43 protein-coding genes, 3 tRNA genes and 3 pseudogenes are annotated in these 47415 nt (G+C 32.2%); 33 read left to right on the forward strand and 16 right to left on the reverse strand.

All coding sequences use genetic code 11. The features are described from left to right. Nucleotides 1-43: 43 nt before the first annotated feature. Complete coding sequence (locus BIY23_RS05685; protein ID WP_390903702.1) at nucleotides 44-169, forward strand: PDZ domain-containing protein; 126 nt, start codon at nucleotides 44-46, stop codon at nucleotides 167-169. Between the two features lie 161 nt (nucleotides 170-330). Here the strand turns inward: BIY23_RS05685 and BIY23_RS05690 are convergent, their stop codons facing one another. From BIY23_RS05690 to dcd, 3 genes are all read right to left on the reverse strand, one after another. Continuing rightward, nucleotides 331-744, reverse strand: a complete 414-nt coding sequence (locus tag BIY23_RS05690; RefSeq protein WP_390903703.1) for a PD-(D/E)XK nuclease family transposase — start codon at nucleotides 742-744, stop codon at nucleotides 331-333. Between the two features lie 326 nt (nucleotides 745-1070). After that, on the reverse strand, nucleotides 1071-2858 hold the full coding sequence (lepA, locus tag BIY23_RS03455; RefSeq protein ID WP_070065152.1) for a translation elongation factor 4: 1788 nt from the start codon (nucleotides 2856-2858) through the stop codon (nucleotides 1071-1073). 46 nt (nucleotides 2859-2904) lie between these two features. After that, nucleotides 2905-3465, reverse strand: coding sequence for a dCTP deaminase (gene dcd / locus BIY23_RS03460; protein WP_070065153.1), 561 nt, complete (start codon nucleotides 3463-3465; stop codon nucleotides 2905-2907). Between the two features lie 73 nt (nucleotides 3466-3538). Between dcd and BIY23_RS03465 the strand changes: the two genes are divergently transcribed. From BIY23_RS03465 to BIY23_RS03475, 3 genes are all read left to right on the forward strand, one after another. Further along, nucleotides 3539-3823: an HU family DNA-binding protein gene (locus tag BIY23_RS03465; protein ID WP_070065154.1), complete on the forward strand. Its 285-nt coding sequence runs from the start codon at nucleotides 3539-3541 to the stop codon at nucleotides 3821-3823. Then, nucleotides 3823-4128: a MerR family transcriptional regulator gene (locus BIY23_RS03470; protein ID WP_070065155.1), complete on the forward strand. Its 306-nt coding sequence runs from the start codon at nucleotides 3823-3825 to the stop codon at nucleotides 4126-4128. Before BIY23_RS03465 ends, BIY23_RS03470 begins: the two co-directional genes overlap by 1 nt. Nucleotides 4129-4192: 64 nt before the next feature. Continuing rightward, nucleotides 4193-5956 carry a SurA N-terminal domain-containing protein gene (locus BIY23_RS03475; protein WP_070065156.1) on the forward strand — a complete coding sequence of 588 codons (1764 nt, stop codon included), beginning with the start codon at nucleotides 4193-4195 and terminating at the stop codon, nucleotides 5954-5956. A gap of 459 nt (nucleotides 5957-6415) precedes the next feature. Here BIY23_RS03475 and BIY23_RS03480 read toward each other — a convergent pair whose 3' ends face one another. Together BIY23_RS03480 and dnaG are read right to left on the reverse strand one after the other, a co-directional pair. After that, complete coding sequence (locus tag BIY23_RS03480; RefSeq protein ID WP_070065157.1) at nucleotides 6416-10768, reverse strand: ankyrin repeat domain-containing protein; 4353 nt, start codon at nucleotides 10766-10768, stop codon at nucleotides 6416-6418. Nucleotides 10769-11179: 411 nt separating this feature from the next. Then, nucleotides 11180-12895: a DNA primase gene (gene dnaG / locus BIY23_RS03485; protein WP_070065158.1), complete on the reverse strand. Its 1716-nt coding sequence runs from the start codon at nucleotides 12893-12895 to the stop codon at nucleotides 11180-11182. A gap of 50 nt (nucleotides 12896-12945) precedes the next feature. On the opposite strand from dnaG, the pseudogene BIY23_RS05140 reads away from it, so the two are divergent. Beyond that, nucleotides 12946-13107: pseudogene (locus tag BIY23_RS05140) on the forward strand (transposase family protein); the annotation flags it as partial. 329 nt (nucleotides 13108-13436) lie between these two features. Here BIY23_RS05140 and BIY23_RS03490 read toward each other — a convergent pair. Further along, on the reverse strand, nucleotides 13437-14765 hold the full coding sequence (locus tag BIY23_RS03490) for a dihydroorotase (RefSeq protein ID WP_070065159.1): 1329 nt from the start codon (nucleotides 14763-14765) through the stop codon (nucleotides 13437-13439). A 119-nt stretch (nucleotides 14766-14884) separates the two neighbouring features. On the opposite strand from BIY23_RS03490, the gene BIY23_RS03495 reads away from it, so the two are divergent. From BIY23_RS03495 to ruvC, 3 genes are all read left to right on the forward strand, one after another. Beyond that, nucleotides 14885-15568 carry a hypothetical protein gene (locus tag BIY23_RS03495; RefSeq protein ID WP_070065160.1) on the forward strand — a complete coding sequence of 228 codons (684 nt, stop codon included), beginning with the start codon at nucleotides 14885-14887 and terminating at the stop codon, nucleotides 15566-15568. Nucleotides 15569-15653: 85 nt separating this feature from the next. Beyond that, the gene (locus tag BIY23_RS03500; RefSeq protein WP_070065161.1) at nucleotides 15654-16466 is read left to right on the forward strand and encodes a cytochrome c oxidase subunit 3; all 813 of its coding nucleotides are present in this window, start codon (nucleotides 15654-15656) and stop codon (nucleotides 16464-16466) included. Continuing rightward, nucleotides 16466-16945 (forward strand): crossover junction endodeoxyribonuclease RuvC, encoded by a 480-nt coding sequence (ruvC, locus tag BIY23_RS03505; RefSeq protein ID WP_070065162.1) that lies wholly within the window; start codon nucleotides 16466-16468, stop codon nucleotides 16943-16945. The genes BIY23_RS03500 and ruvC overlap by 1 nt, the downstream gene beginning before the upstream one ends. A gap of 4 nt (nucleotides 16946-16949) precedes the next feature. On the opposite strand, the gene BIY23_RS03510 is transcribed toward ruvC, so the two are convergent. Further along, complete coding sequence (locus BIY23_RS03510) at nucleotides 16950-18053, reverse strand: glutamine synthetase family protein (protein ID WP_070065163.1); 1104 nt, start codon at nucleotides 18051-18053, stop codon at nucleotides 16950-16952. A 99-nt stretch (nucleotides 18054-18152) separates the two neighbouring features. On the opposite strand from BIY23_RS03510, the gene BIY23_RS03515 reads away from it, so the two are divergent. The 5 genes from BIY23_RS03515 (at nucleotide 18153) to BIY23_RS05550 (ending at nucleotide 24135) form a co-directional block, all read left to right on the forward strand. Then, nucleotides 18153-18225: transfer RNA gene (locus tag BIY23_RS03515), tRNA-Lys, on the forward strand. A gap of 15 nt (nucleotides 18226-18240) precedes the next feature. Beyond that, nucleotides 18241-19488, forward strand: coding sequence for an NADH-quinone oxidoreductase subunit NuoF (gene nuoF / locus BIY23_RS03520; protein ID WP_070065164.1), 1248 nt, complete (start codon nucleotides 18241-18243; stop codon nucleotides 19486-19488). Between the two features lie 12 nt (nucleotides 19489-19500). Further along, entirely contained in the window at nucleotides 19501-20715 is a 1215-nt protein-coding gene (locus tag BIY23_RS03525) for a multidrug effflux MFS transporter (protein ID WP_070065165.1), read from the forward strand. 34 nt (nucleotides 20716-20749) lie between these two features. Continuing rightward, a complete protein-coding gene (locus tag BIY23_RS03530; RefSeq protein WP_070065166.1) occupies nucleotides 20750-23431 on the forward strand; it encodes an FAD-dependent oxidoreductase in 2682 nt (893 codons plus the stop codon). 572 nt (nucleotides 23432-24003) lie between these two features. Further along, complete coding sequence (locus BIY23_RS05550; protein WP_261722513.1) at nucleotides 24004-24135, forward strand: hypothetical protein; 132 nt, start codon at nucleotides 24004-24006, stop codon at nucleotides 24133-24135. Nucleotides 24136-24168: 33 nt separating this feature from the next. Here the strand turns inward: BIY23_RS05550 and BIY23_RS03535 are convergent, their stop codons facing one another. Continuing rightward, on the reverse strand, nucleotides 24169-25344 hold the full coding sequence (locus BIY23_RS03535) for a ribonuclease D (protein WP_070065167.1): 1176 nt from the start codon (nucleotides 25342-25344) through the stop codon (nucleotides 24169-24171). A 419-nt stretch (nucleotides 25345-25763) separates the two neighbouring features. On the opposite strand from BIY23_RS03535, the pseudogene BIY23_RS05695 reads away from it, so the two are divergent. From BIY23_RS05695 to BIY23_RS03570, 8 genes and pseudogenes are all read left to right on the forward strand, one after another. Continuing rightward, a pseudogene (locus BIY23_RS05695) lies at nucleotides 25764-25961 on the forward strand (M15 family metallopeptidase); the annotation flags it as partial. 84 nt (nucleotides 25962-26045) lie between these two features. Beyond that, on the forward strand, nucleotides 26046-27263 hold the full coding sequence (locus tag BIY23_RS03540; RefSeq protein ID WP_070065168.1) for an IscS subfamily cysteine desulfurase: 1218 nt from the start codon (nucleotides 26046-26048) through the stop codon (nucleotides 27261-27263). Between the two features lie 12 nt (nucleotides 27264-27275). After that, complete coding sequence (gene murD / locus BIY23_RS03545) at nucleotides 27276-28544, forward strand: UDP-N-acetylmuramoyl-L-alanine--D-glutamate ligase (protein WP_070065169.1); 1269 nt, start codon at nucleotides 27276-27278, stop codon at nucleotides 28542-28544. A gap of 30 nt (nucleotides 28545-28574) precedes the next feature. After that, entirely contained in the window at nucleotides 28575-29171 is a 597-nt protein-coding gene (locus BIY23_RS03550; protein ID WP_070065170.1) for a COQ9 family protein, read from the forward strand. A 197-nt stretch (nucleotides 29172-29368) separates the two neighbouring features. Beyond that, a complete protein-coding gene (gene coxB / locus BIY23_RS03555; protein ID WP_390903701.1) occupies nucleotides 29369-30133 on the forward strand; it encodes a cytochrome c oxidase subunit II in 765 nt (254 codons plus the stop codon). Nucleotides 30134-30142: 9 nt separating this feature from the next. Then, nucleotides 30143-31675 (forward strand): cytochrome c oxidase subunit I, encoded by a 1533-nt coding sequence (ctaD, locus tag BIY23_RS03560; protein ID WP_070065171.1) that lies wholly within the window; start codon nucleotides 30143-30145, stop codon nucleotides 31673-31675. A 6-nt stretch (nucleotides 31676-31681) separates the two neighbouring features. Next, a complete protein-coding gene (gene cyoE, locus BIY23_RS03565; protein WP_070065172.1) occupies nucleotides 31682-32539 on the forward strand; it encodes a heme o synthase in 858 nt (285 codons plus the stop codon). A 269-nt stretch (nucleotides 32540-32808) separates the two neighbouring features. Further along, nucleotides 32809-33084 (forward strand): hypothetical protein, encoded by a 276-nt coding sequence (locus tag BIY23_RS03570; protein WP_070065173.1) that lies wholly within the window; start codon nucleotides 32809-32811, stop codon nucleotides 33082-33084. Between the two features lie 323 nt (nucleotides 33085-33407). Here BIY23_RS03570 and mreC read toward each other — a convergent pair whose 3' ends face one another. Next, nucleotides 33408-34100, reverse strand: a complete 693-nt coding sequence (mreC, locus tag BIY23_RS03575; RefSeq protein ID WP_081326551.1) for a rod shape-determining protein MreC — start codon at nucleotides 34098-34100, stop codon at nucleotides 33408-33410. A 58-nt stretch (nucleotides 34101-34158) separates the two neighbouring features. Here mreC and BIY23_RS03580 point away from each other — a divergent pair. From BIY23_RS03580 to BIY23_RS03615, 8 genes are all read left to right on the forward strand, one after another. Continuing rightward, nucleotides 34159-34233, forward strand: a tRNA-Arg gene (locus tag BIY23_RS03580). A gap of 64 nt (nucleotides 34234-34297) precedes the next feature. Continuing rightward, a complete protein-coding gene (gene dnaJ / locus BIY23_RS03585) occupies nucleotides 34298-35413 on the forward strand; it encodes a molecular chaperone DnaJ (RefSeq protein ID WP_070065175.1) in 1116 nt (371 codons plus the stop codon). Between the two features lie 78 nt (nucleotides 35414-35491). Further along, the gene (locus BIY23_RS03590; RefSeq protein WP_070065176.1) at nucleotides 35492-36028 is read left to right on the forward strand and encodes a TRP75-related protein; all 537 of its coding nucleotides are present in this window, start codon (nucleotides 35492-35494) and stop codon (nucleotides 36026-36028) included. A 3-nt stretch (nucleotides 36029-36031) separates the two neighbouring features. Next, the gene (gene ispG, locus BIY23_RS03595; RefSeq protein ID WP_070065177.1) at nucleotides 36032-37264 is read left to right on the forward strand and encodes a flavodoxin-dependent (E)-4-hydroxy-3-methylbut-2-enyl-diphosphate synthase; all 1233 of its coding nucleotides are present in this window, start codon (nucleotides 36032-36034) and stop codon (nucleotides 37262-37264) included. A 74-nt stretch (nucleotides 37265-37338) separates the two neighbouring features. Then, nucleotides 37339-38640 carry a malic enzyme-like NAD(P)-binding protein gene (locus BIY23_RS03600; protein ID WP_081326552.1) on the forward strand — a complete coding sequence of 434 codons (1302 nt, stop codon included), beginning with the start codon at nucleotides 37339-37341 and terminating at the stop codon, nucleotides 38638-38640. A 151-nt stretch (nucleotides 38641-38791) separates the two neighbouring features. Then, complete coding sequence (gene rpmF / locus BIY23_RS03605; RefSeq protein ID WP_070065178.1) at nucleotides 38792-38977, forward strand: 50S ribosomal protein L32; 186 nt, start codon at nucleotides 38792-38794, stop codon at nucleotides 38975-38977. A 6-nt stretch (nucleotides 38978-38983) separates the two neighbouring features. Further along, the gene (plsX, locus tag BIY23_RS03610) at nucleotides 38984-40015 is read left to right on the forward strand and encodes a phosphate acyltransferase PlsX (protein ID WP_070065179.1); all 1032 of its coding nucleotides are present in this window, start codon (nucleotides 38984-38986) and stop codon (nucleotides 40013-40015) included. Beyond that, nucleotides 40008-40949 (forward strand): beta-ketoacyl-ACP synthase III, encoded by a 942-nt coding sequence (locus tag BIY23_RS03615; protein ID WP_070065180.1) that lies wholly within the window; start codon nucleotides 40008-40010, stop codon nucleotides 40947-40949. Before plsX ends, BIY23_RS03615 begins: the two co-directional genes overlap by 8 nt. Nucleotides 40950-40952: 3 nt before the next feature. Here the strand turns inward: BIY23_RS03615 and BIY23_RS03620 are convergent, their stop codons facing one another. The 6 genes from BIY23_RS03620 to BIY23_RS03645 form a co-directional block, all read right to left on the reverse strand. Further along, nucleotides 40953-41327: a hypothetical protein gene (locus BIY23_RS03620; RefSeq protein WP_070065181.1), complete on the reverse strand. Its 375-nt coding sequence runs from the start codon at nucleotides 41325-41327 to the stop codon at nucleotides 40953-40955. A gap of 67 nt (nucleotides 41328-41394) precedes the next feature. Beyond that, nucleotides 41395-42093 (reverse strand): SDR family NAD(P)-dependent oxidoreductase, encoded by a 699-nt coding sequence (locus BIY23_RS03625; RefSeq protein WP_070065182.1) that lies wholly within the window; start codon nucleotides 42091-42093, stop codon nucleotides 41395-41397. Continuing rightward, complete coding sequence (locus BIY23_RS03630; RefSeq protein WP_070065183.1) at nucleotides 42074-42880, reverse strand: YihY/virulence factor BrkB family protein; 807 nt, start codon at nucleotides 42878-42880, stop codon at nucleotides 42074-42076. Before BIY23_RS03630 ends, BIY23_RS03625 begins: the two co-directional genes overlap by 20 nt. Before the next feature lie 169 nt (nucleotides 42881-43049). Then, nucleotides 43050-43478: a hypothetical protein gene (locus BIY23_RS03635; RefSeq protein WP_070065184.1), complete on the reverse strand. Its 429-nt coding sequence runs from the start codon at nucleotides 43476-43478 to the stop codon at nucleotides 43050-43052. A 54-nt stretch (nucleotides 43479-43532) separates the two neighbouring features. Beyond that, complete coding sequence (locus BIY23_RS03640) at nucleotides 43533-44258, reverse strand: triosephosphate isomerase (RefSeq protein ID WP_070065185.1); 726 nt, start codon at nucleotides 44256-44258, stop codon at nucleotides 43533-43535. A 20-nt stretch (nucleotides 44259-44278) separates the two neighbouring features. Beyond that, nucleotides 44279-44351, reverse strand: a tRNA-Thr gene (locus BIY23_RS03645). Nucleotides 44352-44408: 57 nt separating this feature from the next. Here BIY23_RS03645 and rsmA point away from each other — a divergent pair. Next, entirely contained in the window at nucleotides 44409-45206 is a 798-nt protein-coding gene (rsmA, locus tag BIY23_RS03650; RefSeq protein ID WP_070065186.1) for a 16S rRNA (adenine(1518)-N(6)/adenine(1519)-N(6))-dimethyltransferase RsmA, read from the forward strand. Here the strand turns inward: rsmA and BIY23_RS03655 are convergent. Continuing rightward, complete coding sequence (locus BIY23_RS03655; RefSeq protein WP_070065187.1) at nucleotides 45203-45832, reverse strand: heme exporter protein CcmB; 630 nt, start codon at nucleotides 45830-45832, stop codon at nucleotides 45203-45205. The genes rsmA and BIY23_RS03655 overlap by 4 nt on opposite strands. A gap of 79 nt (nucleotides 45833-45911) precedes the next feature. On the opposite strand from BIY23_RS03655, the gene BIY23_RS03660 reads away from it, so the two are divergent. From BIY23_RS03660 to BIY23_RS03670, 3 genes and pseudogenes are all read left to right on the forward strand, one after another. Beyond that, nucleotides 45912-46289: a TraR/DksA family transcriptional regulator gene (locus BIY23_RS03660; protein ID WP_070065188.1), complete on the forward strand. Its 378-nt coding sequence runs from the start codon at nucleotides 45912-45914 to the stop codon at nucleotides 46287-46289. 158 nt (nucleotides 46290-46447) lie between these two features. Beyond that, nucleotides 46448-47173, forward strand: a complete 726-nt coding sequence (locus tag BIY23_RS03665) for a hypothetical protein (protein WP_070065189.1) — start codon at nucleotides 46448-46450, stop codon at nucleotides 47171-47173. Between the two features lie 9 nt (nucleotides 47174-47182). Then, a pseudogene (locus BIY23_RS03670) lies at nucleotides 47183-47415 on the forward strand (5-aminolevulinate synthase); the annotation flags it as partial.

The following is a 47415-nucleotide window of genomic DNA, read 5'->3' on the forward strand; positions in this document are numbered from 1 at the left end:
TAAATTTTCTACCTGATCACTATTCCTCACTTTTAAAGCGAAAATAAAGCCGGGGAGTGTAGCGATGCATAGCGGACTTCTTCACGTCGGGGATTGCATAATTGCAATCAATGGCACTTGCGTTGATTCCATGACAACTGAGGCCATTTTTTATTATTTTTTAGTTTAAAATTATCAGTATTAAACCGTAAAACAAATTTTTATTAGAAAAGATAAAATTTTTAAACTTACAAGTTAATTTCAGAATTTATTTCAGGAATTATTGGAATTTATTCGTGCCGCCGGCAATCAATTGAAGATCACAGTTGATCCAAACAATCGGATGGAAAATTATGTTGGAGTATACGGAGATGATTTGTTGAACTCTTCCGCGGCTTCCGATTCCGACTCCGGCGGCATTTTAGAGCTTTTGGTCGGGATTCTATGCATTCTGGTGGCCATCTTAGTCGGCATGCTTTTGTCTGGCCATTTTTTCCCGGCCAATTCAACAAGTAAGGCTCCAATGGTTGAACAAAGTGATGCTGCATATTTGCACAAACAAATCAGCGAGTTCCGCGACAAAATTGGCCAACTTAATGGTGTGATCGATTGCCAAAAGTCATTCNCTAAATCAAGTGATTTGAGGGCATCATTAAGTAATATGTCATTGAGAAAGTGGATGAGTATATCCTTATTTTTCTCTGTACCAAAAACACGTTTGAATGCAATGTCGTTTTTAATATCAAAGAATTTAGAAAGAGTCATAACAATACTCATAAATTATTCACTTCATTGTATACTACAAATGAGGAATATTCAACTACTTATATATAAAATTTTAATAAGGGATAGATAAGCCTTTTTGCCGATCTGTATTTTTACTTTCTTTCACCTGTTGCACAAAAGGTCTATTGCTTGAACCAGCCATTAAACATTTCTATATCACAAGGGCCTTAGAAGGTGTAGGAGCTATTATTTTTCCTTTACTCAGAGCTACAATCATACTAATTCTCTAACTTTTTACTCCAGATTTTAGTACATAAAATCTTTCTCCTTTTATGCAATATCCATAAGCATAGCTTTCCATATTATCAATCAGTAACTTTTAGTGCCTGAATAAATGCACTTTGTGGAATATTTATGTTTCCTATAGAATGTAACCTTTTTTTTCCTTTTTTTTGTTTTTCTAAAAGTTTCATTTTGCGTGTTACATCTCCACCATATAATTTAGCTGTCACATCTTTTCTATATGGATTAATTGTCTCTCTAGCAATTATCTTGCTACCAATTGCTGCTTGAATTGCAATTTTATATTGTTGGCGTGGTATTAAGTCTTTTAGTCTTGTGCATATTTCACGCCCTCTTTTTACTGCTCTACTGCTATGCACTATGCACGTTAGTGCATCTACTGGTTCTCCATTAATTAGAAAACTCAATTTATCTATTTCACTAGCCTTATAACAAGAAATTTCCCAATCTAAACTTGCATATCCTTTTGAAACAGATTTCAAGCGGTCATAAAAATCAAAAACGACTTCAGACAATGGTAATTTATATTTTAAAAGTGCTGTTGTTGTATATGATAAATCCTCTTGTTCCCCTCTCCTCTCCTCACATAATGATAATACTTCTCCTAAATATTGATCAGGAACCATGATAATTGCAGTAATCCATGGTTCCTCTACGGTTACAATCTTAGTTGGATCTGGCATATCACTTGGATTATGGATATCGATAATCTGATTGTTACGTATAGTAATTTTATATACAACACTTGGTGCAGTAGCTGTGAGATCAAGATCAAATTCACGCTCCAGCCTTTCTTGCACAACTTCAAGGTGTAACATGCCTAAGAAACCGCAACGAAATCCATACCCAAGTGCATTTGAGGTTTCCGCTTCAAAAGTAAAGCTAGAGTCATTTAAATGCAATTTTTCTAATGCCTCTCTTAAATACTGAAAATCATCTGTTTTATTAGGGAAAATACTACAAAACACTACAGGATGTACTTCTTTAAATCCTGGTAATGCTTCACTGCAAGGTCTTTTTTCTTCAGTAATGGTGTCACCAATTTTACAATCTGCTACTTTTTTGATTGAAGCAGTAATAAAACCAACTTCTCCCGTAGAAAGTTCATTAGTCATTACTTTTTTTGGGGTAAAGACTCCTATATTATCTACTTGATACGTAGCATTATTGGACATCATCATAATGCTCATGCCCTTTTTGAGTATTCCATTTTTAACGCACACTAAAATTACTACCCCTAAATAAGTATCATACCAACTATCAATCAAGAGTGCCTGTAATGACGCGTTTGTACTACCATTAGGCAGTGGAAGTTTATTGACTATAGCTTCTAATACATCTCTGATTCCATATCCAGTCTTGGCTGAGATTAATATTGCTTCATGTGCATCAATGCCTATCATTTCTTTAACTTGGTTTTTTACTTTTTCTGGATTTGCAGCTTGAAGATCAACTTTATTCAGCACTACTATTATTTCGTGATCATTTTCAATTGCTTTATAGACATTTGCAAGAGTTTTTGCTTCCACACCTTGACTGCTATCAATGACTAATATTGAACCTTCACATGCAGCTAGACTACGGCTTACTTCATATGAAAAATCAACGTGACCAGGAGTGTCTATAAGGTTTAGAAAATACTTATTGCCATCATTAGCTGTATAGTTTAATCTAACAGTTTGTGCTTTAATGGTAATTCCACGCTCGCGTTCTATATCCATAGAATCAAGAACTTGTGCGACCATTTCTCGCGCTTCAAGACCGTGACATTCCTCTATTAACCGGTCAGCAAGTGTCGACTTTCCATGATCTATATGTGCTATAATTGCAAAATTCCTTATATTTTTCACTGACTTATTTTATGGAAATCCCTTAGTTGTAAATGAATATATGCTTTTAATCAACAACTAATGGCAAAGTGATGCCATATTGATGCATATATTTGCCTTTCATATCACCATATGATTTTTCACATTCTCCTTCACCACTTAAAAATATAAACTGGCACGCCCCTTCATTAGCATAAATTTTTGCTGGAAGTGGTGTAGTATTAGAAAATTCTAATGTTACATGCCCTTCCCATTCAGGCTCCAGTGGTGTAACATTGACTATAATACCGCATCTTGCATATGTCGATTTACCTACACAAATGACTAAAACGTTCCGTGGTATACGGAAATACTCAACTGTACTAGCAAGAACAAAACTATTTGGTGGAATTATACATATATTTGTTTTTTTATCTACAAAGCTATTAATGGAAAAATTTTTTGGATCCACAACTTCTGAATTCACATTAGTAAAAACCTTAAATTCATCACCTACCCTTGCATCATACCCATAAGAAGATAGCCCAAAAGATATGACTCCTTTACTATTCTTATAACCAAGAAAAGGCTCTATCATACGCAAACTCTCTGCTTGCTCTTTTATCCATTTATCTGGCATAACGGACATCTAAAAATATAACCTAAATATAGACATTATCTTATAAGCAATTAATATTAATATTATACGTTAATTATGAATTATGGCAACTACAGTAACAAAAGCAAAAATAGTAGAAGAGATAAACCAAACAGTAGGATTACCAAAAGAAGAGATTTATTCAATAATAGACAGTATATTAAATGAGATAAAGTCCTATCTCATAAAGGATGGAATAGTAAAAATATCGTCATTTGGCACGTTTATAATCAATCACAAAAAAGATAGACCTGGAAATATTCCAAATACTGCGCAGAAGGTAGTAATCAAAGCAAGAAAATCAATTTCTTTTAGACCTTCAAAAACTATAAAAGGATTAATTAATTGATGAACAAAGAAAAATTACTTTTTACTATTGGGGAAGTAGCTCGCCAATTAAGTTTAGAACAACATGTTCTAAGATTTTGGGAAAGCCAATTTGGCCAGATCAAACCTGTAAAGTGTAAAAGTAGAAGATTATATGATAGAAAATGCATAGAAACTATAAAGACAATAAAACATATGTTATACGATAAAGGCTATACAATTAAAGGTGCGCAAAAGGAGCTAAAGAATAATAAAGAGCTGGAAGATAACTCTAGAAGCTTATTGAAAGAAATAAGGGATTGGTTAATTACTCAAATAAATGAGTAATTTGCATCAAGTTTACAATAACCAAATTATGATTATCCTATAGTTATGTATATTGTACTTATTTATGAATATTAAGAATTTTTGCATGAAGATTGGTACTCTTCTGCTGGCTTTTTTATTAATTTTTGTATACGTTAGTAATCTTATTATGGATTATGACAATAAGCAAAAGATTGTCGCTACAGTTGGAAATGAAGTCATCTTATTGGATGAATATAAACGATTATATCAAAATTATAGTAGTCAAATTTCTTCTGATGAAGAGCAAAAAATCTTAAAATATGATTTACTTGATATGATGATCAAGCATAAATTATTGTTTAACTTAATTCATGATCTAGGATTAGAAATTGGAGAAGAGTCAGTTACAAAACATATTCAAAACACGAAATACTTTCAGAATGATAAAGGTGAATTTGATAAAAAGATATTCTATACTACGCTAGATAGATTGCATATTACAGAGGATGAATATATATCACAGCTAAAAAAAAAGCTGCCACTTTTAATGTTTAATACTGTTATATTTAAGGAGAATTATCCAGTAACGTTTGGTACACAAATTGACAAACAAATATACAATCACCGTTACCAAACTAGAGTAGTTGATATTATAAAAATTACTAAGGATGCAGTAACAGATATACCTGAACCTGAAGAAAAAGACTTGCTTGATCTATATGAAGAGAACAAACCTAGTTTTCAATATCCAGAGTATAGAACAGCACAATATATTATTGTAGATTCAAAATACTTTGAAGACCTGGTAAACATTTCTGATGAAGAAGTTGAAAAAATAATCAATAAACAGGCTTTAAAAGATCAAAGAAATATACTCAATTTAATTTTTTCTACAAAAGAAGAGGCTGAACATACAAGAAAAGCCATTGAAGCTGGTGAAACTAGTTTTGAACAAATATCAAAACTTGAAGATATAAGAATAAACAATATAACAAAGGATTTCCTACCTACAGATAGTAGGGAAAAAGTTTTTTCTCTCAAAGAGGGAGATATCAGTCAGATTTTTAACAGCAGTTTTGGATGGCACTTGATCAAAGTTGAAAGTATACATCAAATATCAGATAACGATTTATTTGATTTAAAAGAAAAAATCAGATCAGCATTAATCAATCAAAAATCTTTTGAGAAGAAGAATGATTTTATCAATCAAGTAAATTATAAAATACATAATGGTTCAACTATAGAAGATATATCCAATGAATATAACTTACAACTACATACTATTGGGCCAGTGAGTGCTCAGCAGATGGAGCAAGATAGGAAAGATTTGACCAGTATTATTTCCTTTATTTTTTCCCGTAATAAAGATCAAAAAAGCTATTTCAATGATTTGGGTAAGGCTGTTGTAAGCGTAAAAGTCATTGAAATTATTCCTCCTAAATCACAAAGTTTTGAAGAGAGTAAGCCATTAGTACTTAAGCTTTGGCGTGATAAATCTACTGCAGGAAAACTATCTGAAATTGGAAGCCAGGTTGTAGAGCAATTAACCAATAAATTAAACGTAGAAGAAACGCAAGGCATAAAGTTAATTAAAGCACAACATATATACCGCAATAGTAGTGATTATCCTACTGCTTTTATAGAGAAAGTTTTTAATATAAAAAGAGTTGAATCAGTCACACATCCTATTCAATATAATGGTGAGATTATAGTAGGTATACTGAAAAAAATGCAGACATCAGAAGGAAAACTAGATGCTTTGAATACAGGAAAACGTATTATGATATCGCTACAAGAACAGTTAATCAATTATTTAGAGTCAGAATATAAAGTAACAATAGACCATTCAGTGCTTGACGGTATATAATGTATCAAAACTTTTTACGTAGTGTCATTCATATTCTGTAGTTGAATCCTTTGGTATTACTTAAAATAGTTACCTAAGACTAAACCTATTGCGAAAGCAAGGAAGAAAGTGTAAACAAGTAGTTTTGTGTATATGAAATGGGCATAAATTATAAAAAGCTCAAAAACAGGACAAGAATATTCAAGCAATTAACAGGAGTAGGCATCAAAGAATTTAGTAGAAGAAGTTAGTGCTGAGTGGGAGAAGGTTAAAAAGAATAAGAAAAAGAAACTGAAGAAATTCAATTATTTACTTCAATATTTTGTAGTGATCTATCTGTCAATGGATCATAAGAGATGTCAAATCAATAATTTTAGTATGTTTTTATACTGCTTCCTTGAAAAAATAAGGAAAATGGATAATATATTAATTTCTATCTTGTTAATATATTATCCATAAATAACTTGTATTAAATTTATTCTAGTTCTTGCCCTTTTTATGGATGGTCATATCACTTATTGAAGTAGAAACACATGCTTCTAAAGAAGTGCTCACACCTACGCTTTTTGCATTAGTAGTATTTTTTTTACTTAAATCCTTTTCAAGGATACCAATAAATTCTAATGCAATCCTATCGATTTCATTAGTATTTGCATTGTTGTCTAATAAAAAACTGATAGTGTGTTCACTTGCTCCAAGCACCATAGCCGCTTGTATAGCAGTAAAATCATTGTTAGGCTTTAGATTCATGAATTTCATACTTATTTCTTTATATATGTATGATACTGCAAAGAATTCTCTATTCAAAGAGAATAGTTTATCTGCTAATTCAAGATTTTCATCTAGCTTGAGGTACTGCCGAGCAGGCCAACCACAAGGACCAACTCTATTTGACGCTTTTTCCGTAAATTTTATACTCAAATCCTGAAAATCTTCTTCTGTTACTTCGTGCATAATCTTAAGTAATAGGCCTTCTTTAATCATATAATATGTTGCAGAATTACCTTGCTCATCAAATTCCTCAAGAGCTTTAGGAGTAATTTTAGGCATAACACTTTTAATAAACCAACTTATTTGTTGACTATTATTTATTGATAATCTCTGAATTATCGCATACAAAACATTAATATTTTCTAGTTCTTGCTCTAACATTTTTGAAGTGACTTTGCGAACAATAGTACCATTCATTATATCTAGTAACTCCTGCAAATCTTTAATATGATGAATAGTATTTTCCTCATCTAGATAATTTTTGATTAAGTTAGCAATTTCTGTATATCCTGATTCTTTAGCTAGATCCAATGCGATCTTATTGTCTTCATTACGTATTTCAGGATCTGCTCCTCTATACAGTAAAAGCCTTGTAATGTTTTTGTTCCCTCTACACCCTGTAATGTTTTTGTACCCTCTATCCGCAGCAATATTAAGAGGTGTATATTCATCACCATTTTTCTGATTAGGATTTGCTCCTTTTTCTAAGAAAAACTTAACCATAAGTTCATTTTCGCTACCTACAGCCAGATGAAGAGGTGTATCTCCTCTATCGTCCTGCTGATCAAGATCTGCTCCATTGTGTAGTAAAAGCTCAGCAACACTTTTGTACATCCCTATAGATACAGCACTAATGTGAAGAGGCATACGACCGTCGTTATCTTTCTCATGAACATTTGCGTTGTTGGCCAATAAAAGATCGACTATTTCTTCATCATCTTGTAATGCAGCTAGATGAAGTGGTGTATATCCATTACAGTTTTTCTGATTAACATCTGCTCCGTTTTTTATTATAAACTTAATGACGTTCATACGCTGCATGACGTCCATATGCTGCGTCTCTACAGCTGCATGCAGAGCAGTACTTTCGTTAAATGGAGCTGAAAAACAATCCTCTTGCTGTTTGGGTAACTTTAAGTTATTGTTAAATGACAATACTGTTTTAAGGAGATTAGGAGCCTTATTTAAGTAATGCCTAGGAGACCAACCACAAGGACCTATTCTATCTAATCCTTTTGAAGTAATTTTTTCACTAAAACTACGCAACCCTCCGTGTATTGTTTGATTGCTAGCTATCTTTTCTAATATATCACGTCTCATTATATAATATAATGCAGATTTACCTTGAGCATCATATTCATTAAGAGCTTGGCTACTAATCTTAGGTATAATCTCTTCTTGCAACCATTTCATTTGGTCCTCATTTTCTAATGAAATAAGCTTTATTACCGTACATAAGATATTTACATCTTCAGGTTTTGCATTACCAAGTTGTTGTTCCAGCATTTTTGAAGTGATTGCTCTACTATCTTTGCCATGCATTATGTTTAATAATGCTCTCGCATCCTTAATAAGGCTTTCCTCTTTTTCTTCTTTTATACCGCTCTTTTTTCTCTTTTTGCTCTTACGCTTCTCAGTTGATTCACTTTTTCTCATATTAATATCAGGTAATGCACTGGTTTTTTTATCATCAAAAGATGAAACATTAGCACTGCTCGTTGCAATATTTACTTCATCATAAGTATCTTGTTCTTTCATTATTGAAGAGAGTAAACTTTTTACTGGCTTACTCTTTTTATCTTTCAATATATCGACAAGCCTTTCAAGGCATTCCTGAGGATCTTCTCTTTTTAATCTTTCTATTATTTTATTATAAGCCAGCTCACAGAACTCTAATAATTTTTCTTCTGTTATTTTATCCTTTAACTTATCAATTTGTATTATCATATCCAACACTGAATCATAATTGTGCAGTTCCTCTTTTGAGATCGCCTCTGTATTTATATTAAAATGCTGCTCAACTTTCTTCTTAAATCCCTTTGTTGCTTCGTTTGCTTCACTTGTCTCAATAAAGTATAAATCAGCTGTTGTCCTTGTGACACCGTTACGTAGAACAGTCAAAGGTTGCACACACTTACAAGCCATATCCTTTGCTCTTCCTAGATCTTTTGGCTTGTGAGTAGCATTCTTTTCTGAAAGGATACTTAATAATTCTTTAAATTTCCTTATCTTCAACTTTTGTAACATCTTTTCAAGCACTAGCTCACTAAACCTAAATAATATTACGCTCTCAAATTCTAAACCTCGGTACTGTCCAGGATTCAATATTATTGCTTTTTTTGAAAATATCTTTTCTGCTTCTTCTCTAGCTGATTCATCAGGAATAAGTACTGCTATTTTCATTGAGGTTTTTGCTGCTTCCCTTAGTCTCTCTACCTCATTGATTACACTCCACTTACTCTGAAATTGTTCCACTAGTTCATATTTTTGATCTTTTAGTTCACATTTTTGATCTTTTTCAGGTTCTAAATCTTCGCACTGTTCAGGATTAAGTATTATTGCTTTTTCTAGAAATATCTTTTCTGCTTCTTGTCTTACTGTTTCATTAGTAATTAATATTGCTTTCGTTGAGGTGCTAGCTGCTTCCTTGAGTTCCTTTAACTCTCTTATTTCATTCTCTATGGTTTTATCATTGATTGTAATCCACTTGATATACCCATCATTTCCTTCATTATCTGCTGGTCCTTGTATACCTTGATAAAAAGAACCTCCTATTAATCCTCTCTTCCATTCTAGTATTTCATTTCCTAGATTATTAATATTACTAGGTGTTCTGTATCCATGCTTTAGTCTAAATTCTCGTAAATCAGGCTTACCATTTGATTTATGATGTAGCTCTCTAACATATTGTTGTGCTAGGTTAAAATCGTAAGATACACTCTGATCAGGATCCATGAAAAAGTAGATACTGCCATTTTCTTTTAAAAATGATTTTATTTTGTATAGTTCAGGTTTACTAAAATCTTGCGTTTCATCTACTATAACATAATCATATTTTGCATCATCTGCGATATTACTAATCTGGTCATTATCAAGTAGTGATAAATCACACTTTTTTTCATGTCTTAGGTGCTGCTTATATGAAGCTAATATCTCCTTATACTTATCCTTATCTAAACAATCATAGCTTTCTTTTTGTCCAATACTATAATCCTTATTACTGGTAAAAAAATTACTATATGACTTTCTTATATCTTCATATAGACAACGACCCATCTCATAGTTACTAAATTCTTTATACTCCTTATTTTTATTCAACCACTTTATAAATTCATCTTGACCACAGAATATCTCTAGAGTTATCTCGAGAGATAACTCTAGAGATAACTCTCGGACCATTAATTTTTCTAATGTTATGTAATCTATATTTGCTGCCTCTGAACATTGCTTTTCTACAAAAGAGACTAATTCTTTTGTTCTCGTGACATATAGACTTTTCTTTTCATGTTCATTTGCATTTTGATGTATCAGTAACTCTGCTATTGTTGTCTTTCCAGATCCTGGATTACCAATGACTGTAAAAATTGTAGGACGTGCAGTTTCTGCGTACAATATATCTACTTGTTCCTTATCTAATATTACAATCTTGTCATTTATATATGCATTCCATATTTCCGGTAACTTCTCTATTTTCGGTAGCTTCGCTTGATTTGTATCGCTGTTTCCAGAAGCTGCAACTACTTCTACTATATTGCCTTTAAATAGAGAATTGCTTTCATTTAAGTATTTAGATCTATCATATTCATGCTCTTCTAATATTTCTTGAACTACTAAGCAATCATTTTTACGTTCACAAATTGCTCGTACTTTCTTATTAAGCTTAAGAGCAAACAAATTATCCCTTAATTTTTCTGTTATAATTCTATCTTCTTTAAACTTTCTGATTATCTTGTCTATTGGATCTGAATTAAAGCTATAGCGCTTCTTATAGCGCTTCTTTAATATATCATTATTAACTGCTATACTGTTAACTTGTATTAACTTGAACTTCTCTACTGACATTTCTTACCCCTTACTATTAATAAAGCTGCTTACTATCAATTCTTGAATATAATTTCTATTACACCATTTACTCTACCATAATCTGTACAAAAAAAACAACAAGAAAAAAGATCTCTTGCGAAACAGAAAATTATTGCAAAAGAGTGAAAATGTCTCTTTTTGATAAAAATTTTCTTGTTTTAAAGGCTATACAGAGCCAACTTATAGCCCGTTCTTAATAGCCCGAAGATATGTATTTAGGAGGGCTAGATGCGCAGAGCGGCATATAGTAAGGAAGAAGGCAATGGAAGCTTTAGATGCAGGAGAAAGCAGAGAGATGATAACACAGAGGTTTAAAATAGGAAAAACTCCCTATTTTTGTCCTTATGTTATCTACCTGAGATTGGCAATCACATTTTTTGTTCGTAGAACTTAAGCGGAAGTTTTTATAAACTTCATTTGCATCTCTTGTATACTGTTTTTAATCTGTTCTATTTGAATAATTAACTCTGCTTCTATATCAAGATTACCACTTAATCTTGCTTCAGTCTTTTCCTGTTCTAACAAGCTTAACTCTTGTAATAGCATTACATTGTGCCACATGTTTTTTGCAGATATCTCATCAATTAACTGACTATTTAATATTTGAGTTTTTTGTAAAATAATGTTTACAATATTACTATGCTCTAATAGCACTGCTTTATTCAGCTCTTTATCTTTACTTGTTAAATTAATTATATTGTGTTGCAATTGCTCAAGACTTACGTCTGTAAATTCAAAATCAGAAAATTGTTCAAAAAATATAGGGTGATTTAAAATTGCAGGAAATTCCATGATAATACGTAGTATTATCATTTGATTCTGTTCTAGTTGAATTAACTCAGGTGACTTATTATGTAAATATTCACTCTTTATTGGTGTTTGTTTTTTCAAATTTTTGCTATTAATTTTACTATAGAAATAATTTTTATAATATCTACGTATGTTTATGCTGTTGATAGCATTAATGTATTGTATAAATTTATGTTCGATCATTGAAGATCGTTCTGGGGACAGTGTTATATATTGATACTGTGTGTTTATATGGTTCCATAAATATTCGGAATGTAACATTGTCAAATTATTTAAAATAGTTAGTACATCTTGCCCTTTGTACTGCATTTCATCACATATATCATATGGATCTTTATCACTTGGCAAAGTGATAAATTTCAATGTATATCCAGGTTCCAAAATTGAAAGAGCTAATTCAGCAATTCTGATAGAAGCATTATATCCTGCATTGTCACCATCCATACAAATAGATATCTCGTTGGTAAATTTCCATAGACTTCTTATTTGATCTAAAGAAATCGCTGTTCCAAGAGGAGCAACTGTGTTAGTAATGCCTGCTTGATGTAGTGCTATTACATCTGTATATCCTTCAACTACAAAAACGTTTTGTTTCTTGCGTATTTCAGCTAAAGCAAGATTTAATCCGTACAAGTTTTCCTTTTTTTTAAAAAGTCTATTTTCTGGACTATTGAGGTATTTTGGATGTTGTGTGTTGTTAAGTGCACGTCCGCCAAAAGCTATGATCTTTCCAAAAATATTATATATTGGAAATATTAATCTATCATGAAAGTAATCATGATAATTTTTAGTTATCAATCCAACACTAGTAAGGACACTATCCTCAATGCCCAAACTATTCAGATGTTGTTTTAAACCAGAATTTGGTGCGTATCCTATTTTAAATTCTTCAATTATTTCATTTGATATTCTACGTTGTTTTAGATAATGCATTGCGTCTCGATTGTTCTGTGTAAACCAATTTGCTGCTAGTTCAAGTATTGAAAAGAATTTGTTGTGTGTGTCTACGTAGGTTTTTTTAGGTAATTCAACTCCTGCAATAGATGCTAACCTTTGTACTGCATCTTTAAAGTTTAATCCTTCAGTTTGTGAAATAAACTCAAATATATCTCCATGAGCAGAGCAACCGAAACAATAATATAACCCCTTAGTATCAGTTACTGAAAAAGATGGGGTTTTTTCACGATGAAACGGACACAAACCAACAAAATTATTTCCTCTTCTTATTAGTTTAACTTTTTGACTTACTACGTCAGATAATAATAACCTAGATTTGATTAAATTGATGTAATCCATGAATTATAAAACTGTTACACAATTTATTGTAATTGAAATGACTAAAACTACAAAGGTATCGTAAGAAACCTTTAACACCAGAGCAGAAAGAACATAATAAGAAATTAGCATCATTAAGGATGAAAAGAGAACATAAGATTAGGCAAATAAAGATTTTCAAAATTATGTCACATGTTTACCGTAATTTTCANAANAAANACANAAAAGAGTAAAAAATGTCTCTTTTTGATAAAATTTTCCTTTTCTTATTCTTGCACTCATCTCATCCTTATTTCTTCTTCTGACATTTCGCAATGGGTCTACTATTTTATGGAAATAGCAGCAAAAAAGGAGAGAAAAAGAACATGGAGGAAAGACTCTATCAGCACTTGGGGAGATATAAGCTATCAAACTATAAACATTTCGCAAAAGGTCTATTTTTATCATCTTCGGACTATTAAGGAAATTGCTATAGCATACTAAGACATTTTGATACATTACCCGATTCTAGAGTTGAACGGACCCAAAGATATCCGTTACAAAAGAGACCCATTAGAAGAAATTATATTTTTAAAGAATAAATAGTTTTACCAGAAATAATTGTGCGCATTACTCGTCCTTTTGCTTTGTACCGATCGAAAGGAGAATTTTTTGCTTTACTTGCAAAGTTTTCAACTTTAATTTCCCATTCATGGTTTAGATCAACTAAAATTAGATCTGCTATAAGATTTTTGCCTATACGTCCACGTGGTATACGTATTATATCTGCAGGTTTGTATGTAAGCTTTGCTAATATTTCCATTAGATCCATCTCTTTATTGTGATATAGTTGAAGCGATAATGGCAACAAAGTTTCTAGGCCTACAATACCAAAAGAAGCACTTTCAAGTGGTAAATCTTTGGCACTATGTTCATGTGGTGCATGATCAGTAGCAATACAATCTATCGTACCATTTTTTAAGCCTTCAACCATAGCTAAGCGATCTTCCTCTGTGCGCAGTGGGGGATTCATTTTTGCGATTGTTCCGTACTGTAGCACTGCATCTTCAGTAAGAGTAAAATGATGTGGAGCAACTTCACACGTAACATTTAATCCCAAACTCTTTGCATACGCAACTGCTTCCAAAGAATCTTTAGATGAAACATGTAGAACATGGTAATGTACATTTTCAATATCTTTCATTAATAGTATATCACGCGTTACCATGATTGACTCTGATGCGCTTAAAATACCTTTTATTCCTAATTCTTCAGAAATTTTACCTGCATTAATTGCACCACCATCTGATAGACATAAGTCCTCTGCATGTTGAGCAATTGGAACATCAAGCATACTTGAATATAGTAATGCTTGCCGCATTAATAGAGAATTTGTGACTGGCATACCATCATCAGTAAAGCCAACTACTCCCTCCTCTTTTAATAACGCCATTTCTGTTAATTTTTTTTCTTGTGTTGTAATTTTTGCATAGCATTTAATATTTACATATGAGGTTTCAAGAGCTCTATATTTTATGTATCTTGCTAAAAGTACGTTATCAATTGCTGGAATAGTATTAGGTTGGCATACAACTGTGGTTACACCTCCTGCAGCAGCAGATTTGCTTCCTGTTTGTATAGTTTCTTTATGTTCTTGTCCTGGTTCACGAAAATGTACATGAATATCAATTAATCCTGGCATCAGGATTAATCCTTTACAATCTACTACTGCATCTACTCCACTAGGTATTTTATGTGAAATACCAAATTCTATAATTTTGTTACCACATGTTAAAAGAAATGAATTTTGTATATCGAGCTTGGTAGAAGGGTCAATGATACGAGCATTGATATATACAATTTTATAGCCTTCTCTTTGTCCTGTTTGCAATAAATCCCAAGTCTGATCCATATATTTTAAATGTAACTATAAGGAAACTAAAAGATTATAAGATAAAAAGCAATTTAATTAATCTATTTTTAATAGATACCGTATTACACTTTAATAGTGTTTAAATGTTAGAGGTAAAAATGAATGATAATGAATTAAAAAATGCACAATATAGTGATTTTATTAAAAAGCTATCAAATGTAGTATCTGTAGGGAATGTGCTAAGAGTTGCAGCAACATTAGCAGCTTTTACGTTACTTAGTCCTATGGTTGGAATAATAGTTGGAAGTGTAGCACTTGCAGATGCCAAATTAGATGGTAAACTTTATGACACAGCAAAGAATGCGTTATTCGGTAAGGACAGCAATGAACATGTAAATAATAGTGGGCACACTACCCTTTTAGGCAATGCACTGAGAGTAGGCTTAACAATTGCAGCTTTTACATTGCTAAGTCCTATAGCTGGAATAGTGGTTGGTGTTCTTGCATTTTTGGATCACAAGTCAAATGGTAAATTATTTGAAGCAGGAAAGGATATATTGGAAAGTATATATCAAGATATTAAAACTGTTTTATCATTGGCCAGAAAATCAGAAGTACAAATACCAAAAGATAAATTTAATGAGAGTAATATCACTAAAGAACAGGTGAGTGCTACAAAAGAAACAAAAATAAATGGAATGACAGAAGAACTAAAAGATAAATTAACTAACAATCTGAAATTTCAAGAGATGATGAAACCATTAGGAAAAGATTTCTCTGTCAGATCTACGAGTGATAAGATCAATACTGAACAACATACAGTTCAGGGTAGATCGCGTTAATTTTAAGACCTTTAGTTTTGTATAAAGGTCTATTAATTGACAATTTTAAGCTAAATTATATTATAAATATTATTGAATATTTTATATGGCCAGCAGTGAACATTACAGTCTAGAACATTTAAGTCCTTGGCCGATAGCTTTATCAGCAGCAGTTCTTATTCTTATTTTGGGTATAGTAAGTATAATAACTGATCAATTTTTTGGAGTTCCTATTTTGGCATTAGGAGTTATTACGTTATTATGGACACTATTCTGTTGGTGGAAAGACGTCATTGCAGAAGCTAAATTGTATACTTATGCTCTAAAACACGGATTGAAGATAGCAATGTATTTATTTATATTTTCAGAAATAATATTTTTTGCAGCATTTTTTTGCTCATTTTTTAAAGCTTGGCTTGATCCTGTATTTATACTTGAAGCATTCACGCCAACCAAAAAAGTTCAATGGCCTCCTGAAGGAGTATTTCCTCCTGATCCATGGTCACTTCCGTTTATGAATACCTTAATATTATTGCTTTCAGGCACAGCTATTACCGGAGCTCACCATTATCTACGTGAAAATGACATGAAAAATACTGCTAATATGCTGCTTATTACCATATCGCTAGGTGTATTCTTTATAATAGTACAGGCTATTGAATATTATGAGGCAAATTTTTCTTTAAAAGAAACAGGAAACAAATTAATCTATATATCTCACTTTTATATGATTACAGGAGTACACTGTATGCATGTTATAATAGGTGTAGTGTTTCTAGTAATATGTTGGTTAAGAACATTACGAGGGCATTTTACATCTCAAAATCATTTATGCTTTGAATTTGCATCATGGTATTGGCATTTTGTAGATATAGTCTGGCTTTTTCTATTTATATTTGTTTATTGGTTAAGCATTTAATGACTAAAATAATAGGATTAGATCCTGGAATCAGTAATACAGGATGGGCCATTATTAAAATAAATGGAAAATCTAATGTTGAATTTTTAAGTAGTGGTACTATCTCAACTAATACTAATCAGAATATAGGTGAACGCCTACGTACAATTTTTGATCAATTAAATGATCTAATCTCTTTTTATTCTCCAGATATAGCAGCAATAGAAAAAATTTTTGTTAATAAAAATCCTAAATCTTCCCTTACTTTAGGTTATGCAAGGGGTATAGCAATCCTGACATTAAATATAGCAAAAGTGCCAATAAATGAATATGACGCTAATTATATAAAAAAAAGCATTACTGGTAATGGACATGCTAATAAAAGCCAGATTTTATTTATGGTAAAGCAAATAATTAGTAATATAGATATAAAGTGTCATCATGCTGCAGATGCTCTAGCTACAGCTGTTTGTCATGCTTATTCTGCAGCTATAATGTGAGTTTTTATATATTATAATAATGTAAGAATTCTGCAGGATGTAAAATATCTTCTATTTTCTTAATCTCTTCTTGTTTAGTTCTAATATATTTATCGATCTGTTCGTTGGTAAATACATTTTCTTTCAATAAAAATTCTCTATCTTGGTCCAATGTTTCTAACGCCTCACGTAAAGAACGAGCTGGTTGTAGTTCTGTAATATTAATTTTGTTTTGTATACCATCTAAACCTGCCATTAATATGGCAGCTGTACATAAATAAGGATTTGCTATTGCATCTGGAAAAGATAATTTAAGCTCTGAAGAACAGGTCAATGATTTTCTATAGCTATTTATAGTAGGATTAGAGTAAGCATTTATTGCTTTGATATGTTTCATTACACCACCTACATAATGGGAGTATATGTCAGATAAATTTTTATTATGCTTTAGTAATAAGTAGTCTAAAGATAAACGGTTACTGTTATCTTGTAATATTGGATTAGGCATAAAAGTTACAGTTTTGCCGTAAGAATGAGCTACATTGCGTATTACATGTTTAGATTTCTGGATATTATCTGTACTTTCTAAAAAACTGCTGTATCCAACCTTTATTACACCTTGAAAAGATGAAGTGCTTTTATGATAAAGTGAATTTTCTATATTACTTTCTTTCATCATTAGTAATATTTCTGATCTTAAATCAGACAATGGATCTAGATTAGAATTTAAGCTACTGCATTCATTATTGCTATGTTTTTTTATGCTTAAATAATCTTCTACAGGGCTTAACTTTATATGCAAATCATTGTTAAGTTTTACTTCGTCAAAAATAGAAAACCATATTTTAAAACTAGATTGTATATTATCTATAATTCCTGTGGAGAGTATGTGGTCATACGCTTTTTTAGCTATTAAACGTGAACCATAATCACATAATATGACAGCTGTTGACTGTACACAAAATGGATCGAGAAATATTGTTTTTATATCTGGCGATAATTTGACATCATTAATTACTTTATCATCAGCGATATATGTTGTACTGAAAGATTTCCCAGCTAGATCTGTAAAACGTAAATCGATAAATTTTACGGAATTTTGGTCAAAGAAATTCTTTAAGTCTATCATATAAAAGCAAAGGTGAAAGCAAACTATAATGTAATGGTACATCACTTTTCGTTTGATTAAAACAAATAAAAACTGTATTAATACTGCCAAGAGGCGTATGATCCCGTAGCTCAGTTGGTAGAGCACTTGACTTTTAATCAAGGTGTCGCGCGTTCGAATCGCGCCGGGATCACTTAGAGTATCATAAATGTTAAAAGAACAAGATAGAATATTTACTAATTTAAATGGCAAAGAAAGTCCTCTGTTATGTTATGCAAAAAAGCGAGAAGCTTGGAAGAGAACTAAGGAATTCTTAGACTTAGATCCAGCACAGATTATTGATGAAGTCAAAAAATCTGGTTTGAGAGGTAGAGGTGGTGCAGGTTTTTTAACTGGCTTGAAGTGGAGCTTTATGCCGAAACATAGCGCTAAATCATATTTAGTAGTAAATGCAGATGAATCAGAACCAGGTACATGTAAGGATAGAGATATTTTACGCTATGAGCCGCATAAGTTATTAGAAGGGATATTATTAGCTAGTAAAGCTATTAATGCGTCTACTGCATATATTTATATCAGAGGTGAATTTTATAACGAATACTTAGTCTTAAATAACGCACTAGATGAAGCCTATAGAGAAGGTTTGATAGGGGAAAATGCATGTAAATCAGGTTACAACCTTGATATATTTATTCATAGAGGGGCTGGTGCTTATATATGTGGAGAGGAAACAGCTCAGCTTGAGTCTATAGAAGGTAAGAAGGGATTTCCTCGTATTAAGCCGCCATTTCCAGCAAATATTGGGCTTTTTGGTTGTCCAACAACGATAAATAATGTTGAAACTATAGCAATGATTCCTGATATTCTTAATCGTGGAAGTAAGTGGTTCTCATCTCTTGGCAAACCAAACAATACTGGCACCAAGATATTTTGTATTTCAGGGCATGTAAATAATCCGTGTAATGTTGAAGAAGAATTAGGAATTCCATTGCGTGAATTGATTGAAAGATACGCTGGTGGAGTATGTGGTGGCTGGGATAATTTGCTTGCTGTAATACCAGGTGGAGCGTCATCTCCACTAATTCCAAAATCTATCTGTGATACTGTAGAAATGGATTTCGATTCATTAAAAATAGTATATTCTGCTCTCGGTACTGCTGCAATAATAGTAATGGATAAATCAACTGATATAATAGCTGCAATAGAGAGATTATCATACTTTTTTATGCATGAGTCTTGCGGACAATGTACGCCATGCCGTGAAGGTACTGGATGGATATGGAGGATTATGAAGAGAATGGTTACTGGGAATATTAGGTCTGACGAGATAGATAAGTTGCTTGATCTCACAACACAGATAGAGGGACATACTATATGTGCACTTGGAGATGCTGCAGCTTGGCCTATACAGGGACTTATTAGACACTTTCGTCATGTTATTGAAGACAGAATTTAGTTATACCTAATAATGGCAATTTCTTCACAAAGTATTATTTCCCTGATTGTTGTATTATCTGTAACAGTTGCTGATATGTCGACTGATTTATATTCAGTAGCATTATCACATATTGCAGATTATTTTAATGTAGATGGCAATATTGTACAGTTTACTTTGACTTGTAATTTAACAGGGATTGCTTTATCTGGCTTGATTTATGGTCCATTATCAGATTATTATGGCAGACGCCCAATTATGTTGGTTGGTATGGCAATTTTCACCATTGCTAGCTGTATATGTTGTATAGCAGATGATATAATACTTTTGATCTTAGCTCGTTTTCTTCAAGGAATAGGATCAGGTGTTGCAAGTGTAATCGGGTACGCAACAATCAGGGATATGTATTCAGGTATTGAATATTCAAAAGTAATTTCAAAATTAAATATGGTAGTTGCACTGTCACCTTGCATTGCTCCAGTAGTGGGCAGTCATATTATAAAATGGGGCTGCAATTGGCGGTTTTTGTTTTTTATCATATTTTTAACAACTACTATAATGTTTTGTTTAATTTATTTCAAGTTAAAAGAAACACTCATTATTAAACATAATAAAGCTAGTATCAACCACATAATTATTCGTATTTTGAAGCAGTATCTTCTTTTATTCAGGAATTACCGCTTTCTTGGATTTGCTGTAATTCAAGGATTAACATTTATGTGGCTTTGGGCATATATAGCAAATTATCCATTTATATTTAAATATCTGAAAATAAAAGATGAATATTTTGGATATCTAATATCAATTATGGTATCATTTTATATGATAGGTGCTTTAATCAATAGAAAATATGTTTCAAAAATAGGTATAAATAAAATGTTAACTATAGGGCTTATACTGCCGATAATATCTGATGGTTCTTTATTAATATATTATTATTCTATTGGTCATTTAAATTTGTACATTCTTGAAATAGCATGGATTCTGAGTAATATAGGAATTGCATTTATAATAAGCAATAATGTAACTCTTGCTTTTGGGGAAATAAATGATATAGGTTTTGGTAGTGCTTTTATTTCTTTTTGTGATATGGCATTTGGTGCTACTGGAATATATATAGTAGGGAAATTTTTTCATTACAATGTTTTACCGAATCTGGTATTGACAGTAATATGCTCTATTACCGCAATTGTAATATATAGTTTACTTCATATGGCTAAGTATACCAATAATCAGCTTAAAATATAGTTGTTATAATTTTATTTTGCCCTGTTTAATATCAATGCAGCTAAATTTTAATATTTTATTTTCAGACCTATACTCACGTTCTGGTCTAATCAAACTTGATAGAGTATTTTTACATTATATCAAATCATATGATAAAGTTTTATTCAATTTATTAATTGAAAGTAGAAAAAATAAGATTGGTAATAGTCAGATAATAATAGATTTGTCATATTTGCTAGACGAGTTTATAGCAAAACTTTTTAATATAGAAAAGGAGGTGGATGCATTAAAAAAAAGACATAATAATTTTACTGTAATATATAAGTGTAAAAGGCTTTTTGTTCAGCGCTATGCGCTTAAAAAGTACGCGAATACAGCAATAGATATTAATTATGTTATTAGTAAATTAAATCATTTATTTAGTTTACCAATAACAGAACAAACATTTGCTGAGCAAGTTATGTACTGGTTTGAAAATCGGGAAGATTACCAATACGAAATAGAGCTTGCTGCACAATATGCAGCTTGGAGAGTAGAAAATAAAAGCAATATACTATTTAGTACGTATAAAAAAATTAACCATGAAAATCTTGTGTCATGTTCTGAGAAGGAAACCGGGACAGATAAAGTAAAAGTACTTTATTCAGATGAAATAAAAAGGCGTTATGGATTTGATTTGACAAGTAAGAAGCCTCGTTTAAATGAAGCATTAGATAATGCACATTATTGCATATTTTGCCACAAACAAAATAAAGATAGTTGTTCAAAAGGATTAATAGAAAATGGTGATTCTTTTAAAAAATCTCCATTAAAAGTTGAGTTACATGGTTGTCCATTAGCACAAAAGATATCTGAAATGAATTTAATTAAAAGTGAAGGATATAGCATAGCAAGCCTTGCAATTATAATGATAGACAATCCATTGTGTGCTGCAACAGGACACAGAATATGCAACGACTGTATGAATTCATGCATATATCAAAAGCAAGAACCTGTAAATATTCCAATGATTGAAAGCAAAATTCTTGATGATGTACTTAATTTACCATATGGATTTGAAGTATATTCTTTGTTAAGTCGTTGGAATCCTTTGAATTTTCAGCGTCCATTCCCGAAAGCAGAAACTGGAAAAAACATCTTAGTTGTTGGCCTTGGTCCTGCAGGTTTTAATTTATCACATCATCTATTAAATGATGGACATAATATTATAGCCATTGATGGGTTAAAAATTGAGCCTTTATTGGATGATTTTCAACCAATTAGAGATTTTAAGTACGAAAAATTAAGTGAACGTATAGCAAGTGGATTTGGTGGAGTCGCAGAATATGGTATTACTTCTCGATGGGATAAAAATTATTTAAAAATTATTAGGTTGCTATTAGAAAGACGTAAGAACTTTGCTATTTATGGAGGCATACGTTTTGGCGGCACAATAACTGTAGATGATACGTTTGATTTGGGATTTGACCATATTGCTTTAGCCATTGGTTCAGGTAAACCTAAGATGATAAAAATAAGAAATATGCTAGCTAATATGGCTTCTGACTTTTTAATGTCATTGCAATTGACTGGTGCTATGAATTTTAATTCTGTAACAAATCTGCAAGTACGTATGCCTATAGTTATTATAGGAGGTGGACTGACTGCAATTGACACTGCAACAGAAGCAATGGCTTATTATCCTATACAAATTGAAAAGTTCCTTTCTCGATATGAGGTGCTAGTTAATAAATATGGGAAAGATGAAGTTGAAAAAGATTGGACGAAAGAAGAGCATGAAATTGCCAATGAGTTTATCTCACATGCAAAGCTAATTAGACAAGAGTACGAAATTGCGAAGCAGAATGGGAGAAAACCCAGAATATTAGAATTAATGCAGAATTGGGGAGGAGTAAAAATAGTCTATAGAAAGCGCTTAAAGGATTCTCCAAGCTATAGGGTAAATAGTGAAGAGGTACAAAATGCGTTATCAGAAGGAGTCTATTTTATTGAAAATTTAGAACCAATTGAAATTGTTGCTGATAGGTATAATAATGCTGAAAAGCTAAAATTAATAGACAGTATATCTGGTAAAGTAAAATATATAAAGGCCCGTTCTATTTTTATAGCTGCTGGTTCTGAACCTAATACAGTTATTGCAGATGAAGATAAAAAACATTTTAAATTAAAAAACGGTTATTTTATCCATATAGATTCAGCAGGAAGAGAGGTAGAACATATATTTTCTCCCAAAATGTCAAATAAAGATAGAATATTCATATATAAGAAAAATGATAAGGCCATCAGCTTTTTTGGTGATATGCATCCCTCATATATGGGGAGTGTAGTAAGGGCTATGGCTAGTGCTAAAAATGGTTACCCTATTATTTCACGGCTTTTAAGTATGAAAAAATCTAGGAATAATATAGGGTTTTTTGATAAAATAAAGGAGCAATTAACTGCAAGAGTTGTCAAAATTACATACTTAACAAGCAAAGTGGTAGAAATAATAATTAAAGCACCAATTGCTGCAAAAAATTTTCAACCAGGACAGTTTTTCAGGCTTCAGAATTTCTACAGGAAAAATAGTCTTGCTATGGAAGGTATAGCTGTTACTGGTGCTGCCGTTGACTTAGAAAAAGGTATCATTTCTACTATTGTGCTTGAGACTGGTGGGTCCACTAATTTGTGTAAGTTTTTACAAGAAGGCGAGCAAGTGGTTTTGATGGGCCCTACAGGCAGCCCTACTGAATTTTAAATAACTTTAGAAATTAGAGGGTGTCTTGAAAATCAGACTAGAACTTTTGTACAAGAGAAGTTCTAATCATGGAAAAAAGATTTTCTAGTCTCACAAAGGATCTTTACTTAATCGTCGATAACGGCTCATCCAAGCAAAAGTACGTCCAACATCGAGGCAATACTTTATAGTATATTCCATAACAGTGCGAATGGATCATAAAAAAGTAGTTTTTCCTATTTTAAATTTCTGTGCTACCATCTCCATAGTTTCTCTTGCATCCAAAGCTTCCATTGCCTTCTTCCTTACTGCTGGCATCTAATTCTCCTAGATACATATCTTCGAGCTATTCAGGAAAGGGCTATAGCAGATTGATACACAGTTACTTTACTAATTTCACAGTATATTGTTTGTTTCATTCCCTAANTCACATGTTTACCGTAATTTTCAGAAGAAACACAATATGAGATTCAATATCATTGCTGAATCTTCAATACTCTTTCTTGCACTCATTTCATCCTTATTGCTTCTTTTGGTATTTCGCAATGGGTCTTGTGTACAATGCACGTGAAACAAATTAAATGGGGTAGTGTATGCCTAATAATGAAAAATCGAGTAATTTCATCAATAATCTTGATAAACAAGGTTTGAGGCAAATGTTAAAAATTAGAAGTAATCGGCTTGATAGCAGCACAAAATTATCATCAACAAATCTCTCTCGGTAATTGAGCAGTATAATAGAGATTTGTGAGTTAACTTTATAACACTGATTCTTCACTCTTAAGATGCATCATATTATCACTAGATTTAGTTATTGAAATTTTAAATTGTGAGTCATTATTTATAAAAGACTTAATGGATTTACCAAAAAAATCATATCTCCATCCCTTGAATAAAGTATCTGTACATCCAGACATAGATTTAGCCATATCTTCTTTTGATATTACTAATTTTCTTGATATATCGTTGTCTCTACATTTACTATCCAAAATAATCGATAACATATCAAACACAGGTTTATCATAATTATACAATGGAATATTGTTATATTGTGATATATTCTGTTCATGTTCGTAAAAGATATCTATAAATTCTAATAAATCTTCACTGTTTACATTTCTAGCATTGTTCTTGAGATACTCTAGAATCTCATCTACACGTTCTAATGATCTGTCAATCAAACTATTTACTACAATATTATTAATAATCATATTACGGTTTATATTATACCTTTGTGCTAGAATTTCTCGCCATTCAACTATTGCCTTAATAGCCATTGGAGTAACTTCACAGTTAAAATGAAATTTTTTCCATACTTCTCTTGGGTTATGTGTATACCTATTTATATCGTTGATTACGTTAATCTCTTCTTGAAACCAGTCAGCTCTCTTTTTTGCTTCAAGTTGATCACATAATATCTGATATAAATCATAGAGATAGGTGACATCATTTATAGCGTAGTCTAGTTGCTCTAAGGATAATGGGCGTTTTAACCAATTTGAATTTTTAGCTGTAATTTTATCTATCTCTATGCCCATATATTGTTCTACCAATTTTGAGTAACCAATAAAATTGTAATAATAGTTACAAAACATGGCAGCAATTTGAGTATCAAAGATAGGTGACGGGATTTCTTGAAAGAGAGTTAATAATGATTCTATGTCATGTCTACAACTATGAAACACTTTAATTATATTCTTATTCAGCATTATTGCCTCAATGGCAGATAAATTCATGCCAGGTGTTAACACATCTACAATAAAGCTTTCCGCTCCGTAAGAGATTTGGATCAGTGATAACTTTGGATAATATATTATGTTGTTTCTCATAAATTCCGTATCAACAGCTATAAAGTCCGGTTTTTTTGCCATCAATCTTCCACATACATCTTCAAGATCCAACGTGTTGTTAATTAATAAATGTTGTTGTGTCATCTACAATTTCAGTAAGTTCCTTTCATAACTATTTCAAAAATATATTTATGTGTCATGATTATAGCATTGTTATTCTATTATAATAGGCCTTTAATGAAATTTTTCGTATAGCTACTTATATAGCTAGTACTGCTCACTGTAACAATTTACCAAAAGATTTTGTGTTGCTTTCTGATATTGACCATACTATCATACAGAATGCATGCTATTTCAGTTCTGATAATTTTATTGGAAGACCCGTACCTGGTTGATCAGGTAACTTGCGCCAGAAAAGCTACTTTGCATTAAGGGAAGTACATCAGGATTTTAAGCATTATGGATACTCAATTGTTGTATATGATGCTTATCGTCCGCAAAAAGCGGTAAATGCATTTTATCTGTGGAGTAGATGATAATACAGTAGATATGGATCCAGTTTTGATCTGTTCCATAAAGTTTCACATTCAGATAGCGTTTTAATCACTGACAAGCAGAAAAAACAACGTGAGTTCTTTATACAAATAATGGAAAGACATGGATTTCAAGTATCTTCATTAGAATGGTGGCATTTTACTTTAAAAGATGAACCTTATCCTATTGACAATCTAAACAGCTATTTTGATTTCCAAATATACTGAAAGAAACTTGTTGCTTAAATTATCTTTTAATATAATGTTATTATACTTTTTAAATGTTATTTTACTTTTTAAAGGACATTCGTTATGAAGTTAGAATTACCAATATTTCTTGATTATCAATCCACTACTAAAGTGGACCCACGTGTCGTGGAAGTAATGATTCCTTATTTTAGTAATTTTAGTAACCCACATTCGCGTAGCCATGCATTTGGCTGGAATGCTGAAGAAGCAGTGGAAAAAGCCAGGCAATATATTGCTGATCTAATCAATGCAGACAGTAAAGAAATAATCTTTACTTCTGGGGCTACTGAGTCAAATAACATGGCAATTAAAGGAATTGCACACTTCTATAGAAATAAAGGGAACCATATAATTACAGTATGTACAGAGCACAAATGCGTCCTAGATTCATGTAGGAATCTAGAAAATGAAGGGTTTAGGGTAACATATTTACCTATTAAGCAAGATGGTATTTTAGATTTATCAAAACTTGAAAGTGAAATCACTGATAAAACAATTCTAGTATCAGTAATGATGGCAAATAATGAAATAGGAGTGATTCAGCCTGTAAAAGATATTGGTAAAATATGCAAAAAATACAACATATTCTTTCATACTGATGCAGCTCAAGCATTTGGGAAAATTCCAATCGATGTAAATGAGATGAATATTGATGTAATGAGTATCTCCAGTCATAAAATTTACGGCCCAATGGGAATAGGTGCTTTATACATACGTAGAAAAAATCCTCGTGTAAGGCTTACACCATTGATGAGTGGGGGAGGGCAGGAAAGAGGAATGCGATCTGGCACTGTACCTACACCACTTGCTGTTGGATTTGGTGAAGCTGCACGTATTGCTACAGCAGAGATGGAAGCAGAAACATCCCAGATACAAAAGCTTAGGGATATTTTATATAGTAGTATCAAAGAAGCTTTTCCAGATATTGTATTAAATGGTGATTATGAAAATAGAATCCCTGGTAATTTAAATATCAGTTTTCCTTATGTTGAAGGAGAATCTCTTATAATGGCAATTAAAGATTTAGCGATAAGTTCAGGGTCTGCATGTACTTCTGCATCCCTTGAACCATCTTATGTAGTACGTGCATTAGATAATGGACATGATCTTGAACATTCATCAATAAGATTCGGTATTGGTAGATTTACTACCAAAGAAGAAATACTATATGCAATAGAGCTTATTACTAAAAATGTTGGTAGATTGCGTGATATGAGTCCACTGTTTGAAATGGCACAAGAAGGAATAGATTTAAGCACTGTGAGGTGGGATGCTCACTAATATAGAGTGATCATGCTGAATAAATATCAAAATAAAAAAGTTGCAGTCTTTGGCCTTGCTAGAACAGGTCTTTCTGTTATTAATGCCATGTTAAATTATAAAGCTGTAGTATATGGGTGGGATGATAATGAGCAACAGATTTTAAAGGCAAGAGCAACATATCCACAATGTGATTTTATTCATCCATCTTTATATAATTGGAATGAAATTGATCAATTAATATTAAGTCCTGGTATAGACTCAAAGACACATTGGATAGCACAGTGTGCAAAACGTAAAATAAAATCAGACATTGAACTCTTTCTGGAAGCTCTAACTCCTCAACAGAAAATCATAGGTATAACTGGAACAAACGGCAAATCCACTACTACATCATTAATAGGTCATATATTAGAGTTTGCAGGAAAAAAAGTTGCTGTTGGGGGAAATATAGGTATTCCTGTTTACAATTTAAATATACATGCAGAAATTTACGTAATTGAGATTTCCAGTGCGCATCTAGAGTTAAGTGAAAAGATAAAAGTAGATATTGCTGTGCTATTAAATATTACACCAGATCATATAGATACACATGGATGTATGGAAAATTATATAGCACTCAAATCAAAATTAATAAACGATAGTGAAATTGCAGTAATAGGCTGTGATAATAACATTACAGCTAAAATATTTGATAAATTTCCTGGGAATAAAATTCCGGTATCAGCTGTAAATCATGCAATACTCAATGCAATTGATAATGCAAAGATAAATTTAATTTCCAATGCAGAAAATATAGCAGCTACATATGCTGTATCTAAATTATTTGACATAGATGATGATACATTTATTGATGGAGTCAAATCTTTTACTGGACTGAAATATCGTAATGAAATACTTGGAAAAGTAAATAATGTGTTATTTGTAAATGACAGCAAGGCTACTAATGCTGCATCAAGTGAAAAAGCAATTTTATCTTATAGCAATATATATTGGATCGTTGGTGGCAAGAGCAAAGTTGAAGGTATAGAACCGTTAAATACCTATTTTTCACAAATCAGGAAAGCATTCTTGATTGGTGAATCTACCGAAACCTTTGCTAATACCCTTAAAGATAGAGTAGATTTTATAAAATGTGGTAGCCTAGAAAATGCATTTGAATTGGCTTTCCAAGATGCTTCTGATAGTAAAGAAGAAGTCACAATATTATTTTCTCCTGCATGTGCTTCATTTGATCAATGGAAAGATTTTGAAGAACGTGGCGCAGCTTTTTCTAAAATGTTTGAAAATCTAAAGTATTAGATTAAAATAGTATTTCCGATTTACAATAATATGCAAGATTACGATATAAAATTAATAATTAATAGGTTAATTGAAGGAGTACAATGTAACGGAATAAGCGATACCGCGCTATTGAAGGCATGTGTAGAACTTGATTTAAAAAATAGTTTTTGCAAATTTCAAAATGGTATATACAGTGCATTAGAATACATGGAAAAAGATCTTATCCACTCAGTCGAAATTGATTTACAAAATTTTGATTTAGAGAATATGGCAGTGCGTGAACGGGTAAAGTTGGCGATGAAATTACATCTTGCAAATTATGCTAAATTACCGAATTACAGGGAGTTTCTAAAAAATCTGTTCTTGTTTGCCATGTTACCTAAAAATACCTATTTTTCCAATAAACTGCTCTACAGAATAGTCAGCTCTATATGGTACGCTATTTATGATCAATCAACAGACTTTAATTATTATACTAAACGAGTAATATTAGCTGGTGTGTATTTGAGTACAACTTTTTTCTTTATAAATGATTATTCAGATGATTTTACTGATACATTATTATTTCTTGATAAACGTATTGATAATGTAATGACATTTCAACAGATAAAATCTTATGTCATGAAAAATATATTTAAAGTTTAATAGTGTCTGTTACTGTATTGGTGTGAGGCTAGAGGGTTATTAACAGTAACAGACACTATTAAACTTATTATAGAATTTGTGCAAAGTAAATACAATAGGATATGCGCTCACATACTACATTGATTATAGTTGTAAACGGCTAAAAAACCATTAATCTGTATTTACGTAGCAAATGCATTGTTATACACTAGCATTATATGATATTAACTTGGTTTATGTTTACTCTGTTGCTTATAATATTTTACTCTAATGCATCTGTTGCGCTTACTTGGCAGTTTGGTTTTCAACAGCCAGCAACTGAGTTAATGGAGAATATATCTAAATCACATTCTTTTATTATGACTATAATTTTCTGTATTCTAGGGTTAGTTTGGGCATTACTTATTTATGTTGTTTTACGTTTCCGTAAAGGCAAGGTATCACAAGTAAGTAAGGTTACCCACAATACAGCTTTAGAAATTATTTGGACTATAATTCCAATAATAATTGTTACGGTGTTTACTGTTGAAAATATAAAATTAATAAGAATGCAGCAGAATATTCCCAAATCTGAGCTTACTTTAAAAGTTATTGGACATCAGTGGTACTGGCATTATCAATATCCAGAATATGAGAACTTATCGTTTGATAGCTATATTAAGGAAGCAAGCGATCTAGATAAGAATGATTTAAGATTACTTGCTGTTGATAATCACGTTGTTTTACCTATAAACACCAATATTCGCTTACAAGTAACAGCTGGAGATGTTATTCATAGTTGGGGAGTTCCTGCATTTGGTATAAAAATCGATGCGATACCAGGTAGATTAAATGACACATGGTTTAATATTAAAAAACCAGGCTTATATTATGGACAATGTTATGAATTATGTGGTCAAGGTCATGGATTTATGCCAATCGTTGTTAATGCAGTTAGTAAGGAAGATTTTAATAAGTGGATCAACGATAAAAAATCATTTTAAGGATTCAATATGCTAAAACGCTGGATATTTTCTACAAATCATAAAGATATAGGAACATTATATATCATTCTCTCTATATTAACTGGTGTTATTGGAGGAATATTATCATTGATTATGCGTACTCAATTGATGCATATAAACATATTAAATGATAATAACCAATTATATAATGTTATGGTTACAGCCCATGCGTTAGTTATGGTATTTTTCATGATTATGCCTGCATTGATGGGAGGATTTGGTAATTGGTTTGTGCCTCTAATGATAGGTGCACCTGATATGGCATTTCCTCGTATGAATAATCTAAGCTTTTGGTTGTTGGTATCATCTTTTATTTTATTAATTATTTCATTGTTTATTGGAGAAGGTCCTGGTACAGGCTGGACTTTATATCCACCTCTATCACAAATTAAATTTCAACCAAGTGCAGGAGTTGATATGGCAATATTTGCGTTACATATTGCTGGTATCTCATCCATTGTGGGAGCAATTAACTTCATAGTTACTATATTTAACATGCGTATACCAGGAATGTCACTTGTTAAAATGCCACTATTTGTATGGTCTATTCTATTGACGGCATTTATGTTAATTGTTGCGTTACCTGTACTTGCTGGTGCAATAACTATGTTGCTCACTGATCGTAACATTGGCACAGCATTCTTTGAACCTGCTGGTGGTGGAGATCCTGTGCTATTCCAGCATCTATTTTGGTTTTTCGGTCATCCTGAAGTTTATATCATCATCTTTCCAGCATTTGGTATTATTAGTCAGGTAGTATCAACCTTTTCCCATAGACCAGTATTTGGTTATATTGGCATGGTGTATGCAATGATAGGAATAGCAGCGTTAGGTTTTATAGTATGGGCTCACCATATGTTTACTGTTGGATTGGGTACTGAAACTGTAGTATTTTTCAGTACTACTACCATGTTTATAGGGGTCATTACTGGAATTAAAGTATTCAGCTGGATTGCTACAATGTGGGGTGGTATAATTGAGCTAAAGACTCCTATGTTATTTGCCTTAGGTTTTATATTTATGTTTGTAGGGGGAGGAGTGACTGGTGTCGTACTTTCCCATGGTGGTATAGATCAAGTTTTGCATGACACGTACTACGTTGTTGCACATTTTCATTATGTGATGTCACTTGCTACTCTATTTGCTGCATTTGCTGGATTCTATTATTGGATAGGAAAAATGTCTGGAAGGCAATACAATGAATGTCTTGGGCAGATCCATTTTTGGTTTACTTTTATTAGTACAAATATTACCTTTTTACCACAATTTTTTTTAGGTTTGGGAGGCATGCCAAGACGTATACCTGACTATCCTGACAGCTTCACTGGTTGGAATTACGTTTCCTCTGTAGGTGCATATATGTCATTTTTTTCGGTTATGTTTTTTATCTTTATCGTAATACATCTCTTTATTAGAGGTAAACGAGCTGAAGATAATCCATGGGGAGGTGATACTTTAGAATGGACAGTATCTTCACCACCTCCTTTTGATAATTTTGAAAAGCCTCCTATTATAAAATAATCATGTATGTCAACAGTATTGGATTTTTGGCAATTACTAAAGCCACGTATAATGTATCTCGTAGTATTCACTGCATCTGCAGGTATAATTGCTGCGCCAGGTAATATACACTTTTTTTTGGCATTTGTATCATTGCTCTGCATTGCTCTAGGTTCGGGTGCAGCAGGTGCAATTAACATGTGGTATGATAGAGATATAGATTTATTAATGAAAAGGACGAGAAACCGACCTATACCTGCTGGCAGAGTGGTACCAGATAATGCGCTTGAATTTGGGATGGTGTTAGGAATATTAGCTGTATTTATTATGGCTGTATCAATTAATTACTTAGCTGCTATTTTATTAGCAGTAAGCATCTTATTCTATATTTTTATATATACAATCTGGTTGAAAAGACGTACTCCGCAAAATATTGTTATTGGAGGTGCAGCAGGTGCTTTCCCTCCCATGATTGGCTGGGCTACTGTAACAAATTCTATCAGTATAGAAAGTGTTATATTGTTTTTAATAATTTTTTTCTGGACACCCCCTCATTTCTGGGCACTTTCTTTAAATCAATCTGAAGACTATATTAACGCATCCATACCAATGTTTAATGTTGTTTATGGCCCGGCAAAAACAAGAAAACAGATACTTATATATAGCATATTACTAGTCTGTATTAGCTTATTGCCTGCTTTATTTCTTAAAAAAAATTTACTTTATTTAGCTTTAACAGTTTTGATAGGTAGTATTTTTATTTTATATGCTGTATTTGTTATTATTTCTAAAAGTTATACTGCACAGAAAAAAATGTTTTCTTATTCAATTTTTTACTTATTTTTTTTATTTGCTAATATTATTTTTTGCTCACTCAATTTATGAAAAAACAACAAAATTACCTTGTATTTTTCCTTTTAGTTTGCATGGTAGTTACTCTTTTCTTTGTGACTATCATAAGGATAAAGTAATGTGTACTGACTTAAATTTACTTACCTTATAATATGAAGGTTTATATCTTTAATAGGAGTAACAATGAGTAATTAACTTTTTAGTGAAAAGCATTATAATGACAACAAAAGAAATTTTTAGTTATAGGGATTACGGAGGCAAGTGACGTTGTTGGTAAAAATTTTCCTGAAGTAATAAAGTTAGTGCAGTCGCATTATGTTGATCCAAGTAATCATAGGAAGACAGCTGCATATTATAGGCTGTTAGGTTTTCTTGAATGCTGCGTGCAAATGCTTCAGACATCTGGTACTTCTGCAAATACACAAGATAAACCGGAACTTAAGAAAGAAACAAAAAGCGATACTTATAATTCCACTAAAGTAAGTACTAATATTGATGGGATATATAATCATGTAGACCTTGATATGGGTGGTATTACAATATTAATACCTAAAAAACCGGCATTACATGAATGTTAATCAAGAGCGTTCAACCTTATCTATAGTCCCCTACTGCTGAATGCTTAAAAGATGTCGAAGAAACAAAAAAATTGGTGGAAGAGCTAGAGTGTACTGTCCACCTTGTACAAAGTCAAGAATCTTGATAGCGTTACATATGCTATTCATAACGACCACTCACAACATGTATAAGTTTAATAAACAAGTACAAGTTGCTTGTTTAAGCTCTGTAATTATGTCTAACAGTAAATATAGAGGATTGCTTGTTGTACTACTATCTGGTTAACTACTGTTACTAAAACTATATAAATGGTTGCCAAGGTATTATCTTGATCTTTGTGTGATTATCTTGGCTTCACTATACTTACAAAATCTATCTGCTTTAAATTTATATTACTTTTGATTCTGTTGTTTTTTATCACTTGACCAACATAAATTTTGGGTAAATTATTTACTGCAGTGACAACCATATTTCCTTCTTGTGCTCTTGTTGGTAAATATAAAAGTTGCAAATAATCTGAATTAGTTCCAACTGCTATTGCTTTCATTCCACTTTCTACTATCATAACTGGAATATGAAAATTCTTGTTATTGAGCGGTAATAAACGTGCAGACAATTTGTTAACATCAATCACTTTGCCAACTAAACCATCCTCATTAATTATCAATTGATCTTTCTGTATGCCATGTTCTGTACCTGCAGCTATAAAAATAGCACCACGTACATTTGTAATAGTAACATGTGTCGTTACATACTCTAAGCCATCATATGATGAGAGAAAATTTAGTAATTTTTTGAGACGCAAGTTTTCTGCAGTTAATACTTTATTTGCCAAAGTATCTTCCATGATTAAACCTTCTTCCTTGACTAAAACTTGATCTTCACTCGTACACTTTTTGACAGATTTAATAAAACTATTCTTAATACAGAATAATGGAGGCATGTTGGTCCCTATAAGCTTTTGTTTGTGTAGATACAATAGTAATAAGCATGGAATGGTTAATTTAAAAAAGAGACGTATATTCTTGTTCAACATACATTCTAGTATAACAAACTGATTGAATTAAACTAGATAATCTGTTAGAGATAAATAAGCACCCTTAGCTCAGTTGGATTAGAGCATTTGACTACGGATCAAAAGGTCGGGCGTTCAAGTCGCTCAGGGTGCACTGTGCTTGAAATTAATATATGCATGGTATATATCTTGTAGATAAAGTAAGTTAAATAAAATTTATGACTAGAGACTATTATGAATTACTTGGGGTAAATAGGAATGCCAGCATTGACGAAATAAAGAAAGCTTATAAAAAATTGGCATTGAAATACCATCCAGATAAGAATCCCGGTAATAAGGAAGCAGAAGAAAAGTTTAAGGAAATCACTGCAGCATATGAAGTTTTATCAGATGTTAATAAAAGGGCAAATTATGATCGCTATGGTCATGAAAGTGGAGGTGGTAGTGGAGGTTTTGACTTTAGTCACGGTTTTACTTCAACAACTGACTTTAGTGACATATTTAATGATTTTTTTGGCACCGGCTTTGGCAACAGAACACGCGCAAAGGAACATGGTACACCTGGTGCAGATTTACGTTATGATCTTGAAATTACATTAGAAGATGTATTTAAAGGCGTGCAAATTCCAATACATTATGTAACAAATGTAAAATGTGATTTATGCCATGGGACAGGCAGTGAAGGAGGTATTAAGCCTGTTCAATGTAATTCATGTCAAGGTACTGGTAGAGTAAGAAGTCAGAAAGGATTTTTTACTATAGAAAGTACATGTTATGCATGTTATGGGGAAGGAGAGATAATACAAAACAAATGTAAAAAATGTAGTGGCAATGGAAGAAAAAGAGATGATGTCAACATATCAGTTTCAATTCCGAAAGGTGTGGAAGATGGAACAAAAGTAAAAATTAGTGGTAAGGGAGAAGCTGGGGCAAGAGGAGGAAGAAATGGAGATTTATATGTGCATGTGAAAATAGCTCCACACAAAATCTTTACTCGTGATAAAGCTCATTTATATTGCAAAGTACCAGTGAGGATGACTTTGGCAGCGCTTGGTGGTGAACTTGAAGTACAATCAATCGATGGCTCTAAAATAAAGGTAAAATTACCAGAAGGTACTCAGACTGGTACTAAGCTACGTTGTAAGGGGAAGGGCATGCCTCATATAAATTCAGATACTCATGGAGACTTATATGTGCAAGTAATAGTTGAAACGTTAAATCCAAAACATTTAACACAGAAACAAATTGATTTGTTAAAAGCACTAGATGAAAGCACAGAGCAAAAACACGAAGGGTTTTTCAGTAAAGTAAAAAAAAATTTCTTGATACTTTAATTTTTGTGAGTATATAAATTTATTTACTTGATATTTATGAACTGCTATTGTCTTAAGGTATAAAATGTATAATAAACAATGTTAAGGATTATTTTATTTGTATTGATACCAGTTTTTTTAATGTGTGGTTTTGCTGAATCTAAGTCAACACTTAGTAAGAAATATACTCCGCATGGCAATCCTGGTGGTAGACATTTTGAGGACGATAAGGATTTTGCTAAGTTATATAAGCTATATGAAAAGCGTAAAAAACTATTAATAAGTAAAAAAAAGCCGCAACCATATAAGACGAAAGAACAGAATGATGCTTCAAGTGGTCAAGGAGGATGTATTGTTAATGACAAGCAAGAAGATGCCATGGTCAATAAACATGGCATCAATCTTACGCGTTTAAAGGATGCTGTGTTTATAGATAATTCTGCTGGAAATAGGTTAGCAAAAGATCAAGAAATAAAAATGCAGGAAATTAAACAAGATGAGCAAGAACAGAAAACTGTACCAGAACAACAAGAAAGTGCTGGGCAAGAAAAAAAGGTTTCAACCATGAATATAACTGTTAAAGATGCTTCCTCTAGAAGAAGGACTTGTTTGCATGACCCTATTATTGATAAATAGCATATGGAATATGCAAGGCATAAGACTCACGTAGTACATGTTGGTAAAGTAAAAATAGGAGGTGGCAATCCTATAGTAGTGCAGTCTATGGCACTCGGTACATTTATAGATCCTGATGATATACAAAATAGTGCTAAGAAATATGCAACAGAAATAATAGAGTTAGCAAATGCAGGGTCAGAATTAGTACGTATTGCTTTAAATTCAGAAGAAGTGGTAAGGTCTATACCTTATATTGCAGAAGCAATAAGTCAAGAGGGATTTGACAGTAAAATATTGGTAGGCTGTGGACAGTATGAGCTTGATAGATTGATACAGAAATATCCAGATAATATCAAGATGTTAGGTAAAATTAGAATAAATCCTGGTAACGTAGGTTTTGGTAATAAACGTGATGAAAAATTTGAAAGAGTTATAGAATATGCAATAAAAAACGATATTCCTATTAGAATTGGTGTGAATTGGGGCAGTCTTGATAAATATGTAGTACAAAAGCTTATCGATGAAAATCCATTGTCAGATTTTTCTAATGCTATATTACGTAAGGCAGTTGTGGTCTCTGCTCTTGAAAGTGCAAAAAAAGCTGAAGAGATTGGAATGAACCCGGATAAAATTATCATTTCATGTAAAGTCAGTAAAGTACAAGATTTAATCGCAGTATATACAGCATTAGCACAATCTTCTAATTATGCTTTACATTTAGGCTTAACTGAAGCTGGCATGGGCAATAAAGGTATTATTAATACAACGGCAGCTTTTTCTTGTTTATTACAGGATGGCATTGGGGATACTATCAGAGCTTCTATCACTCCACGTCCTAGCGAATCTCGTGTTACTGAAGTAACGATATGCCAAGAAATCTTGCAGGCTTTAGATTTACGTTATTTCCGTCCACAAGTCAATTCATGCCCGGGATGTGGACGTACTAATAGTGATTATTTCCGTATATTAGCTGATGAAGTTAATAATTACATAGAAGTTTCTATGCCTATGTGGAAAGAAAAAAGTTTGGGGGCGGAAAGCATGAATGTCGCAGTAATGGGGTGTATAGTAAATGGTCCAGGAGAAAGCAAACATGCGAATCTAGGTATTAGCTTGCCAGGATTTGGAGAAAAACCTGTTTCAGCTGTTTATAGAAATGGTAAATATTTTTGTACTTTACATGGTAATAACATATTTGAACAGTTTAAAAAAATTATTGATGATTACGTTGTAGAACATTATTACTTAAGATAAGCTCTGTTTTACGTTGTCACAACAAAAAAATCTCGTATAATACAAAATAGTAAACCACATCTTAAGGGCATATAATGAATGACGATTTAGCAAAACGAGAAGCACTAGAGTATCATAGTAACAGTCCAGGCAAAATAGCAATATCCCCAACAAAACCTCTTTTTACACAGCATGATTTATCTTTAGCTTATTCTCCTGGTGTTGCAGTACCATGCTTAGAAATAGCTAATAATCCTCAGGCAGCATACAATTATACAACAAAAGGTAACTGTGTTGCTGTAATCTCGAATGGTACAGCTGTGTTAGGACTTGGCAATATTGGTCCATTAGCTGCAAAACCTGTAATGGAAGGTAAGGCTGTGTTGTTTAAACGTTTTGCTGATATTGACGCTATTGATTTAGAGATAGATACAGAAAATATTGAAGATTTCATAAATGTAGTAAAACATCTTTGGCCAGGTTTTAGCGGAATAAACTTAGAAGATATTAAATCTCCGGATTGTTTTATAATAGAAAAGCGTTTGAATGAGTTAATGAATATACCAGTATTTCATGATGATCAACATGGTACGGCAATTGTTGTAGCTGCAGGTATAGTAAATGCTCTAGATATAGTGGGAAGAAAACTTGAAAATGTTAAAATAATTATAAACGGTGCAGGAGCTGCAGGCATTGCATGCTTAGAAATGCTGAAATCTATGGGAGCTCAAAATATTGTGCTTTGTGATAAGCAGGGCGTAATATATAAAGGTCGCACAGGCGATATGAATGAATGGAAGGAGAAACATGCTGTTGGCGTTCCAGATCGTTCTTTATCTGACACTATAAGAGGTGCAGATATATTTATTGGTCTCTCAGCAAAAGATGTGCTCACTGAGGAAATGCTACGTAGTATGAATAAAGATCCAGTTATTTTTGCACTTGCCAATCCAGATCCAGAAGTCAAGCCAGAATTTGCACAAATAATTAGGCCAGATGCGATAATTGCAACAGGTAGGTCAGACTATAACAATCAAGTTAATAATGTAATGGGATTTCCATATATATTTAGAGGCACAATTGATGTACATGCAGCGACAATTAATAATGAAATGAAAATTGCTGCTGCAAATGCAATAGCTAAAATTGCACGAGAACCTGTACCTGAAGAAATATCTAATGTGTATGGTGGGCGTAAAATGAGCTATGGACGTAGCTATATAATACCAACTCCTTTTGATCCTAGATTAATTCACAAAGTCTCTCCTGAAGTTGCAAAGGCTGCTATTGATTCACAAGTAGCTAGAAAGGTAATAACACATTGGGAAGAGTATGCAAATCAATTAAAACTACGCTTATCTAAGGTTATCAATACATTAAATGTACTTTCCTCATAAATGTAATGTAGATATTTAGAGGAACAATTGATGTATGCAATAGTACAAAAAATATTTGGTTGTAAGTAGCTTTTTAAAAATATTTCTTGTTTACTTAATAGAGAAAACGTGTTATCAATGTATTATCTGATTTTTAATATGGGAAAAAGGTTTGGCAGTTCCAAAAAGAAAAAAGTCTAAGTCTAGGCGTAATATGCATCGTTCTCATCATGCTATTAAGCCTAAAAATATTGTGGTGAATTCAGTGACAGGAGAATTTATGCTGCCTCATAGAATAGCAGTTGATGGTTATTATAAAGATAGGAAGGTTCTGTCTAAGCAACAAATACTAGAGTAGTTTGTTATGCTATCTGTTAGCAGCGAGGTGGTTATCGCTCTAGATGCTATGGGTGGTGATTTTGCACCAGTGTCAGTTATACAAGGTGCTGATTTTTTTTTGAACAATCTTCTTTTTGATTCCAATATTAAGGTTTTTTTTCGTATTTATGGTGACCAGCAAAAATTATTACCACTTATTACGCAATACAAAAAAGTAAATGATAATGCTGAGTTAACTCACTGTTCTGATGATGTTTTAGCAAATGATAAGCCATCTTTTGCGCTACGGTATCGTAAAGATTCAAGTATGAGAATTGCTATTGAAGCAGTAAAACATGGTAAAGCTGCTGGTATAGTTTCTTCAGGAAATACAGGAGCATTAATGGCAATTTCAAGATTTATTTTAGGTACTTTACCAAATATATATCGTCCTGCAATTGTATCTACATGTCCAACACAGTCAAAGAGCTTTACATTACTTGATCTTGGAGCAAATGTTGATTGTAATGCTGATTCATTATTCCAATTTGCATTAATGGGAAGTATATTTGCAAAGGTTGCATTAAAAATTGATGATCCAGCAGTTGCTTTGCTAAATATAGGGACAGAAGAAGTGAAGGGTACAGATTCAGTAAGAGGTGCTTTTGAATTATTGAAAAATGCTTCAGGCATTAATTTTAATGGTTATATAGAAGCTAGTGAATTTTTAGATGGTAAGATTGATGTAATCGTTGCAGATGGTTTTGTAGGTAACGTTATGTTAAAGACAGCTGAAGCTACTGCAAATACTTTTATTAATATAATAAAACAGGAGTTATACAACTCATTAATGGCTAAAATATTTCTAAAATCTAAGTTCAGTAAGGCGTTGACACGTTTTAATCCTAGAGTAAGGAGTGGCGCTATGTTTTTAGGGTTAAATGGTATTATTGTTAAGAGTCATGGAAATTCTGATGCCATTGCATTTGCGCATGCAATAAAGTTTGCACTGGATGTTATTAGCGCTAATCTTAATCAGAAAATTATTAATGGGGTAGGAGTAAGCAGTATTGAGTAAGAATATTATACTAAGTGCAGGATCATACTTACCTAAGAAAGTGCTAACTAATGATGAAATTGCATTAACTGTTGATACTAGTAATGAATGGATCAAACAAAGGACAGGTATTACTCAGAGACATATAGCAGGTAATGGTGAATTAACATCCGATTTAGCTGTCAAAGCAGCAGAGAATGCTTTAACAAACGCAGGAATTTTAGCAGCTGAAATTAATTTAATTATAGTTGCTACTACAACACCAGATAATGCTTTTCCTAGTTGTGCAACGATCGTACAGAATAAACTAAAATGTAACAATGCATTTGCATTTGATATTCAAGCTGCATGTTCTGGTTTTATATATGCAGTTGCAACAGCAGATTCGCTTATGAAATCAGATAATAAAATAAAATATGCATTGGTTATAGGTGCAGAAATAATGTCTAAGCTAATTGACTGGCAAGATAGGTCAACTTGTATATTATTTGGGGACGGTGCTGGTGCGATAGTAATGAAATCAACATCATATCATCATAAAGAAGTGAAAGGTATCTTATCAAGTCATATGTATTCTGATGGCAATGTGGATATATTATACGCAACAAAAAAGATATACATGAATGGGAGAGAGGTGTTCAGGCACGCGATAGATAAACTGACCACTATGGTAGAGGAAGTCCTAAGCGACAACTGCCTAAAAATTTCTGATATCAGCTGGCTCATTCCACATCAAGCAAACATACGTATTATTGAATCAGTAACAAAAAAACTAGAATTTCCAACTGCAAAAATTATTAATACAATTGACAAGCATGCCAATACTTCTGCTGCTTCAATCCCCCTAGCTTTAGATGATAGCATACAAAAATCAAAAATAAAACCTGGAGATATAATATTGCTTGTAGCAATAGGCGCAGGATTAACCTGGGGTTCTATACTACTACGTTATTAAAGCTTATTTATTCTCTATTTCTTCCACTAATTTTTTTACCCATCCTCTAAGCTTCTTGCTTGTCTTATTAAGCAAAATAATTTTTTTATCATTTGCATTATATGATGCCACTAACTCTTTATAATTATCTATTATATAATTAATATAAACTTCTAGTTGAGAACCAATCACATCTATATCTAGAGCTGCTCCTAATAGTGGTGAATTTTGCATTGCACCACCTAACCCACCATCTTCAATAAGCTGTTTAGACATTTGCATAAATGGCTTCAAGGTTTGACCAAGTAATTCTGGATTTTTAGCTATTCTATCTATTTGCTCCTTACAGGCCTCCATATACTGCTTCATGAACTCATCTTCATCTTCTTTGTTTACCATAATTAGACCCACTTAAAAACATTTAACTTCATTATATATTATTTCATAATGGAAAGCAATATAAAAATTAAGTAAGTGAAAAAACTTTCCCTGACACATTATAACTTTCAGAAGCTAATTCGACTAATTTATTTACTGCGTCATCTGACACGTTACAACTTTCATAAGCTTGTTCGACTAATTTACTTACTGCTTCATCTGCTTGTAGATGTAGAACATTAACACATAATTTTGTATGCTTTGTTTCAGATGCATATACTTTCATTATTACTTCTAAAGCAGCTTTACTTGCTGAATATGCTCCGCAACATGGGTAAGATGAAGGAGGTACTAAGCTTACAAAAATTATTCTCCCTGCATTAGACTTTTTTAATATGGGATCTAGATTTTTTAATAAATACCAATTAGCAATCAGGTTCGTATTGATTATATTCTGGAATGTTTCAAGCTCATAATCTTGAATGGGACTCAAACTACCTAATGCTTCTGCACATGCAATCAATATATCAAGGGAACCTGTAAGAAGTTTATTTGCAAATACTTTTACGCTGTCAAAATCTAGAAGATCTAGTTGTATTAGGGTAACAGAATTTTCTTTGAATTCCTCTAATTCCTTAATTTCGTTATATAATGAGTTTAAATTTTCTATTGACCGTGAGATTAAAATGACATTTGCACCTTCTTTCACAAACCTTTTGGTCACCTCAGAGCCTATCTTGCTTGATGCACCAGTTATAAGAGCAACTTTATCTTCCAAAAGCTTCATGTTTAGCAGATTTCAAATGAAAATTAAATTTAGCACCATATATGAAAATTAAACTGATCATGTAAAAAAATAATAATGATATTACTATACCACCTAAACTGCCATATATCAAGTTTAGTTGATGAAAGGACGTGTTTAGATATTGCTTAAATACTGTAGCAGAAATTGTCCATAAAATCACTGTAACTATTGACCCTGGAAACACCTCTATTAAGCCTTGCTTGATATTTGGTAACATAAAATATAGCCATGCAACTATAGTAAAGAGTATAGACTCGATTACTAAATATTTAGTATAGGTCAACGTATGCATTGGTATTAATGTTGAGCCTACTGCAGTTAGGGTGATTATAAGTGTGATAACCAAAAACTGTAATATACTTAATATTCTTCTCAATATATATGGTGATGAAATCGGCACTCTGTAAGCCTTGTTTAATGTTGTTCTGAAACCTTCAATGATGGATGAAGCAGTCCAAGTAGCACCTACAATGGCTACAGTCAATAAGCTTTGTGGTGGACCAGATATTATCTCCCTGATACGTGGCATTAAAGATACTAAAATATCTTCTGGTATGCTATCTATTATTGGTAGCCAACTGATATTATATTGATCTAATAGATTTGCCAATGCGGATGCTAAAGCCATTAAAACAATCAGGAAAGGAAATATTGACAATAATATCAAAAATGCTAAATATCCAGCATGCTCTATACCATCATTATAAATTGTATCTATTAAAGCGTTGTATAGACAGTAAATGATATTATATAATTTTTGTAACACCGCAGTTAATAAAATAGAGCTAAATTAATAAAAACTTTTAAGTGAAGTGTACGCTATCCCTTCTTTTAAGAAGTAGTTAAGTGCAGCACGTTCTTTTCTTACCCTGCTTGCACTGGTAAGAAAAGAACGTGCTGCACTTAACTTTTAATATTAGTACTTTAGTTTTACTTTACCTCTTTTTTGGCAAAACTTTACTGTTCATACTTGCTCTTCCTTCCATCCATTCTTCCATACATTTCAAATCATATTTGCAATCAAGTTTTATATCACTCAAGCTCACCTGAATATAACCGTTGTCATGAGTAAAATTATTAACTTTACCTTCTATGTAGTCCTTACAAACTAGATTGTTATTTGTATCAGAAATCTCATTGACCCATGAGAACTTATGGGTATCTTCATGAAGATGAAATTCTGCATTATGAGTGTACCCACCAGCAGAAGAAGTATATGTGTAGTGCTTACCACTAGAAAGTACCTGATCAACATCAGATATTACATCATTCAGACTCCCATCAGTGCTATAACCAACAGATATTCCATCATTAAACTGATTCCCATCAGTGCTATAACCCGCATTATACTCATCAAAAACCATAGTATTACCTATAAAAAAACAATTAATAAAGCATACATTATACAATTTTTCAAATCAAGCTTTAAAAGGAATTTGCTTCTTTTTATTTATCATGTCAGCTTTTTCTATAATTGCACAAAAGAGACTGTAATCTAAGCTTGCACTACCAATGAGTACTCCAGATAAAGTTGAAAGATCTAATAAACTTTTAATATTTTCTAAATTTACTGAACCACCATATAGAATGGTTGTGGAATTNGAGTATAATNTTATTNCTGNAATANTNNCAGAAATTGAAGCATTACTTGGCAATAGACCTGTACCTATTGCCCATATTGGCTCATATGCTATTATGTAGTTACCATGAGTTGGTAAACGATTTTGACATTGTTCTTTTATAATATCCCGTGTTTTACCAGCTTTATAATCTGCAAGATTTTCACCTAAACAAATGATTGGATATAAACCTACTTCTAGTGCAACTTCAGCTTTAAGTCTGATCTCGTTGTCTTTCTCATTTTTCCTTTCGGAATGTCCAAGTATCACGTATGAACAGCCTAACTCTTTGAGCATTTCTGCACTGATTTCACCTGTATAAGATCCTGATTTTACATAATGGCAATTTTGTGCACCTATACTGATATTGTTGAACGTAAATTTATCTGGTAATGCTGTAAAAGGTGGACAAACAATAATCTTAGAATGAGCTTTGCCGCTGATTTTATTTAGATTATTAAGAAATTTTGTGAACATAGCACGTGTTCCATTCATTTTCCAATTTGCTACTATAAGAAAGGACATAGATTTTATTTAATATAGTGTGCCGGCTGTCGGAGTTGAACTGACAACCTACTGATTACAAGTCAGTTGCTCTACCAATTGAGCTAAGCCGGCATAGTATTCTATTAGAATATAAATATTGAGAAATTATAGTCAACTATTTTTAAATTAATGCATAATACACAGATGATGCACAAACCAAAAAAGAGTCTTGGACAAAATTTTATTTTGTCCAGCCATACAGCAAAAAAGCTAATTGACCTAGCTGGTGATTTAAATGGATTCAATGTCATCGAAATTGGTCCAGGATATGGCTCATTGACAAAAGAAATATTAAAACGTAATCCAAAATTTCTATTAGCTATAGAAAAAGATACTAATCTCATAAAGCAACACGATCAATTGTTAGGGTTATATAAAGGAAAATATAAAATAATAGAAGCAGATGCACTGCATATTAAAGAAACGGAATTTATAGAGCCCCCAATTAAAATTATTGCAAGTTTACCTTATAATATTTCAGTAGCACTATTTTTAAAATGGCTAGATAATATAGCGAATTTTACAAATCTAACACTTATTTTTCAGAAAGAGGTCGCGAAGCGTATTGTAGCACAACCTCATTCTAAAGATTACGGATATTTGTCAATAATCAGTCAGTTACTTTGTAAGGTTGAGATAAAATTTGATCTTCTACCAGAAGAATTTTTTCCTAAACCAAAAGTAAATTCTTCAGTCATTACAGTAAATCCTCTTCCTCTTCAAAGATTTGAGATAGACATAAACGCTTTAAAAAAGTTAGTACAAGTGGTTTTTGTTAAAAGAAGAAAAATGCTTAAAACTAGTTTAAAAAATATATTAAATAGTAAATACGACATCTTTAAAAGTGCTCAGCTCACTGGGAATGAACGTCCAGAAGATGTTACTATTGAGCAACTCTGTGTATTAGCTGTGTTATTTAAGAATTAATCTTGCTCTACAGCAAGTTTTAATGCCGCATGAGTAGCGATAATGCTGTTAGCTATTGATATAATAAAGATTAAAATAGTAACTAATATTATGTGAATAGTTATTTCATGATCTATGAGTAATTTAAAATATATAAAAGCTGGCATAAGTAGTGGTAGGACTAAAACCTGTGACACCACAGATGCTAAATCATTTTTACCAAGCGTCAATGCATTGCCTGTAGCAGATATACTTACTATAACTGATGTATTAAATAATAGTGACAGTCCTATTGTAATTGCATATTTAGTACTATTGCTGAATATTGCAAGACTAAATATAGCAGAAATAATCGAGAGTGATAACCCAAATATCAACCAATGAGTAAAAATTGTATATGCAACTGTTAATCTGGAAGAAATGGGCTGTATAAAAATTTGTTCCAATGTTCCATCATTATATTCTGAAACGAATAACTTGCTTGTGGAAACTTGTAAAATAAATGTAGCACATGTCCAAACTAATGCTAATATAATTTCATTATTATTATAGTTTTCAAGTGAGAAAGAAACTAGTATAAGCATTATAATAAAAAGGGATATTATATGCACATAACCTGTTGCTATAATTTTTGTTTTGTAAAACATACCTTTTAAAACTTTATTATGAATTATAGTGTTTACTATAGTTTATATTCAAAACTTTATTAAATAAGTGGGGAACATTATGAATGCAAAATCGTTATTAGTGCTATTAGAAGATTATATCCCTTCAGAAAATGAAGAATATATGAATACAAAGCATTTAGAATATTTTCATGTAAAACTTCAGGCAATGCTTGATGAATTAGAAAGGCAAGAATTGCAATTTTACTCTATTGCAGATGATGAAAATGAAAAGTTAATTAAACGTAGAAAAGAAAAAAAGGAAAAAATTAAGGAAGCATTAGAAAAAATCAAACTAGGAACTTATGGTTATTGTGAAGGCACAGGAGAGGAAATAGGCATTAAAAGGCTAGAAGCTAATCCGCTTGCTATATATTGCATTGAAGAACAAGAAAGGATAGAAAAGGAAAGAAGCTTATATAGTATAGATGATGATTAAAAGATGTGAAATCTAAAAGTAAATCTTCTGCAAAAAAATTCAGTAGTTTATTTTGCAGAAGGTATATATAAAAAACAATATGCTGTGTAAAAAAAACTGTTATACTTAATGTGGTTGCATAGTGAGTAAGTGTAAGTTAAATTATCTAGGAGGGTAAAATGTTACAAGGTGCTCAAACAGCAACAGGATCACAAAGCGCTAGTAAAAATAGAGATTTGAATACTGGACCTGGTACAAGTAGTAGTGGTGGTGGGATTAGCAGTAGCAGCAGTAGTAGGGTAGGTAATACTTCAACTTCTCCATCTCAGCGTATTACAAAGTGTAAGCAAGATATTAACCGTACATATAAATATGGAGGATCGTTTTCAGATTCAGAATTTGCAAAGAAGATAAAACTGAATGTTGATGGGAACCATGATATTTTAAAGGGTTTATTAAAATATATTGATTCACAGGTTGAAGAAATTGAGAAAACACAAATTACTGCACAGACACTACGGAATGAACTTCATAATGCAAAACGTCAGAACAGATTAAAGAATCAAATTTCTCAACTACAGGAAATGAAAAAGGTTATAGAAGGGCAAATCATCGAGATTAATAGAGAACGTGTTCAAGCAAAGCATTTACAACCAGATAGTGATTATACATTCTCTCCATTGGTGATTGCTGGAATTTGCGCACTAATAACAGTAGCTGCTGGAGTTTATTTAGACAATATAATGATAGGAGCTATGGCTGCAGCATGCATATTGATTATTGGTGTGATATGTTGTGGCAGTAAGGAACAAGTTAATAATCCAGGAAGCGCATTAAAAATGGATTCTGATGAAAAAATAATGCACACCAAAATATTCGAGCAAGAACTCCAAACTAGTCAATAATATAAGTGAATGGATTACGAGGAGATATTTGCAAGTAAAATAAATAGCATTAAAGAAGAAGGCCATTATAGAGAATTTACGAGCTTTGCTACACTACCAGGCAGGCTTCCCTATATTATGGATTATGAAAGAAATAGAGAAGTGATTGTCTGGTGCAGTAATAACTATTTAGGTATGGCTCAAAATGACAATGTTATATCTGCTATTAGGGATTCATCTATTCAGGTTGGTGCAGGTGGTAC

Source organism: Wolbachia pipientis, assembly GCF_001752665.1.
Lineage (GTDB): Bacteria > Pseudomonadota > Alphaproteobacteria > Rickettsiales > Anaplasmataceae > Wolbachia > Wolbachia pipientis_A.

Bases quoted from the DNA above. Each gene is read 5' to 3' on its own strand.
- BIY23_RS03500 (WP_070065161.1), top strand. From the start codon at position 15,654: ATGGCCAGCAGTGAACATTACAGTCTAGAACATTTAAGTCCTTGGCCG.
- dnaG (WP_070065158.1), bottom strand. From the start codon at position 12,895: ATGGATTACATCAATTTAATCAAATCTAGGTTATTATTATCTGACGTA.
- BIY23_RS03525 (WP_070065165.1), top strand. From the start codon at position 19,501: ATGGCAATTTCTTCACAAAGTATTATTTCCCTGATTGTTGTATTATCT.
- BIY23_RS03475 (WP_070065156.1), top strand. From the start codon at position 4,193: ATGAATATTAAGAATTTTTGCATGAAGATTGGTACTCTTCTGCTGGCT.
- BIY23_RS03655 (WP_070065187.1), bottom strand. From the start codon at position 45,832: ATGTTTTACAAAACAAAAATTATAGCAACAGGTTATGTGCATATAATA.
- BIY23_RS03635 (WP_070065184.1), bottom strand. From the start codon at position 43,478: ATGGTTTTTGATGAGTATAATGCGGGTTATAGCACTGATGGGAATCAG.
- ispG (WP_070065177.1), top strand. From the start codon at position 36,032: ATGGAATATGCAAGGCATAAGACTCACGTAGTACATGTTGGTAAAGTA.
- BIY23_RS03510 (WP_070065163.1), bottom strand. From the start codon at position 18,053: ATGATAGACTTAAAGAATTTCTTTGACCAAAATTCCGTAAAATTTATC.
- BIY23_RS03625 (WP_070065182.1), bottom strand. From the start codon at position 42,093: ATGAAGCTTTTGGAAGATAAAGTTGCTCTTATAACTGGTGCATCAAGC.
- ctaD (WP_070065171.1), top strand. From the start codon at position 30,143: ATGCTAAAACGCTGGATATTTTCTACAAATCATAAAGATATAGGAACA.
- murD (WP_070065169.1), top strand. From the start codon at position 27,276: ATGCTGAATAAATATCAAAATAAAAAAGTTGCAGTCTTTGGCCTTGCT.
- BIY23_RS03600 (WP_081326552.1), top strand. From the start codon at position 37,339: ATGAATGACGATTTAGCAAAACGAGAAGCACTAGAGTATCATAGTAAC.
- BIY23_RS03550 (WP_070065170.1), top strand. From the start codon at position 28,575: ATGCAAGATTACGATATAAAATTAATAATTAATAGGTTAATTGAAGGA.
- rsmA (WP_070065186.1), top strand. From the start codon at position 44,409: ATGCATAATACACAGATGATGCACAAACCAAAAAAGAGTCTTGGACAA.
- dnaJ (WP_070065175.1), top strand. From the start codon at position 34,298: ATGACTAGAGACTATTATGAATTACTTGGGGTAAATAGGAATGCCAGC.
- BIY23_RS03540 (WP_070065168.1), top strand. From the start codon at position 26,046: ATGAAGTTAGAATTACCAATATTTCTTGATTATCAATCCACTACTAAA.
- plsX (WP_070065179.1), top strand. From the start codon at position 38,984: ATGCTATCTGTTAGCAGCGAGGTGGTTATCGCTCTAGATGCTATGGGT.
- BIY23_RS03470 (WP_070065155.1), top strand. From the start codon at position 3,823: ATGAACAAAGAAAAATTACTTTTTACTATTGGGGAAGTAGCTCGCCAA.
- ruvC (WP_070065162.1), top strand. From the start codon at position 16,466: ATGACTAAAATAATAGGATTAGATCCTGGAATCAGTAATACAGGATGG.
- BIY23_RS03660 (WP_070065188.1), top strand. From the start codon at position 45,912: ATGAATGCAAAATCGTTATTAGTGCTATTAGAAGATTATATCCCTTCA.
- BIY23_RS03490 (WP_070065159.1), bottom strand. From the start codon at position 14,765: ATGGATCAGACTTGGGATTTATTGCAAACAGGACAAAGAGAAGGCTAT.
- BIY23_RS03530 (WP_070065166.1), top strand. From the start codon at position 20,750: ATGCAGCTAAATTTTAATATTTTATTTTCAGACCTATACTCACGTTCT.
- BIY23_RS03665 (WP_070065189.1), top strand. From the start codon at position 46,448: ATGTTACAAGGTGCTCAAACAGCAACAGGATCACAAAGCGCTAGTAAA.
- coxB (WP_390903701.1), top strand. From the start codon at position 29,369: ATGATATTAACTTGGTTTATGTTTACTCTGTTGCTTATAATATTTTAC.
- BIY23_RS03480 (WP_070065157.1), bottom strand. From the start codon at position 10,768: ATGTCAGTAGAGAAGTTCAAGTTAATACAAGTTAACAGTATAGCAGTT.
- BIY23_RS03535 (WP_070065167.1), bottom strand. From the start codon at position 25,344: ATGACACAACAACATTTATTAATTAACAACACGTTGGATCTTGAAGAT.
- BIY23_RS03590 (WP_070065176.1), top strand. From the start codon at position 35,492: ATGTTAAGGATTATTTTATTTGTATTGATACCAGTTTTTTTAATGTGT.
- mreC (WP_081326551.1), bottom strand. From the start codon at position 34,100: ATGTTGAACAAGAATATACGTCTCTTTTTTAAATTAACCATTCCATGC.
- nuoF (WP_070065164.1), top strand. From the start codon at position 18,241: ATGTTAAAAGAACAAGATAGAATATTTACTAATTTAAATGGCAAAGAA.
- cyoE (WP_070065172.1), top strand. From the start codon at position 31,682: ATGTCAACAGTATTGGATTTTTGGCAATTACTAAAGCCACGTATAATG.
- BIY23_RS03495 (WP_070065160.1), top strand. From the start codon at position 14,885: ATGAATGATAATGAATTAAAAAATGCACAATATAGTGATTTTATTAAA.
- BIY23_RS05550 (WP_261722513.1), top strand. From the start codon at position 24,004: ATGCCTAATAATGAAAAATCGAGTAATTTCATCAATAATCTTGATAAA.
- BIY23_RS03465 (WP_070065154.1), top strand. From the start codon at position 3,539: ATGGCAACTACAGTAACAAAAGCAAAAATAGTAGAAGAGATAAACCAA.
- BIY23_RS03620 (WP_070065181.1), bottom strand. From the start codon at position 41,327: ATGGTAAACAAAGAAGATGAAGATGAGTTCATGAAGCAGTATATGGAG.
- dcd (WP_070065153.1), bottom strand. From the start codon at position 3,465: ATGTCCGTTATGCCAGATAAATGGATAAAAGAGCAAGCAGAGAGTTTG.